We start from the raw sequence: 52337 nt of genomic DNA on the forward strand, positions 1-52337 counted from the left end.
AAAGCAGATAAATAATGGCTATTTTGCACTGAAATCACCTTAACCAAGCGCAAATGGCGGCTAATACATTGAGTAGAAACAGGATAAAGGCTTTTATTCAGAGGTTCCTTAAAATTATTCTACGGTATCTTTCAAGTCTTTGTCAATAAGATAATTGTTAAAAAGTGATTGCTGGATAGATCGGCTTTTATCCTCGAATTTTGGATTTGGCTGTTGGGACAAACCGCTCGATCCATATCATGAGAGTCAGCCTCTGTTTGTGGCGATACTGCTCAATTACAGGCAATATATGTAGTGCTCTGTCCAACAGGTATGCAATATGCCTTATAAATGAGTATGGAAAAATCTATTGTAATTGGTGACAAAATGCTTTATAAGGAGGCCTGGGATGCCCTGACCGATGCCCAGAAGGAACTGGTGTCCGGTGAGTTTGCCGACCCCGACTACTTTGGTCGGGACACTGGGGATGCTTCCCTGGACGATCCCCGCAATCAGGATGATATCGGAGAAAACGAGCTGTTGGTGGTGAGTTTCGGCACCTCTTTCAACGACAGCCGGGTAGAGGACATCAAGGGGATCGAGGATGCCCTTCAGGCGGCGTATCCTGATTGGTCGGTGCGCCGGGCCTTTACCGCTCAGATCATCATCAACCATGTCCAGGCCCGGGACGGCGAGTACATCGACAACATGGATCAGGCCCTGGAGCGGGCGGTGGCCAACGGGGTCAAGAACCTGGTGATCCAGCCCACCCACCTGATGCACGGGGCGGAATATGACGAGCTGATGGATGCCGTGGAGGCTTATCAGGACAAGTTTGAAACTGTGGCCGTGGCTGAGCCTCTGCTGGGCCAGGTAGGCGCGGATGCTGCCACCGTGAACAGCGACAAGCAGGCGGTGGCCGAGGCGGTCACTGCTGCCGCAGTGAGCGAGGCGGGCTATGGCAGCCTGGAGGAGGCCAAGGCTGACGGCGTCGCCTTTGTGTTCCTGGGGCATGGCACCTCCCACACCGCCAAAGTTTCCTACAGCCAGATGCAGGCCCAGATGGGTGAGCTTGGATATGACAACGTCTTTATCGGCACCGTGGAGGGCGAGCCGGAGGAGACCGCCTGCGAGGCGGTGATCCAGGCTGTGGCCGATGCGGGCTACACCAAGGTGGTGCTCCGTCCCCTGATGGTGGTGGCCGGCGACCACGCCAACAACGACATGGCCGGCCCTGACGCCGACTCCTGGCTGAGCATGTTTGAGGCCAGCGGCTCCTTTGACCAGGTGGATACCCAGATCGCCGGTCTGGGCCAGATTGAGGCCATCCAGCAGCTCTACGTGGCGCACACCGCCGCAGTCATCGGCCAGTGAGGACAGCGATGAGAAGTGTGAGACGAACCAGTTGGCTGGCAGGGGCATTGCTGTGCGCCCTGCTGGCCGGCTGCGCCGGCGGCGGCCAGGGGAATGAGACCCCCGCTGCCAGTCCTTCTGCCGGTACGCCCGCTTTGGCGGACGGGGTGTACAGCGCAGCATTTGACACGGACAGCAGTATGTTTCATGTCAGTGAGGCATGTGACGGTCGTGGGGTACTGACGGTGGAGGATGGGCAGATGACTCTCCATGTATCCTTGGCGTCCAAAAACATCGTCAACCTGTATCCCGGCCTGGCGGAGGATGCCGGGCAGGAGGGAGCGGCGCTGCTGGAGCCCACAGTGGATACTGTGACGTACAGCGACGGTATCTCGGAAGAGGTCAACGGTTTTGACATCCCGGTGCCCGTCCTGGATGAGGAATTCGACCTGGCTCTGTTGGGAACCAAGGGTACCTGGTACGACCACAAAGTGGTGGTCTCTGACCCTCAGCCTCTGGAGAAAACGGAAGCATAACGCACTGCCCCCGCCTCTTGTCGCAGGCGGGGGCAGACTGTATTTGCGCCCGACGGCGCGGAAAGGAAATGCCATGAGAGACAGACAGGCACAGTGCGGCAGACGATTTTTGTGGGCAACAATATTGGGAGTTGGACTGCTCCTGGCCATGACTGCCTGTTCCGGGAAAGCGCCCACCAGTCAGCCTTCGGATGGAACCCTGGCCGACGGCGAATACCGGGTGGAGGTGGAACTGACCGGCGGCAGTGGTCGGGCCACTGTGGAATCGCCGGCTCTGCTGACGGTGAGGGACGGCTCTCTGACCGCCACCGTGGTGTGGAGCAGCGACAGCTATGACTATATGGTGGTAGGAGATGAGACCTATTTCCCGGTCAACGAGACGGGGAACTCCACCTTTGAGCTCCCGGTGTCCGCTCTGGATGAGAACATCCGGGTGACAGCGGACACCACTGCCATGGGTGCTCCCCACGAGATCGAGTATACCCTCACTTTTTTCTCGGATGGACTTGTGCCGGCGGATCAGGCCGCGGATCAGCAGGTAGAAAGTACCGCCCCAGAGGCGCCGGAGGAGAGCCGGACCCCGGCGGAGACAGGACCGGTGAGTTCCTCCCTGGTGCCCAGCGGCAGCATGGAGCTGGCCGCCGCCCGGGAATTTACCGTGGACTACTATGAGGGCGGGTACGCTGTCATCTGCATCCATGGCACAGACCGCTACCTGGCAGTGCCTGCCGGAGCCCAACTCCCAGAGGATTTGGCAGAGGACGTGACTGTCATCCGCACGCCCATCGAAAACACCTATCTGGCAGCCTCTGCTGTCATGGATATGTTCGTCTCCCTGGACGCCCTGGACACGGTGAGCTTTTCCAGTCTCTCAGCGGACGGCTGGTATCTGGACGTCCCCAGGCGGGCCATGGAGGCGGGGGAGATCCGCTATGCAGGTAAGTACTCCGAACCCGACTATGAACAGATCGTGGCAGCAGACTGCGGCTTGGCTATCGAGAGCACCATGATCTACCATACGCCAGAGGTGAAGGAGCGGCTGGAGCAGTTCGGCGTACCTGTGCTGGTAGACTACTCCAGCTATGAGACAGAGCCCCTGGGACGTACAGAGTGGGTAAAACTCTATGGCTTGCTGACCGGCCGCCAGGAGGAGGCCGAGGCGGCCTGGGCTGCCCAACAGGAGGCGTTTTCCCAGGCTTCCACTCCGTCCACGGGAAAGACGGTAGCATTTTTCTACATTACCGCCAGTGGTGAGGTAAATGTCCGCAAGTCGTCCGATTATCTGGCCAAGATGATCAGCATTGCCGGCGGTACCTACCTCTTTGATAACTTGGGCGACAAAGACGATACCGCCTCCTCCACCATGAGCCTTCAGATGGAGGAATTCTACGCCGCTGCCAAGGATGCCGATTATATGATCTATAACAGCACCATCGAAGGAGAGTTGTCCTCGGTGGAAGAGCTGCTGCAGAAGAGTCCCCTGCTGGCCAAGTGCAAAGCGGTGGAAGAGGGGAATGTCTACTGCACCACCAAGAACATTTACCAATCCTCCATGGCTTTGGGAAGCATCCTCACCGACCTCCACCATATCATTGCGGAGGACGGGGGTGACCTCACCTATTTGTATCGGTTGGACTGAATTATGAAAAGTACAAGGTATATAATCGCGTTTTTGACATTGCTGGTACTGCTGTGCTGTTTTCTCTTGGTCAATCTCTGTGCCGGCAGTGTACAGATCCCGTTGGAGGAGGCCCTTCTCATCCTGCGGGGTGCCGGCGGAGATGAGGTGGCCCGGGATATCATTCTGGACATCCGCTTTCCCCGGGCGTTGGCCGCCGCCATCCTGGGAGGTGCGCTGGCTCTGTCCGGCTATCTGCTCCAGACCTTCTTTCACAACCCTATCGCAAGCCCCTTTACTTTGGGCATCTCGTCGGGCGCCAAGCTGGTGGTGGCGCTGGTGATGATAGCTGCCCTCAACTGTTCGATACAGATCAGTTCCATGGGCATGATCGCGGCGGCCTTCGGAGGGGCCCTGCTCTGCATGGGCTTTGTACTCCTCCTCTCCCGGGCGGTGAGCCAGATGTCCATGCTCATCATCAGCGGCGTGATGATCGGCTATATCTGCTCGGCGGTCACTGACTTTGTGGTCACGTTTGCCGACGACGCCAACATCGTCAACCTTCACAACTGGTCTAAGGGCAGCTTCTCCGGAATCAGCTGGGGCAATACGGCGGTTATGGCTGCGGTAGTGCTGCCGACTCTGCTGGGGACTTTCCTGTTATCCAAGCCCATCAGCGCCTACCAGATGGGGGAGACTTATGCCCAGAACATGGGCATCCACATTGGCCGCTTCCGGATGGTGTTGGTGCTTATGTCCAGTATTTTGTCCGCCTGTGTCACCGCTTTTGCGGGGCCGGTGTCCTTTGTGGGCATCGCGGTGCCCCACCTGGTCAAGAGCCTGTTCGGCACCGCCAAACCTGTGCTTATGGTGCCTGCCTGCTTCCTGGGCGGGGCGGTGTTCTGCCTGTTCTGCGATCTGTTGGCCCGGGTGCTGTTCGCACCAACTGAGCTGGGCATCAGCACGGTGACCGCCATGTTTGGCGCGCCGGTGGTCATCTACATCATGGTGCGGCGGAGAAAGGAGCGGGAGCGATAAGTGGAACAGGAATTGTATTTTACCGCCAAAGGGCTGACCATCGGCTACCACGGTGTTCCCCTGATCCGGGACATCACCTTTTCCCTCCGCCGTGGGGAAATCCTCTCCCTTATCGGTCCCAACGGCGCAGGAAAAACAACGTTGCTCAGGAGCATCATCCGTCAGCTGGCCCCATTGGGTGGCGTGGTCACTCTGGACGGACGAGACATGGCTGCCCTCAGCGGAAAAGAGCTGTCTACCCGCATGGCGGTGGTGCTTACCGAACGGGTCAAGACTGAGCTGATGACCTGCGAGGACGTGGTGGCCACCGGGCGCTACCCCTATACGGGAAAGTTCGGCCTGTTGGGTGAAAAAGACTGGGATGCGGTGCGGGAGTCCATGGAGCTGGTGCACATCACCGAACTGGCCAAGCGGGATTTTTCTCAAATCAGCGACGGCCAGAAACAGCGGGTCATGCTGGCCCGGGCGGTGTGTCAGCAGCCGGAGCTGCTCATCCTGGACGAGCCGACGTCCTTTCTGGATCTGCGTTACAAGCTGGAGTTCCTCACTATCCTTCAGCAGATGTCCCGAAGCCGACACCTGACCGTAATCCTCTCTCTTCACGAGCTGGATCTGGCTGGGCGGATTTCTGACAAGATTGCCTGCATCAAGGGAGATCGCATTGACCGCTTCGGTACTCCGGAGGAGATTTATGGAGCGGAGTACCTGCCATCCCTGTATGATATTACGGTGGGCAGCTATGATCCCCGGTCAGGGGATGTGGAACTGGAGCCGGCGAGGGGGACGCCGCAGGTGTTTGTGCTGGCAGGAAACGGTACTGGTACCGGGATATTTCGCCAGCTCCAGCGGGCGGGCGTGCCCTTTGCCGCCGGCATCCTGTGGGAGAACGATTTGGACTACCCCGCTGCCCGGGCCCTGGCGGCGGAGGTGGTCAGCGTGAAAGCCTTCTGCCGGATCGGGGCGGAGGCTGTGGAGCGGGCCAAGGCACTGATTGACCAGTGCCCGGAGGTGATCTGTACAGTCGATCTGACCAATGCGGGAGATTGGGCAGAGGAACTGCGTACCATCCGGGACTACGCCCGAAGCTGCGCCTCAGTCTGTTACACGGAGATCGACACCGTCACTCCAGACAACCTGACCGCCGACTCCAGACCGTAAAGAAAATTCTGCATCAGCTACCGGAGCTTTCAGCGGCCAGTATATGAACGGGGGAAGCCTTTTGGAGATCCAGGGACTACAGAAACTGACATTGTTGGACTGGCCGGGGAAGGTGGCCTGCACCGTCTTTTTGGGTGGGTGCAACTTTCGCTGTCCCTTCTGCCACAATGGCGATCTGGTGGCCGGAACGCCGCCGGCGGGGATGGCGGAAGAGGAGCTGTTCTGCTTTCTCCAAAAACGCCAGGGCCTTCTGGATGGAGTCTGTGTCACCGGTGGGGAGCCTCTGCTGCGGCCGGATCTTGGGGATCTTTTAAGGCGGATCAAGAGCCTGGGCTTCCCGGTAAAGCTGGACACCAACGGCAGCCACCCGGAGGCTCTGCGGAGGCTGTGGGAAGATGGGCTGGTGGACTACGTCGCTATGGACATCAAAAACTGCCCCGCACGTTACGCCGAGACCACCGGCATCCCCGGCCTGGATCTGGCTCCTATCCGGGAGAGCGTTATCTGGCTCCTCACGGGAAAGGTGGACTATGAGTTTCGCACCACCGTAGTGCGTCAACTCCACAGTGAGGAGGATCTTTTGGCTGCCGCCCGGTGGATCCGGGGAGCCCAGCGGTATTTTCTCCAGTCCTTCGTAAATCGGGACACCGTGCTGTTGCCCGGTCTCTCCGCCTGGGACAAGTCAGATCTGGAGCGCGCTGCCGCCCGCATCCGCCCCCTGGTGCCGTCAGTTCAGCTTCGGGGTGTATAGTCTCACATTTGTCGAGGGTGGCCAAAAGTCATCCTCGATTTTCTGTCTATACAAGATATAGTATTCATAAAATATATAAATCCTATATATTGACCTTCTCCAACGGGAGTGATATAGCGAGAAGGACTTGAGCAACGCCATGCATGGCAGACAGAATATTACACGGTGGAGGAACAAATCATGTACCAGGTAACAAAGCGGGACGGATCTATTGCCCCCTTTGCCATCGGCAAAATCAGTGCGGCCATCGCCAAGGCCTTTGTGGCCCTCAACAAGCAGTATCACCCCAGCGTGATGGATCTGCTGGCTCTGCGGGTGACGGCAGACTTTGAACCCAAGATCAAGGACGACCTCATCTCTGTGGAGGACATCCAGGATAGCGTGGAGCGGGTTTTGTCCGAGGCGGGCTATGCTGACGTGGCCAAGGCCTACATCCTCTACCGCAAGCAGCGAGAGAAGATCCGCAACCTGAACTCTACCATGCTCAATTAGCCCCGCACCACAGTATAGCCGTCCGAAGCGGTGCCCCGCTCCCGTCTGACCTTGCTGCTCCATTCCAACAGGGGATGGTCGGTCATATAGGCAAGACCGTGCAGAATCAGCTGCTCTACATCCAGCTTTCGCAAGATGGTCAGTTCCGTACAGGAGATCTTGGAGTCAATGGCATCCTCATCCAGGTCGCCCTCCACCTTGACCAGGTAATACTCGGAGTTTTGGATGTCCGGGTAGTGAACCAGGCAGTCAAGAGGGTTAGCTGCGGTATGAAAACCATTACGCTGACAGTTTGCCTGATCGGTCATATTCTTTCCCATGGTGAACTGGTAGCCCAGGCAAATCAGGCCTTTTTTAAACCCTTTGTATGCGAGCATCTTTTCACTCTCCCATCAACTTGCCTTGCCGGCAGCTTCCAGAAAGGCGCCAAAGGAGATCTGATTCTCGTCCACCGGCGCCTTTTCCTCCACTTTGGCCTCCTGTGGCTTCTCTGTTTTCTTCGGTGCCGAAGCCTTTTGGGCCGCAGCTTTCTTCCGGGATCTGGAGCTGACTGGGCCGGTATAGGGCTTGGCCTCAAATTGATCGTCCTCCTCCTTATCCTCGGGAGCATCCGTATCTCGGTAGTAATCCTCTGCCCACTGGTAGACTATTTCATCTGGAACATCGCCGCCATATATGCCATTGGTGCCATAGGGGCGCTGCATACCGTTGCTCTTCATTTCCTGCTCCAGATATTCTCTGGCCTTGCGGTTGATGTACCAAACGCAGTGTATAAAACTCTTGCGTGGGTGCATGGTCAGCCTGGCAAATTCCAGGTCATCCAGGCAAAGCGTCTGGATATCCTCCTTGCTCTGAGCCTTTTCCGGCTTTATCCGCTGTTCAGAGTGACAAGATCGGGTGGAATTTATGGAGGACGGATATTCGCCGCTGACAGAAAGGCAAACTATCGCACTCCATTTGTCCAGCGAAATCGACTGGTGGTCAATTTCGCGCAGCATTTCATCCATCCAACATTTTTCACAGATGTACACATCAGCATGTCTGCTCAGAGAGTTCAGGAAAAAGAAGCTTCCAGAATACAGCTCGTTATAGCCGCACCGCGGGCAGATAAGATCCTGTTCCGCCTCTTGAAGTGGGCGCAACCGCTCTAGAAATGTTTTCATTTCTTTTTCAGTCATGTTCATAGCCGTTCCCCCTTGTCCTGGGCCTCTTCAGCTTTCATTCGCTGTTCCAACCGGCAGATCTGAGCATAGCTCAGCCATTCCGGTTTTTGCCCTTCCGGGAAGCTGTCCCAGAGCGCCTTCATATATACGATCTGAAGCTGAGGATCGCCCGCCCAAAGATATTTGTTCTGCCGGGCGCCGGCCCCTAAAAAATATTTGCAGTCGGAGTTCATCCGATGCAGAAGCTGGTACCGAAAGGTTGGAGTCCACCGCTTTAGAGCGCCGAGAAACCTTTCCGTGTCGTTTTGCCTGTGCATGGTCACCATCTCCTTTCAAAGGGAAAGGCACGAAGCGGCTGTAATTTGCCGCCTCGTGCCTTCCAGTTGTTTTCAGAGCGCATAGAGCAGGGTGCTGAATTTGTCGAAACAGTAGCATGCTAAAGCAGCCCAGTCAGGGCCTGATGAATATATTGCGCATTGTGCGCGATGCGGCTGTCCTCCGCCTGACGAAAGATTTGATCCAAAACTGTGACCGCAATGACACCGCACTCAATGAGTTCATGAAACACATTCCCGGCCCCTACACTTGGCAGCTGGTCGGCGTCACCTACCAGAACTACCTTTGTTCCTGGCCTGATTCTGGTGAAGAACTGCCTGGCCAGCCACTGATCCACCATTGAGGTCTCGTCTACCACAATCAAGTCCGCCTCAATGTCGCTGCGCTTGTCCTCCGGGAGCGCATCCTCTTCTGTACCGATGCGGAGTGCACTGTGCAGTGTGCGTGCGTCCAGGAAGCCTGTGCTCTCCGCCATCCTGCGGCTGGCTCTTCCCGTGGGAGCAGCCAGGAGGATATTTGCCCCTGGGTACACCTTCTGATATACCCCCAGAATCGCCTTCAGCACGGTGGTCTTACCCGTTCCAGGCCCGCCGGTAATGATAGACAGATTATGGACAAACACTGCTTCTACCGCTTGTTCCTGTTTCTCTGACAGGGTAATACCGAGCTGTTTCTTCACCAACCTGAGTGTTGCCTGGATGTGTGCCTTCTTTGGCTGCTCCATGAGGATTTCAGCAACTCGCCGCGCTGTTTCATCCTCCAGTTCAAATGCCTGAGGCAGGTAGATGCAATCCCGCGTAGAATATAGCTCACCCCGGAGAAGCATACTTTGCAGCAGCTCCTCCACCCTGCCTTTCCCAATCCGCAGTTCTGGAATGGGGATATTTCTGTTCAGCAGGTTGAACGCTTCATCCAGCGTCTCCTCCCGTCCCAGGTAAAGATGCCCGCTCTCATTTTTTCCGCCCTCCAGTGCGTAGCAGATTGCAGCTTGGATGCGCATGGGGTCATCCAGTTTACCTCCATTTTTCTGGACAATACTGTCCACCCTCAGAAACCCAAAGCCTGAAACCTGGCACAGTTGGTAAGGACTATTGCGCAGGATCTCCACGCTCTTTACTCCAAAGTGTTGATAAATCGCTTGGGCAGCTTTCGGAGTGACCTTGAACGGAGCGAGCATCGTCATCAGATCGCGCAGGGAACGACTTTCAGCGTAGGACTGCTTAATATCCTCCAGCCGCTCTTTCGTGATGCCTCTGATTTCCAGCAGGCGCTCCGGGCTGTGCTCCAAAACATCCAAGGCGCTGAGCCCAAAACGGGTCACAATGGCCTCTGCCGTCCGCTCCCCGATTCCTTTGAGCAGCCCCGAAGCCAAGTAGCCCGTAATCCCCTCTGTTGTTTGCGGTACGATCTCCTCCCATTGGAGGATCTGCAGCTGGGTTCCATATTTACTGCTCTGCCATTCTCCTTCCCAGAGGATCTCAATGGCGTCCGTCCGGGGCAGGTCATACCCTGTCACTGTAAAACGGATCAGATGATCCCGGTAGGTGTAGGAAGATCGGCACTCTGCCGGTATTGCCGGATCGTCTGTTCGGATAGACAGAACGCAGTACTTATTGACTGGATTAAAGTAGATGGCCCGGTCAAAATACCCGCGGTACTTCATCAGCTTCTTGTCCTGCTCCGTCTCATCCAAAGGATGTTGTTTATCCATGTTCCATTCCTTTCTGGTCCGATAAAGCAATCAAGCCACATCACTTTCTTTTCTGTTGACGCTGAAGCGGCGATACTCCGAGTCAGAGACGCACTGCTGGTATGCTTCAGGGTAGAGCATTTGCAGACGCAGAAGGCCCTCCTTTTTTACCTCCGTTCTGTGAATCGGGTTATAGGAGATCTTGTACTGACCCCCGCTGGTCTCACAGAAGGCTGTGCAGCTGCTTCCCATCTCCTCGGCAATCAAGGCCCGCAGCCGCTTCATCTCTTTCTCCAATGTGCCGGAGACTCTGTCTGCGGCGGATTTGCGCTCCTGCAGCGTCAGGTATTTTTCCAGTCTGCGCTTTCCAGTGTCGGACAAGATGACCGCTTCCGCCAGTTGGTTTGCAGGCGGAGAAAATCGCTTTAAGCTCTGCTGTATCAGCTCCCCGTCCTCCGTGTAGGCGGGAGGGATCTGCGCCAGAACGTGCTCTTGCCAAAAGCACTCCTCCAAAAAGATCAGCTCAGACTCATAGGTGCAGTTCCGGTCAATGTGGCGTATGAGCGTCTCGTCCTCGTTATTCCCGTAGAGGCAGCAGAAATACACCTCGTCCAGGTTCATTACAGCCATATAGTGTCGGCCCTGGGCCTCATAGTATGGCGGGACGATTTCTTTTCCATCCTGCCACCAGTTGGATCTGGCGTTGTAGTTTGTGGTTTTGATCTCCAGGATCGCCGTTCGGCCATTTGGCAGCGACACAAAATAGTCTACGTCAGCCAACATGAATGGGTGTAATGGATGCTGGAACATGCGCTTGATTTGGAACACCTTCAGCCCGGTCTTTCGGGAAAAGATTTCCGCCACCAGATCTTCCAGGAGATGCCCCATTTTTAATGCAACCCAGTTCTCCTCACTGTTGCACTGCGGGACAATATTCAGCTTATCATAGTAGATGTCCCTCGCCGTTCGGAAGGGTGAAATCCCCATGATTGCCGCGGCGTCGCTGCCGCCGATCCCCTTCCTTCTCCATGCCAGCCACTCCTCCTCTGGCAGATTTGTGGTATCCACAAATTCCACCGGTGTATACTCATCTCTCATGTTTTCTCCCGCTGACATCTGATTTGTCCTCCTTTGCCGCGCAGCCCGGCGTTGAACTCCATTTTGATCCTTTGCCCATTCCAGCGCGGACGCTCCTTGACCCACTGCTTCGCATATCTGGGATTCCGGTGGTGGTATCTGGATCTTTTTCTTGCGTGCCTCATGGTACATTCCGCCTTTCTTAAAATATCCTCAAAGCCTTTCGGCATTTGGGCAATAAAAAAGCGAGGATGACCTTACCCGCCTCATAGACTGGTGCCATGCGGCTCTCCGCCTGGCCAAAGTCATCCTCGCTGTTTTGGGCCATGCCCTCAAAAAACAAAAAAGCCGACCATATCACGGCCCAATGGGCACAGTAATACAATCGGCTGCTTACAAACTTAACAACATGTGCAATGCAGGATCTCTCCCGCGGGGCAGGCTCTGCGGCCTGTCGTCCTGTATGGATACGCACAATCATCAATTACGGCTTGTAATATACCACAAGATACGCAAATAGTCAAGCGTATTCTACTATATCTTGTATCTTGTGTGCTATATAGATGCAGAAATTTAAATCTTTTCGTGTCTCATGCAAAAATGAAGTCCGCATGCGGCTTTTTATAGGGTGTAAGGCTTGGAGCAGATATGCCTAATGTACCTTGAAAATTCCACAGCCTGTTCTGGAGGTCATACAGGAGCCGGCGACAGTGTGCTGTTCTGCACGCCGCCGGCGGAAGTGCCGCACAGCGGCAGCCTGAAAATACGCGGTCTGAACGCAGAGCGCAGGAAGTGAGCCGGAGTCAGGTGCAAATATACAATACTCCGCTTGGCAACTCATTTGATTCAGGCTATAATGTACTTACCTGCTAATCTATACGAAGGGAGGTACATTTCTATCTGAATGGTTGCCAGGCTGCAAGGAGGAATCTCATGATATGAATTCCAATCAATGCAGTGCTACTGCACAGCGAACCTACACCGTCGAGCAAGTAGCGGAGATCCTTGGTGTGAGCATTCGCAAAGCGTATTACCTCTGCGAAGGCACGAAAGAATTTAAAGTCATTCGTCTCGGCAGGCGTTGTCTCCGTATCCATAAGGAGTCCTTTGATAATTGGCTGGATGGGGTAGACGGCGCTTCCTGAGCACATCATGGAAAGGAACACTACTATGGCAACATACAAGGTAAGAGGCGCATCCCACAACGTAATCTATTCATACCGGACATCGGCCGGGCAGACGAAGCAGCAGTGGGAGTCCTACGACACAGAATTGGAGGCCGTACAGCGTAAAGCCTACATTGAGCTTTTGCAGTCCCAGAAACGTACGGACGAGCTCCGCCAGGCGGCGTTGGACTATAAACGCTCCCGCGCCATTGAGAAGGCAGCCAGCAAGATCGCTCGTGACCGGCAAGATGATGGTGAGCCCGCCATCGCAGACGCACCCGAGGAAAATCTGACTCGGACATATCGGGAATTTATGGAGCGATTTTTGCCAGCCTACGCCAGGAAGCGAAACTTTTCGCCCAAAACCTATGACAGCTACGAAACAAATCTGAGAGCCCATATTCTCCCGTACTTCGGCGATTGGGTAATGAGTACCATCACAGCTCAGGCCATCGACAATTTCCTGGATCACTTGCGGAAAAAGCCGTGCAGCGGCTATAAAAGCTATGGCAAGAAGGCCGATGAAATCCCGACCCTCAGCTCACCAACCATCAAAAAATGCTATAATATTTTGATGGTTGGTTTCCCCACGGCAAAGCGTTGGGGGTATGTGAGCGAAATCCCAAATGCAACTGCTCCATCCGAGAAGTACAAGAAGCGGAAGTCATGGGCTGCGTCTGCCATTATGGAGGTTTTGGATCAGATGGTCGATGACCCCCTGTTGCATTTGGCAGTCCACCTCGGTTTTGTCTGCTCCCTGCGGGCTGGTGAAGTCGTGGGCATCGACGCCAACTCGGTTGACCCCAATGATCAGAGTTTATGGATCACCCAGATCGTCGAACGTGTTTCGGACAAGTCCCTGAAGGAACTCCCCAAGGAACGTATCATTCAGATCTTTCCGAAGCAAACCTCCATGTCATCTTCCTGTATGATTTTGAAAGCGCCCAAGACCGATGAGAGTTTTCGCAAGCAATACTTAACCACACCGCTCCTGAAAGAAGTGCTTTGTCGCCTGCGTGAGATCAAAGAAAACAAGGAACTGTTGGGCCGGGATTACCACGACTATGGCCTGCTGATTTGCCAGCCTGATGGCCGCCCCATTGATCCAAATAACCTCTGCAAATCATTTCGCAAGTGGCAGACAGCCCATCACATAGAAGACCAAATTGATTTTCAAGGGCTCAGGAAGTCAGGCCAAATGCACAAAGTACGAATTACCCAAAATAACTACCAGTTGGTAGCGGAGAGCAGTGGACAGTCCCCGGAAGTTCTTATGAGCAACTACAATGAGGCCTTGGACTCCGAAAAGAGAAACCTTTCTCAGCTTGTGGAAGCGGATCTCTACTCAGGGCAGGCAACCGCAGCTGCACCAACTTCGATCAGCAGCGCCGTCTTGCTAAACCGGGTTAAGTCCGATCCCGCATTTGCGCAGCAGCTCTTGCAGTTACTGCTCCGTGATGCAGAAACGGCGGTTTGAGGCAAAAAGAAATTGCATTAGCTCGAAAATTAGCATATAGTGAGCGTGCATTTTTCTCAAGCAACAATTTAAAACAAAAAACGCCTGAAATCCGAAGATTTCAAGCGTTTTCTGGAGCTGCTATCCGGATTTGAACCGGAGACCTCATCCTTACCAAGCGCCCCCGGAACTTTTTTCTAACTATTTTTCGTGCTTTATGGCCCTATTCGCTCAAAACCATTTTCTTTCCGTCGCTCTTTGAGCACAAGTTTTCCACCTGCTCCGCTGCCGTCTGTGGCAAGTTATGTGGTCAAAACGTTGGGAGAGTTGCCTTCCATGATTTGACCGTTTGCACAAATGTGGTCAGATTGTGATTTTTATCTTACCTGTAAAAGTGCTTTTGCGATGGTGTTGACAAAGAAGTTACAGAAAATTTCTTCTTCATTCTTCAAGCAGAGTGCTTTACCAACACAAACCAGCTACCCTCTCAGAAGTTAATGAGATAATTGATAGGCGCATCCACGTTGCGGCTGCAGGCACATGCAACCCAAAAACCGGAGAGGTGCGCTTGAGCGCACCTCTCCGGCTAAACCTTCGTATTTCCTATCAGGGCACTTTTTCCGCCTGTCCGTACAATCTGGAGTCGTTCAACTGCTTTCCTCTAAAATTGTGCCACTGTAAAACAAAATACCTTTAAAAGAATACTACCACAATTCCCCAGGCGCAAGAAATAATAGGCTCCTTTGGAGTGAGAAACCTTTCACACGCCGAAGATCCACAGCTATTTCACCGCTGGACCCGGCCGGAGCCGTCGCCGCCGGCCAGCTTTTCCACCTCGGCCACGGTAACCCGGTTGAAGTCCCCTTCCACCGAGTGTTTCAGCGCAGAGGCCGCCACGGCGAATTCGATGGCGCCCTGGGTATTCTTGCCGTTGAGCAGGGCGTAGATCAGTCCGCCGCCGAAGCTGTCGCCGCCGCCCACCCGGTCCACAATACGCAGGTGATATTCCTTGGAGAAGCAGTACTTCTCCCCATCGTACAGCATGCCAGCCCAGTCATTGTCGCTGGCGGAGATGGAAGTGCGCAGGGTGATGGCCACCTTTTCAAAGCCAAAGCGGTCAGCCAGCTGCTTGGCCACGGACTTGTAGCCCTCCTTATTCAGCTTACCGCCGGTAATATCGGTGTCCGCGGCCTCGATGCCAAACACGTCCTTGGCATCTTCCTCGTTGGAGATGCACACATCCACATACCGGCACAGCTCCGTCATAGCCGCCCGGGCCTCCGCCCGGGTCCACAGCTTGCCCCGGTAGTTCAGATCACAGGACACCTTGACCCCCTTTGCCTTGGCTGCCTGGCAGGCCTGCCTGCAGATCTCCACAAGATTGGGCCCCAGGGCCGGGGTAATGCCGGTAAAGTGGAACCAGTCCGCCCCGTCCAGAATGGCGTCCCAGTCAAAGTCGCCGGGCTGGGCCTCCTGGATGGCAGAATGGGCCCGGTCATAGATGCACACGCTGCCCCGCTGGGAGGCACCCTTCTCCAGGTAGTAGATGCCCACGCGGTCGCCGCCCCGAACGATTTTCGAGGTGTCCACCCCGAAGTACCGCAGGGAGTCCACCGCCGCCTGCCCGATGGCATGGGCCGGCAGCTTGGTCACATAGACCGAGTCCATGCCGTAGTTGGCCAGGGACACCGCTACGTTGGCCTCTCCGCCGCCGAAGGTGGCCTGCATCTGATCGTTCTGGAAGAACCGATAGTAGCCGTTGGGGGCCAGCCGGAGCATGATCTCTCCAAAGGTGACAATGCGCTTGCTCATGGTTGGAATACCTCCTTATTTCTGTACCAGATGGATGGCAAAGCCGCCGAACTCACCGGCCACATAGACCGCCTTGGCCCGGCCCCTGGCATCGGTTTTCAGGGTGGTCCGGTCAAATTCCACGCCCCGCAGCTCCAAATGGTAAATGGCACGGTCCAGATTGTTGGCGGCGATGGCGATATGCCCGTGGGTGCCGGGGCCGGGAGTCTTGGTACACTCCACCGCCGATCCCGCGTGGTTGGAAGAGCTGCCCGCCCGATAGGGGAACCCGAACAGCCCACAGATTGCCCTCGCCGTATCCTCAGACTCCTGGGCGTCGGCGCAGTTGATGCCCACATGGGCCAGGGTGAGGCTCAGCATGATATCCACTGCCTCCCGGGTCAGGCGGGTGATCTCCGCCCAGTTCTCCGCCTCAATCAGCTCCTTTTTCACCATCCAGGTGCCGCCGCAGGCAATGATCTGATCAAAGGAGAGATAGTCCATCAGGTTTTTGGCGTTGACGCCGCCGGTGGGCATCCATTTCAGCGTCTTGTACGGCCCCGCCACGGCCTTGAGCTTGGCCACGCCGCCGTTCTGCTCGGCGGGGAAGAATTTCACCACCTCCAGGCCCATGGCCATGGCCTGCTCCATCTCACCGGGGGTGGCCGTGCCGGGCAGCATCAGCGCCCCTTTGGACTGGACATAGCGCACCGTGTCCGGGTTGAAGCCGGGGCTGACGATGAACTTGGCACCGGCAGCCAGGGCCCGGTCCACCTGGTCGTGGGTGAGGACGGTGCCCGCGCCCACCAGCATTTCAGGCACTTCCGCTGTAATCGCCTCCATGGCTTCCTGGGCGGCGGCGGTACGGAAGGTCACCTCTGCTGCGGGCAGTCCGCCCGCCACCAGGGCGCGGGCCAAGGGCACGGCCTTCCTGGCATCGTCGATGGCAATCACCGGGATAACGCCGATGCGGTAGATCTGTTCCAAAATGGGATCCATGCTTGCACATCCTTTCTGCAAAACGAAAGCCGCACCCGGCGCAGGGCGCCAGTCCCTCTCCCGGATGCGGCTTCTTTTATCGATGGTCCTTCTCAATGGCCTCCCACAGGCCGTTCAGATAGGAGGCGCCCAGGGCCCGGTCATACAAACCGTAGCCGGCTCTCCCCTTCTCGTCCCAGATCATCCGTCCGTGGTCGGGGCGGATATAGCCCTGGAAGCCCACATCGTAGAGGGCCTTCATGATCTCATACAGATCCAGGCTGCCGTCGGCGGAGAAGTGGGCCGCCTCCTCAAACCGGCCGGGGCCGGTGAACTGGATGTTCCGCACGTGGGCAAAGGCGATTCGCCCCTCCCCGCCGAACTCCCGCACCAGGGCGGGGATGTCGTTGGCGGGGTTGGAACCCAGGGAGCCCGAACACATGGTCAGGCTGTTGCAGGGACTGTCCACCAGATTCAGGATGCGGCGCATGTTCTCCCGGCAGGTGTAGATGCGGGGCAGGCCGAAGAGATCCCAGGGGGGATCGTCCGGGTGGATGGCCATGGTCACGCCGTATTCCTCGCACACAGGGATCACCGCCTTGAGGAAATACTCCAGGTTGGCGAACAAATCCTCGTGGGAGACACTCTTGTACTGGGCGAACAGGTGCTTGAGTTCCTTCATCCGCTCCGGCTCCCAGCCGGCCATCTCAAACTCCCCCGCCCCCTGCTGGATCTGATCCGCAAACGCCTGGGGATCCGTGATCCGGTCGATCACCGACTGGTCGTAGGCCAGCACCGTGGAGCCGTCGGGCCGGGGCTTGGCCAGGTCGGTGCGGGTCCAGTCAAAGACCGGCATGAAGTTGTAGCAGATTACCTTCACACCCGCCTGACCCAGCCGGCGCACCGTCTCCCGGTAGTTGTCGATATACTCGTCCCGGCTGGGCAGGCCCAGCTTAATGTCCTCGTGGACGTTGACGCTCTCAATGACCTCCATCTCCAGCCCGGCGGCGTTGGTCTCCTCCTTCATGGCCTGAATCCGCTCCGTGGGCCAGAGGGCCCCGGCGGGCATGTCCATCAGGGAGGTGACCACACCGCTCATGTTGGGGATCTGTCTGATGTATCGCAGCGGTATGGGATCCATCTCACTCCCGTACCAGCGAAATGTCATCTTCATGGTTGATTACTCCTTATGCTCCAGCGAGCGATAAATAGTGGCGCAGCGTACCGCGTACCGCGCCGGGGCCGGTCAGCATGGCGCGGAACATCTCCTCCGTCCGCCCGCCCAGCCCGGCCTGGTACAGATCCACGCCGAAAATGGCGGCGTTGGACAGGATGGGGCGCAGCTGATCTGTACAGCTCTCCGGCTTCCCCAGGCGGATGCCCGCCAGGTGGGCCTGGAGCTGGGGCGCCATGGGGTCGGGGCTGACGGGCATCTCCCGTCCCTGATCGTCCACCCCCAGCAGATACCGGCACCAGCCGGCAAACACCAGAGGCGCGTACACCAGAGAGGACACATTCAGCTCCGGCCGTTCCGCATAGCGGCGCAGAGTGCCGCCATAGCGCACCGGCATCTTCTGGGACGTATCGGCGGCAATACGCTGGGGTGTGTCGGGGATGGCGGGATTGGGGAATCGCTCGTTGAGCACCTCGTTGATGAAGGCCCTGGGACTGAGTATGCCGGGATCCTCCACCACCGGGAGGCTCTCCTCCGCGATATGCTCCACCAGGGCTTTCAGATCCGGATCTCCCATCTCAGCGGCAATGGAGGTATAGCCCAGCAGGCAGCCGTACACCGCCAGGGCGGTGTGCAGGGGATTGAGGCAGGTGCCCACCTTCATCTTCTCCGCCTTCTCCACCGTGGTGCGGTCGGTCAGGTATACCCCCGCCTTCTCCAGGGCCGGGCGGCCGTTGGGGAAGGCGTCCTCCAGCACCAGGTACTCGGTGATCTCCGTGTTGACGAAGGGGGCGATCAGGGTGCCGGTATTGGTCTTGGAGATGGTCATATCCTCCAGGCCCAGGCCCTCCAGCTCCTCCTTCACCTTCTCGGAGGGGTGGGGGGTGATCTTGTCGATCATGGACCAGGGGAAGCTCACACAGGCGGGGTTCTCCAGCCAGTCCAGGAAGGCGGTGGGCACCAGTTCCCGCTCCTGCCAGCCCCGGGCCACGGTCAGCACCCCGTCCCGGAGCTTTTTACCGTTCTGGGCGCAGTTGTCCATGCTCACCATGGCGATGGGCGCGCCCCCCGCCTGGTAGCGGCGGTACAGCAGGGCAGCCGTGATGGACATGGTGTGCCGGGGGCCCTCGGGCCCGGCGGCCAGATCCCGCTCCACCACCGGCAGGGGCTTCCCCTCCAGATCGGTGAGGGCATAGCCCTTCTCGGTGATGGTGAAGCTGGCCATCTGGAGGCTGGGGGCGCGGAAGATCTCCGCCAGCTGGGCCCAGTCGGAGCCGGCGCAGTCGGCCTTGAGGCCGCCGGCCACGCTGGCGATGACCTCTTTCTCGTCGGTGCCGTCGGCGCGCATCCGCACCAGCAGGCTCAGGTCGTCATAGGGGGTGTAGACGTGGTCGATGATCTGGAAGTCAAAGGACTCGGCGGCCAAGATGCCGGTGTCGGCCGCTCTGCTATTCAAAAGAGTCTGCTGGGCCGCGGCCAGGAAGCCGCGGAAGATGTTGCCCGCGCCGAAGTGCACCCACACAGGGGCGCGCCAGGTGCACTCCCGCATGGCGGGGATGTCGTATGCGGGCAGCTTGATGCCCGCCGCATCCCACGCCCCGCGGTCCCGCAGACCTTGAGTGTTCAAATGTAACATGGTATCGTCTCAGCCTCTCTTGTCAGGCTCTGGTGTCCACCAGGTGCTTGCCCAGCTTCTTCTCCAGCATGCCCTGCAGTCTGGTCAGGACGGTGCTGAAGATCAGGTAGACAAAGCCCGCCTCGCAGTAGAACAGCAGGGGCTCCAGCTTTACAGCGGTAATACCCTTAGCGGTCATCATGATCTCGGCCACAGTGATGGTGGAGACCAGGGAGGTGTCCTTCAGCAGGCTGATGAAGGAGTTGGACAGGGCGGGCACCGCCACCAGGGCGGCCTGGGGGATGACCACGCGGCTCATAGTCTGGAGCTTGTTCAGGCCCAGGGCGCGGCAGGCCTCGAACTGTCCTTTGGGGATGGAGGTCAGGGCGCCGCGGATGACCTCCGAGTTGTAGGCGCCCTGGCTGATGGTCAGGGCCAGGATGGCCGAGGGGATGGGATCCAGAATCAGGCCAATGGAGGGCAGGCCGAAATAGATGATGTAGATCTGAACCAGAAGAGGTGTGCCACGGATCACCCACACCACAAACCAGGCGATGGCCTTGAAGGGCTTGATTTTGGACATACGCATCAGCGCCAGGATAAAGGCCAGCACGAGTCCCAGCGCAAAGGAGACCAGCATGAGTGGGACGGAGATCAGTAAGCCGGCTTTGAACATGGGCCAAAATCCGTCGGCTAACAGTTGGAGCATCTCCACAACGGCCCACCTCCTTCAACAGATTTTCAAAAAGTTTGATGTTTTTAGGGCTGGGTGGCTGCCCGTGGACAGCCACCCAGGCGAATGGTTTTATAGGGATTGCGGAATAGATTACTGATAGATGCTGGTGCTGTCGGCCACGGACTGGCCGAAGTACTCCACGGTCAGGTCATAGAGGAAGCCGTCGTCGATCATCTCCTGCAGGACCTCGGAGATCCCGTCGCACAGGCTCTGGTCCTCCTTGCGGCACATGACGGAGGACTCGATCTCATAGCTGTGCTCCGCGTCAGGCTCATAGATGGCGGCGATCTTCACGTTGACCTCGGGACGAGTCTCCATGTACTCCTCCACGGCGGCCACATTGTTGACATGACCGTCGGCACGTCCAGTGTTCAGCTGCTCCATGGCGGCGGTCAAGTCGCCGTCAGCGGTGGTGGCGCCGTAGCGCTGGGCGATCTGGCCGGCGGCGGAGGAGGGAGAGTTGATGCACAGCTTGCCCTCCAGATCCTCAAAGGAGGTAATGTCGGTGTTGTCGCCGTTTACCACCAGGCAGTAGGGGTTCTCAGCGTAGGCGATGGAGCAGGCGTACTTCTCCTGGCGCTCGGGGTTGGGGTTGACTCCGCTGATAACCACGTCGTAGCGGCTGGCGTCCAGGCCGGCCAGCACGGGATCCCAGCTGTCGGCGGTCTGGAACTCCACGTCCACGCCCAGGCGGGCGCCGATCTCGCGGGCCACCTCTACCTCAAAGCCGGTGAGCTCGCCGGTGCCGTCCTCGTTGTAGACGTAGGGCAGCCAGTTGCCCTCGTTGCCCACGGTCAGCACGCCGGCATCCAGGACACGCTGCAGGGAGCCGTCGTCCTCGGGGACGGCAGTCTCGGTGTTGGCGGCGGGAGAGTCGGTGCTGGCAGCGGGGGACTCGCTCTCAGGCGCGGGGGAATTGGTGGTGCCGCCACCGCCGCCGCAGGCGGCCAGGGAGAGTACCAGCGCGAGAGACAGGGCAGCGGGTACAAGCTTCTTGAGTTTCATTCTTTTCACCTTTTCCTTTCAGAGTTTTTTATTCGCCGGCGGAAAGCCGCCGGAAAATAACACTAATCCTCTACAAACCGCTCCAGAACCCGGAAATTCCGGCGGTCGGCGGCAAAGGGGTCGGAGAAGTAGTGCTCGTCGGCCACCTCCTGCACCAGATAGCCGGTGTAGTGGTGAGCGTTCAGGGATTGAAGCTGGGCGGACAGGGAGGTGTTCCCGTCCCCCCAGACGTTGTGCAGCCAAGGGTCTCCGTCCAGGAAGTGCATGTGGATCAGGTTGGGGCCGAAGGCGTCGAACCAGTCGTCCAGGCTCTCCCCCGCCGCGCCGGTGGCGATGTTGTCCACCATCATCTTCAGATTGGGGTGGTTTACCTCCCGGTACATCCGGCGGGCCCGCTCCAGGCTGTTGACCAGGTTGCTCTCGTCGGCCCGGAGGGACTCCATGGCCAGCCTCACCCCCAGGGGCTCCGCCACCCGGCAGAGCCGGATCAAATGATCCCGGCAGCGGGCCCACATGGTCTCCTCATCCTCTCCCAAGTACCCCCAGCCGGAGTTGACCACCACCCGGTCGGCCCCCAGCTCGGAGGCCAGGCGGATGGCGTTGGAGAAGTAGCGGAAGGAGTACTCCAGGCCCAGGGGCTCCTGGGAGGCGTACTGGTACTGATAGGCCATGCTGGGCGCGGTGACGGATACCACCCGCACGCCGTGATCCCGCAGCTTCTGCCGAAGGGTGGACACGTCGTCATAGCCGGTGTGATCCAGCCAGAAGTGGGCCGCACCGCACCAGAGCTCAATCTGCTCAATGCCCAGCCTCTGCTGGCAGTCCAGGAAATAGTCCAGCGAGAAGCGCCGGTAGTGCTGGTTCATGTTGACCAGCTGGCTGCGCTTGATCCCGCTCATGCCGCCCCTCCTCTCGTCAGGGCCCGCACGGCCTGCCGGAGGGGCCAGTCCGGGTTCTCAACGTAGCGCTCCCTCGGCAGCAGCAGGGACAGCGCCCCGGCATAGCCCGCCGACCGTATCTGTTCCGCAAAGCGGTCCATAGGCAGGCATCCCTCGCCCCAGGCCCGCCAACCATGGTAGTTGCCGTCGCACAGGCGGACCAGGCCGGTTTTCTCTCCCAGCAGCTCAAACCACCGGGGAATGGTGTCCCCCCAGGACGCCATCACGTTGGTGTCCAGGCAGACGCCCAGGGCAGGACTGCCCACCCGGCGGAGCAGCCCGGAGAGCTCCTCCGCCCGGCCCAGTACCGGGGACTCGGCGATTAACGGGGTGTCCGGCCCCATAACCGGGGCCAGCAGCAGGGATACCCCCGCCGCCTCCGCCGCGGGGCAAAGGCGCTCCAGCACCTCCGCCGCGTTTTGACGCAGCGCCTCCGGTGTCAGATCCCAGCAGGCCCCCGCCGCCCCCAGCACCACCTGCCCGGCCCCCAGGGCGCGGGCCAGCGCGATGCTGTTCCGATAGTAGTCCACCGTGGCCTCCCGCTGCTTGCCGGGCGGGGCAGTGATGGAATATCGGTAGGCCGGCGGCGTGAGAACGGAGATCCGCAGCCCCGCCTCCGCCAGCTTCTCCAGCAGGGGAGCCGGCTCTTCATACTCCGCGTGACTCAGCCAGAGGTGGGGGGATTGGGGGACGAAGTCCAGCGCCGTCAGGCCCAGAGACCTCATATCCCCCAGGAAGGCCGCCAAAGGCATGCGGACATACTGCCCGTTGGAGCCCAGCAGGGTCCAGCTTTCCGGCATAGCTTACTTAATCTCGCCGGGATAACCGTTCTCGCACAGCTCGAACCACACATAGGCGAACTTCTCGCCCTCGGCGCACTCGCTGCCGTGGTGGGAGCCGTGGGGGGTAAAGGTGATGTCGCCGCCCTGGACGTGGATCTTTTCATCCTCGGCGGTGTAAGTGAAAGAGGCGCCGGGCAGCATGATATACCACTGTTCCAGCTCGTTATGGATGTGCTGGCCGATGTAGTTGGGTCCGGTGCCGAAGTTGGCGCCCATAGACAGGCGGCCCAGATTGCGGTGTTCGATCATCATCATCTGCTGGATGTCGGCGCCGGTGAAGTCCTCCTTGTAGTGCCACGCCTGGGACACGCCGCGGAAGCGGGGCAGGGTCAGGTGGGACTCCTTGAGGCAGGTCTTGTCGTAGTCGCTCAGCTCGGTGACGAAGTGGACAATCTCCATCGTCTCCTTAGCATCGGCGGCACAGTGGAAGGTGAAGGACTCCTTATCGAAATCGGGTACGAACACGGAAACCTCGGTAATGTTGAACACGCGGCGGGGAGTGACAATGTAGCCCTTGCCGGCGGTGATCAGGAACACCTGATTGTGCTCGGTCTTGGAGTAAATCTCCGGAGTCAGATCCGCTCCGGGCTGGAGGGAGATCCGCTCCACCTTGGCATCCTTGTAGGCCCCTTCCAGGATGGGCACGCGGGACACGCCGTTGATATACTCGTGCTTGATGTCGGCACCTCTCGAAATTTTAACCAGAGCCATGGCAAATTCCCCTTTACAGTGAATGATATGTTTATAATTTTCTGATTTTGGACACTGTGCTGCTTTGCTTACTTGATCTCGCCGGGATATCCGTCGATGCACATCTCAAACCAGATGTAGTCGCACTGCTTGCCGGCCTCCACCTTGCTGCCGTGCCAGAAGCCGGTGGGGGTAAAGGACAGATCGCCGCCGGTCATGTGAACCTCTTCGCCGCCGGCGGTGTAGATGAACTCGGAGCCGGGGAGCGGGAAGTACCACTGGGCCAGCTCGTTGTGGATGTGCTGGCCAATCTCAATGGGGCCGGTGCCGCGGACGCAGCCCATGGACAGACGGCCCAGGTTGCGGTGCTCCAGCAGCATAATGGAGGTGGTGGTGTCGTTGTCCTTGAAGTCCTCGTCGTAAGTCCAGCCCTCGGAGATGCCGCGGAACCGGGGCAGCACCATGCGGGATTCCACCAGACAGCTCTTGTCGTAATCACTCAGCTCCGTAATGATATGAAGGAACTCCAGGGGCTGCTTGCTGTCGGCGGAGCAGGTGATGGTGAAGCGTTCTGTGTCAAACTCGGGAACGAAGACGCCGGGCTCCTTGATGTTCCAGGCCTGACGGGGGGTGGTCACATAGCCCTTGCCCTTGGTGAAGATGAAGAGCTGATTATGCTCGGTCACGGAGTAGATATCCGGCGTAATGGAGCAGCCGGGCTGTAGGGCGCAGTGGGCGAAGTGGGCCTGATCGAACTCCCCCTCCAGCACAGGCACACGGGCATAGCCGTTGACAAACTCGTACTTGACGCCGCTGTATCGGGCCACCTTGATCTGAGACATGTTTGCTTCCTCCTTGAATATTGTGAATCAGAGCATTTTGCTCAGGAAATCCTGCAGGCGCTTGTTTTTGGGATGCGTGAAGAATTCCTCAGGCTCGCTGTCCTCCACGATATGGCCGCCGTCGATGAAGATCACCCGGTCGGCCGCCTCGCGGGCAAAGCCCATCTCGTGGGTTACCACCAGCATGGTCATGCCGTCGGCGGCCAGCTTCTTCATGACGTCCAGCACCTCGCCCACCATCTCGGGATCCAGGGCGGAGGTGGGCTCGTCAAAGAGCATCAGCTCCGGCTTCATGGCCAGGGCCCGGGCGATGGCGATGCGCTGCTGCTGCCCGCCGGAGAGCTGGTTGGGATAGGCATCCCGCTTGTCCGCCAGCCCCACGGTCTTGAGCAGACCCATGGCCTGCTCCTCACAGCCCTTTTTGTCCCGCTTCTTCACCAGCGTGGGTGCAAGCATGATGTTGTCAATGACAGTCAGATGCGGAAACAGATTGAACTGCTGGAATACCATGCCCATGCTTAACAGCTCTTTGGTGGCGCTCTTGTTGTCGGCGCTGACCAGATCAATGCCATGGTAGAGGATCTGACCTCCTGTGGGCTCTTCCAGCAGGTTCAGACAGCGCAGGAAGGTGGACTTGCCGCAGCCGGAGGGGCCTACGATGGCCACCACCTCGCCAGGCTCGATGTCAATGTCGATGCCCTTGAGCACCTCATGCTTGCCGAAGCTCTTCTGGAGCCCCTTAACACTGATCATACTCATACCGTATCTGCCCCCCGTAAGTGATACTGCTCAAAGCCAAAGTAGCGGACGCTGTTTCGATAGGAGATATCGGCTGCCAGCCGCTCCAGTGCGGGCCGGTCATCCGGGAATTCACCGTTCTCTACCCAGCGGCCCAGCAGGCCGCAGAGGATCCGACGGAAATACTCATGCCTGGTGTAGGACAGGAAGCTGCGGGAGTCGGTCAGCATACCGATAAAGTTGCCCAGCAGGCCGCCGGCGGCCAGATTCGTGAGCTGGGCTTCCATGCCCAGGCGATGATCGTTGAACCACCAGGCCGAGCCGTGCTGCAATTTACCCGCCGTACCAGAGCCCTGGAAGCAGCCCATCAGGCTTACCAACGCCGCATTGTCGCCCGGCTCCAGGGAGTAGAGGATGGTGCGGGGCAGCTCTCCGCTCTCTTCCAGTTCACTCAGGAAGCAGGCCAGATCCGGCAGATTCACCCCCGGGCCGATACAGTCGTAACCGGTATCCGGGCCCAGCGCCCGGAACATCCGGCGGTTGTTGTCCCGCTGGGCGGAGAAGTGGAGCTGCATGGCCCAGTCCCGCCGGGCATACCCTCTGGCGAAGAAACTCAACAGGGCCGACTTGTACTGCCACATCTCCTGACGGCTGACCGGTTCCCCCGCCAGCCGACGCCTCAGGATGCCGTCCAGCTCCGCCTCGGAGGCGGGGAGGAAGCACAGGTTGTCCAGTCCGTGGTCGGACACCTTGCAGCCGTGAGCCGCGAAAAAGTCCATCCGCGCGTCCAGCGCGGCGGTCAGGCTCTCCCAGCCGGTGATGGGTACGCCGGACGCCTTGGCGAGCCTGTCTATGTAATCGATAAAGCCCGGCTTTTCCACATTGACCGCCTTATCCGGCCGAAATGCGGGGAGTACTTTGGTCTCCAGGGAGCTATCCGCGGCCAGCTTCTCGTGCCACTCCAGGCTGTCCGCCGGATCGTCGGTGGTACACAGCAGCGTCACATCGGACTTGCGCAAGATCTCCCGAACATGCATACCATCGCCGATCACCCGGCTGCAGTGGTCCCAGACCTCTCCGGCATTGTCCGCCGTCAGGTGGCCCTCATATCCGAAGTAGCGGCGCAGCTCCAGGTGGCTCCAGTGGTACAGGGGATTGCCTACTGCCCGCTCCAGGGCGGCGGCCCAGGCCTGAAACTTCTCAAAGTCGGAGGCGTCTCCGGTAATATATTTCTCGTCCGTTCCGTTGGCCCGCATCAGGCGCCATTTGTAATGGTCCCCGCCCAGCCAGAGCTGGGTGAGATTGTGGAAGACCTGATCCTCCGCGATCTCTCTGGGGCTCACATGGCAGTGGTAGTCCAGTATGGGCATCCGCTCCGCCGTGCCGTGGTAGAGCTCCTTTGCCGTGTCAGTGTCCAACAGGAAATCTTCATCCAGGAATGCTTTCATGGCTTTCCGTCCTTTCCGGCACCCCGCCCCCTCCGGCCTCAGCGGGTCATCACGCGCCGGGCGTGCGCTGGGGGTTTTATCCAAAGAATGGCGCGCGGCCTTGTGATATATCTGTAATATATCTACAAGCTAAACTGTAACATAGTTTGTCAGTCCCGTCAAGTGATAAACCGGCAATTCTATCATGAAAATAATTTTCAAATGCCTGAAATTGTGAATTTACTACAAATACACCCCCTTCACCCCATACCCGGACACCTTGACCGCACAGAAAGATACTGCTATAATTGGGTGGATAAAGGGCTTGGCTCGAAGGGTTCTCCGAACCCATCACATATATCAGGAGGCAATGTCAATGGCGGCAGTGGCGGAAAAGCGGCAGGGCAGTTTGTCCCGGATTGCATACGACCAGATCAAAACCATGATTCTCCAGAAAGATCTGATTCCGGGGCAGTTTGTCAATGAGGCTCAGCTTCAGCAGCTGCTGGGCCTGGGCAGGACGCCGGTGCGGGAGGCGATTCTGGCCCTGGCGCAGGACAATCTGGTTCGGGTGCACCCCCGCCGCGGCATCGAAATCACCCGCCCCACCCCCAAGGACATCCACGATATCTTTGAAATCCGCCTGCTGTTGGAGCCGCTGGTGCTTCGGCAGTGCTTCTACCGGGTGGATCTCCAGTGGGCGCTGGACATGCGCGCCCGGCTCATCCAGCACCAGGACGACGAGGCCGGCAACGCCGGGCAGACCGCCGCACCGCTGATTGATCTGGACAACCAGTTCCACCTGGCGCTGGTGGATACCCTGCATAACCAGTACGCCTCCCAACTGATGCGCAGCCTCACCGACTACCTGAACCTGATTCGGATCACCGCCTGGCGGCCCAGCCGCTATCAGGTCAGTAACCGGGAGCATATCGCCATTCTGGACGCCATCATCGAGCAGCGGATGGAGGACGCCTGCCAGCTTCTGTCCGATCACATCCAGCTCTCCTATCAGGAGGCCATCAACACCATGCTCCACGCCTCATTCTGAAACAAAGGCCCGCCGCGGATATCCCGCGGCGGGCCTTTCTGCTCTGCCTAGAGGGTAACGCCGTCTTTCCAGATGGCAATCTCCCGATACCCCGCCCGCTCGGAGCGGGTGGGGTTTCCGGAGGCCGTATCCAGTATCAGCCGGAACAGTGCTTTGGTGTGTTCTTCCCAGCCGTCTCCACGGGCCAAGCCTCCGGCATTATAATCAATCCATTCACCCTTCCGGCCGGCCAACTCAGAGTTGGTGGCGATTTTGAGGGTGGGCACCGGCGCACCGAAGGGGGTGCCCCGGCCGGTGGTGAAGAGGATCAGGTGCGCGCCCGCCGCCGCCAGTCCGGTGGTGGACACCAGGTCGTTCCCCGGGGTCTGGAGCACGGACAGGCCGCGTCTGCGCACCCGCTCCCCATAGCGGAGCACGTCGGCCACCGGGGCGGTTCCGCCCTTCTGAACGCAGCCCAGCGACTTCTCCTCCAGCGTGGTGATGCCGCCCGCCTTGTTCCCCGGCGACGGGTTTTCATAGACCACCTGTCCATGGCGGACAAAGTAGTCCTTGAAGTCCTCCACCAGGGCGGGCAGGGCCCGGGCCGCCGCCTCGTCGGCGCAGCGCCGGAAGAGCACGCTCTCCGCCCCGAACATCTCCGGCACCTCCGCCAGCAGGGCGGAGCCGCCCATGGCGGTCAGCCGGTCGGTGACCCGGCCCACCAGGGGGTTGGCCGTAATGCCGGACAGGCCGTCGGAGCCGCCGCACTTCAGGCCGATAACCAGCTCCTCCGCACAGATGTCCTCCCGCCGATCCTCGGCTGCCCGGTCTGCCAGGCCGCGCAGCAGCCGTTCCCCCTCCGCCAGCTCGTCTTCCACAGACTGGCACTCCAGGAAGGCCACCCGCTCCTCGTCCCAGTCCTTCAGCAGCGCCTGAAGCACCTGGATGCTGCTGTTCTCACAGCCCAGGCCCAGCACCAGCACGCCGCCGGCATTGGGATGACGGATCAGCCCGCAGAGGATCTGCCTGGTATGTTCCTGATCGTCACCCATCTGAGAGCAGCCGTAGGGATGGGTCCAGGCGTACACGCCGTCCACCTTCCCCTCCAGCTCCGGCCCAAGGCGACGAGCCAGCGCCTGGGCCACGCCGTTGACGCAGCCTACCGTGGGGACAATCCACAGCTCGTTGCGGATCCCCACGCCGCCGTCCCGTCGGCGGTACCCCAGGAAGCTCTCTGCGGGCAGAGGACACTGTTCTGGCTTCATGATGTGGGCCTCCACGGCGGCACCGGTCTCCAGTCCGGTGCCCAGATTGTGGGTATGCACCCACTCTCCCGGCCGGATGTCTGTCTTTGCCCTGCCAATGGGGCAGCCATATTTGACCACCTCCGCGCCTGCGGCGATGGGCGCCAGGGCCACCTTGTGTCCCTGGGGGATATCCTGGCGGGCGGTAACCGCCGTCCCTTCCACCGCCACGGTCTCCCCCGCCCTGATGGGGGTCAGGGCTACCGCCACATTGTCCAGGGGGTGAACCCGCAGCGCCTGGTTCATCGTTCCACCCCCTTGCCGCAGGCGGCCAGGGATGCCGCCATGCCCTGCGTGCGGATCTGCTCCAGAGCACGGGCCGCCGCCGGCACAAAGCCAGGCAGCTCCGCCAGATCCCTCCCCCAAAAGTCCTGCCGGGACGCGAAGCCCCTCACCAGCATCGCCGCGTCCTCGTCCCGATGCTCTGCAAAAAATGCCAGCACCGCCGGATCATCCCGGATCGCGTAGGCCTCACCGTCCCGGCGCCCCTGGCTGTAAAACGCGCACAGGGCCGCGAAGGAGAAGGCCAGGCGGCGGGGAACCGCGCGGAAGCTCGACAGATAGGCCTCCACACTGGGCAGCACCCGCGCCCGCCATTTGGAGACTGAGTTGAGGGCAATATCCAGCAGCCGGTGGTCAATATAGGGGTTGTCGAAGCGCTCCTCCACCGCCCGGGCAAAGGCCTCGCAATCCTCCCTGGGCAGTGAGAGCGTGGGGATGATCTCCTCAAAGAGCGCCCCTTCCAGGTAGGCACGCACATCCGGGTCTGCCATGCTGTCCCGCACTATGTCGTGGCCCGCCAGATAGGCGGCAGCTACCATAGCTGTGTGTCCTCCATTGAGTATGCGCACCTTCTGTTCCTTGTAGGGGTGGTGATCCGGAACAAATTTCACCGGCAAGCCGGCCTGTGGTGCCGGGAACTGCTCCGCAAGCTCCTCCGGCCCCTCAATCACCCACAGGCCGAAGGGCTCCGCCACGTCCAACAGGCGGTCCTCCAGGCCGAAGTCCCTGTTCATCCTGTCAGCCTGCTCCCGGGGATACCCGGTAACAATCCGGTCCACCAGGGTGCTGCAGAAGGTATTCTCCTCCTCCAGCCACCGGAGGAATCCCTCCCCCAGCGCCCAGTCCCGGGCATGGCGAAGGACATAGTCCCGCAGCACGGCTCCGTTATCGGCAATCAGCTCGCAGGGGAGGATCAGGTAGCCGGGCAGGCCGGCCTGATACCGCTCCCACAGCAGGCGGGTCAGCTTGGCCGGGAAGCTGGCAGGGGGGCGGTCTTTCGGCGTGCAGGAGGCGTCGTAGACAATGCCGGCCTCTGTGGTATTGGAGATGATCAGGCACATATCCGGGTTGTGGGCGGTCTCCAGGAATGCGTCGTATTCCTCATATACATCCACTGCCCGGCTGATACAGCTGATCACCCGGCGCTGATCCACAGCCGCCCCATTCAGGCGTCCCCGCAGACAGAGCTGATAGAGCCCCTCCTGGCTGTTGATGCGCCCCGTCTTTCCGGCAGAAGCGGGCGGGACAACCACCACCTTGCTCTGAAAGTTTGCCCGCTCATTCATAACGTCAATAAAGTGGTCCGCAAAGCCCCGCAGGAAGTTGCCCTCTCCAAACTGCAGCACCCGCTCTGGGGCCTGGCACAGGAGATAACCATTGTAGCCCTGCCGCTCCAGGGCCGCATAGCTGAGTTGTTCCATGAAAACCCTCCTTCTGTCCGGATAGCCTTTATCATAATACAAAGGTCTGTGCTTGTAAAGGGTACGGGACTAACGGGCCAGTGAATAAAGCACGAGATGGATAACAGAGCACCCAGCCTGCCGCAAGGGACAGTCCGGCGTATTTGCGGACATTTCTACAGGCCTTGGAGCCCTGCGGGAAATAATGGTTCCACCGCTTCCCTCTTCCTTTGGGCAACGAAAACTTTACACTAACTATATACACAAGTATACACAAGCAAGTTTTCATTTGTAAGCAACCCCTTTGAAACAGTGTTGACAAAGAGTACTGGCTGACCGTTAGTGGCTTTAGCTCAGATACTCCCTTGTCTCATTTCCGAGAGAAATTGTCTGCCAGCAGATCCACAGTTCTTGACAGGGGAAAACATTTATTCTATATTGAATATAGGCGAAAGCCGAAACTCGCAGCTTTCCGGTGAGGTCCACACCCCGGTGGGACCTCAGACATTCATGGGCCTCGTAGGGCACCACAACCACCCTGAACGAAGGGAACCTCCATGAAGGTCTTCAGTATTTGGCGCTGTGCCGGCAGCGCGGGTGTGCACCTTTCCGTAAAAGCGGAAAGGATGCAAATGAACGACACGGTCGTTATTTCCTATCGTGGCCAGCAAGTATCAGTGCCAAAGGAGGTCGCAGACTTCCTTGAGCAGGATCGGAAGCGGGAACAGGCGCAGGACAAGCGGGACCAAAGGCATCTGAGTAGAAGTACGTTTGAAACGGTGCTGTCCGGCTCAGACAGCGTCAGGCGTCCTGTGGAGGATGCGGTGCTCCGGAACCTCCAGCTTGAAACTCTGCGGAAAGCCGTCGGCAGCTTGGGCGGCCAAGATCAGGATCTCATCCAACTCCGATATGGCAGAGACCTGACCATGGAGGAGATCGGGACGGTCTACGGCGTGTCCAAGGCGGCAGTATCAAAGCGGCTGAAAAAGCTCCACAAAAAGTTGAGGGACTCTGTCTCATGACAGGGCCCCTCAACTTTTTTCATTTCCTGGTTTACAAACCGCCTGTAAGTGTCCTGATTAGTAGAGGGCAAACTTTCCGGATTTCGGAACCCCCGGCTCTGGCCGCGGCCGGGAGGCCCTAAATGGAACTTACAGAGGAGTGGAGGATCATGAATGTATTTGAAGAAACCACAAAACAGTTGCTGCAAGCCTTGATCGCCAATGCCGAAAAGGAAGCCATGGACTACATCCTTCAGGAGATGCAGACGGTCCTGGGGGAGGAGATGCCAGAGGCGGATGCGGTGCGGACCTATCTGCAAGATCCGGATAACTCCACGACGCTCAGTGCGGAGCAGCAGATCGTGGCCATGGACAAGCTGCTGGAGTGTGCGGAGGTCAACCTCCGTACACTCTGCGACCTGATCCGCTATCAACAGTTGAAGGATGCCGGTGTGGTTAACTCTGTAAAAGAGTTTCTACACCTGGTTCATCCAGATGACGCCTGCGATATCTCAAAGGAGGATACTGATTGAGGAAATCCGAATACAACTCCTACGATGACCTATCGCTGTTCCTCAACGCAGAAACGGTGGCAAAGATGTTGGGCGTATCACCGTCCAGCGCCTATGAGCTGCTGCATGAGGATGGCTTCCCCACGCTGCGCGTGGGCAGCCGCATGGTGGTGCCCAAGGAGCAGTTCCTCCAATGGGTGTCCGACCACACGGAAGGAGGTGGGCGCAGATGAGTTCCCAGCCATTACGTCGTAACCCAGTCAGATATCGGTTCGCCCTGCCCAATCAGGTCTGGGGATGGAAGCTCAAACCACCGGCCTTTGCGGTGCTGGCATACCTCTGTTGGCTGCACAGTCATGGTGACAACAGAGGTGTCCCTGACCCGGGCAGCCTGGCAGCGCGGCTCCATATGAGCCCGGCTATGGCGGCGGCCAGCCTGGGGGAACTGCTCCGGCGCGGCCTTGTCACCCAGGATCTCACCCCGACCCTTCCCCGCGGCGGCGGGAGGGCGGGGCGCTTCTTCACCCTGCCCTATGAGATCTTCTGCCTGGATCTGGGCCACGGCGTAATCGCCGTGTACGCCTACCTGCTCTGCTGTGAGGACCGCCGCACCCATCAGTGCCACCCCAGCTACGCCACCATCTCCGCCGCCACCGGCTTGGCAGTCAACACTGTGGCAAAGCACATCGGCAAGCTGGCAGATCAAAAGTTCATTACGGTGGAGCGCACCAGCTACGTGGATGACAAGGGGATGAAGTGGAACGGCAATAACTGCTACACCATCCTGCCCATCCGGGCGGCGGTGGAGGCATTCCACCGGAAGCAGCTGGAGAAGCTGGAGGAGACGGTGGAGAAGCAGCAGATCGCCGAGCTCCTGACGGCAAAGTAGGGCCACCCGGTAAAGGCCCCCGTGACCGCCTGTGAGCCCTTGTGTGCCTCGATGGGGGGAGGGGCAGGTCCCTGCCCCTCCCGGGGGCTTGGAGGGCCGGTTCGGCCCGGTTTCGGAGGCCCTCCAAGGGACGAAGGACGAAGCAGGATAAACGCCGGGGGCGCCGTTGGCGCCTCCGGCCGGTCACTTCGCCCCGCAGTGCGGGTCGTTACGGGGTTTTGCGGTGTATCAAAAGTGGGGTCAAAAACAGGCAGCGGGGATCACGTTTGTGGTCACAATCCCCGAACCCCTACTGCCATAACGAAAAAACAGGGGTCACGCCCCGGAAAGGAGCAGTTTATGGGCAAAAAAGAGAGATTCGCCTTCTATCTCACCCCGGAAAAGAAAGCCATTTTGGAGCGCCGGTTTCAGGAGGACGGGAGTCGAAGTATGACTGCCTTCGTTGAGCGGGCGGTGGACTTCTACCTGGATTACCTCAGCGCCAACGACGCCGGTCTATTCCTCCCCACCTCTATCAAGTCCTACCTGGACGGGCGACTGGGGCAGATGGAAGAACGTCTGTCCTCCCTTGCCTTCCGGCAGGCGGTGGAGCAGGACATGGTGGCCGGCATCCTGGCGGATGCCTACCAGTTCAGCAACGAGGATCTCCGCCGCCGGCGGGCAGAGAGCGTCAACAACGTGAAGAAAACCAATGGCCGCATCTCCTTGGAGCAGCGGGTACGTGGAGCCTGGGAGGAGGACGATGAGTGGCAAGACTGATCCTGAAAAGCCCTTATCTCAAGTGCGATGGCAACAATTCTGTCAGCGGCTATCTGCAATACATCGGCACACGGAAGCGGGTAGAAGTGCTCCCGGATGACCGCCCACCAACCAGAAAGCAGGAGCAGTTGGTCAGAAAACTGACAAAAGATTTCCCGGAGGCCAAAGAACTGGGCGAGTATTCTGACTACGAGGACAAGCCTACCAAAGCAAACGCCTCCGCGTTCATCACCAGGGCACTGGAGGAAAACTGGTCGGCGGTGCAGCATTCGGACGGCTATATGAAGTACATCGCTACCCGGCCCAAGGCGGAGCGACTGAGAGATCACGGCCTCTTTGGCGACGAGGACGGCGTGGATCTGGAGAAAGCAATGCGGGAGTTGGATCAGTACACCGGCAACGTGTGGACCCACATCATCTCCCTGAAGCGGGAGGATGCCGCCCGTCTTGGCTACGACAACGCCAGGGCGTGGATGAATCTGCTCCGGGCTAACCGCAATGATATCGCCGCCGCTATGAATATTTCTCCGGGAAACTTCCGCTGGTACGCCGCCTACCACGACGAGGGTGACCACCCCCATGTCCACATGATGGCGTGGTCAACGGTGCCCAGTGAGGCATACCTGACGCGGGAGGGCATCCGCAACATCAAATCGACATTGACCAATCAGATCTTCCGGCAGGAGATGCTCCACACCTACGAGCAGAAGTCCCAGTCGCGGGACGAACTGGTGCGGGAGGCACACAGGGCCATTCGACGTCTGACCCATGAAATGGTGCAGAGCATCTGCTCGGTTCCGGAGATCGAGCAGAAGATGGAACAGCTGGCTGGACAGCTGGAAACAGTCAAAGGCAAGAAGTCCTACGGATATCTTCCCAAACCAATGAAGAAAACTGTGGACGAGGTGGTGGACAGGTTGGAGGATATACCAACGGTGAAAGCTTGCTATGCCCAATGGTGCACCCTCCAAAGCGAGGTGGAAAGCTACTACCACGACAAGCCCAGAGAAAAGAAAAAGCTGTCCCAGGAGAAGGAGTTCCGACAGATCAAAAACGCCGTCATCCAGGAAGCGGAGCGCATTCGGCTGGGGGAGATTTCCTTCGAGGACACTGACCTGGCCGGCCGCGACGAACCGGAGCGGCTGCGGGGAGAGTCCTATGCCTGCTGGGAACTACAGCAGATTGTTCAGGACGACACCCTCCCCCTGGCCGACCGGGACGGCGCAGCGGAGGAATTGGAGCGGCTGGCAAAGCGAGGCGACGCCCATGCCCAATACTTGCTGGGCCAGCTCTACCGGGATGGCCCTCTGCTGATCCCGGACAGTCAAAAGGCGAAAGACTGGTTCACCCAGGCGGCAGAGCATGGTCTGCCGGAGGCACAGTATGCTCTGGGCAAACTGCTTCTCTCTGACGATCTCGAAGTCCGTGACCCGGAGGAGGGCATCCGTTGGCTGAAGCAGGCAGTGGAGAACGGGAGCCAGTGGGCCACCTACCGGCTGGGGAAGGAGTATCTGACCGGCGATGCCGTGACCAAGGATACTTCCAGGGCGGCAAAGTGGTTCACCCAGGCGGCGGAGGCAGGCAACCAGTACGCCCAGTATATGTTGGGCAAGTTGTACCTGACAGGGCAGGGAGTAACTCACGACCAGACCCAAGCGATGGACTGGTTCAGCCGTTCCGCCGCCCAGGGAAACCAGTATGCACAATTCTTCTTGGAACACCAGGATGACCTCCGTCCACCCTCCGTCATGCTGGCGGCCACCCGGTTGCTCCACTACATGGGCCAGATCTTCCGGGAGAACTCGGTGCCACCCGCCGCCCCGGTGGGCCAGCAGGTGGACCGAAAGCTGCGGCGGAAGATACAGAAAAAGAAGATCGCCATAGGCCACAAGCCGGACGATCAGGAGGAGAGGCAGAACCAGGGCGGAATGGTCATGGGTGGGATGTGACCACCTCAAAAATTACGGGGCTGTAAACAACAAAAGCCTTCGGGATCGGAACCCCAGTGGGATCTGACAGTAAAACTAACCGTCCAAATGATAACAATTTGATAATAGTTCGCCGTGCCCCTGGCTATTTTCTGTTTCTGTGGTATGTTGTGTTGCTGAGGAGGGATGACCATGACAACCAATCAAATTCCAGTCCTTCGGTGCCAATACTGCGGGAGCGACGACCTGGACCTCGGCTGGCAGCACGGCGAGGCCATCGTCACCTTCAAGAAGCACGGACTCCTGGGCAGTCGGCTGCGTTACCTGATCTGCCGCCGCTGTGGAGCCGTGGTGTATCAATGGGTGGCGGAGCCCCATAAGTTCCCGCCAGTGGGAGGTGTGTGACATGGCAAGACGCAGGCCGTCCGGGGACGGCATGGTTCGAAAGCGGGAGGATGGCCGCTGGGAGGGCCGCATCGTGGTAGGCCACAAGGATAACGGCGACTCCATCTTCCGATACATCTACGCAGATACCCAAAAGGAATTGACCGCTAAACTCCGGCAGAACATCGACGCCTATCAGGGAGTTGACCTGACGGAGGAGAGCAGAATGACGCTGTCAGAGTGGCTGGATCGGTGGCTGGAGCAGATGTCACTCACCCTGCGGCCCGACACCCTGAAACGGTACCGGGGCGACATGGACCGCCATGTCAAGCCCCACCTGGGGCAAAAGAGGCTCACACAACTCACCGCTGAGGATCTGCGGGAATTGTACCGCTTCCTTCTGGAGCAGGGGCGGATCGCCCCTCGCCCCGGCCAAGGCCCCGGCCTCTCTCCCGCCACCGTCCGTGGTATCCACGCCGCCCTCCACCAGGCCCTCCAAGCGGCGGCAGACCAGTGCCTGATACCCAACAACCCTGCCAAACAGGTGGCCCCGCCTAAAATCACCCACAAGCCCATGAAAATTCTAAACGAGGAACAGATGGACACTTTCCTGGCGGCGGTGGATGGCAATGAAATCTGGCGAGATTTCTTCTACACGGAGCTGACCACCGGCCTACGGCTGGGAGAGATCTGTGGCCTGATGTGGAGCGACTTCGATGGGCGGAAGGGCACCCTCAGCGTCACCCGTACACTGCACAAAGAAAAGGGCGGCCGTCTGGTGGCGGGAGATACCAAGACCTATGCCGGAACCCGGACCATCCTCCTGCCCACCAGCACGGCGGAACGGCTGCGGCTGCGAAAAAAGACTTCCTACTCACCTTGGATCTTCCATGACCCATTTCGCCCGGAAGCCCCGCTGAGCCCCGGCACCGCATATCGCCAACTGAAAAAGATCCTGCAGGAGACTGGACTGCCTGAGATCCGATTTCACGATTTGAGGCATACCTTTGCCACCCACGCCATGGCCAGTGGGGTGGATGCCAAGACCCTTTCCGGCATCCTTGGCCACACCAAGGCCAGCTTCACTCTGGACACCTACACCCATACCACCGGAGATATGCAGAGACGTGCGGCGGAGATCGTGGGCGGCTTCCTGACCGACTACTTAGGAGAGGAGATGGCTCCATGGCAAAACGCAGAAGACGCGGCGACGGCAGCCTCCACCTGAGAAAGGATGGGCGCTGGGAGGGCCGGTATGTGGTAGGCCGGGACGAGAAAGGTTTCCCCATCACAAAAAATGTCCTGGCCAAAACCAGGCCAGAGTGTGCGGCCAAGCTGGAGCAGCTACGGAAAAGTCTGGAGATCCCCGCCCCTGAGCCGCCTAAACCGGGCATCTCCTTAGGTGACTGGCTGAACCATTGGTATCAGACCTATAAGAAGGCAAGCCTTCGGCCCAACACCCAGATGTCCTATGAGCGGCGGATCTACCAACACATCATCCCCGCTCTGGGCAATATCTATCTGGACAAGCTGACCACCGGGGACATCCAGCAGTTCTATACCCATCTCAAACAGAGCGGCAGACTGCTGCGCAAGGAGCTCTACGGAGAGGGGCTCTCAGACCAGACCGTCCGCGGCATCCACACCACCCTCCACGCAGCCCTGGACAAGGCAGTAGAGGAAAAGCTGATCTTCCGCAACCCTGCGGACAGCTGCAAACTCCCACCTGCCAAATCCAGAGAGATGAAAGTACTTGCTCCTGAGGAAATTCAACGCCTGCTGATCCAGGCCAGGGAGGACGGCTGCTACGAGCTTCTGCTGCTGGAACTGGCCACCGGCCTGCGCCGGGGCGAGATCTTAGCACTCCAATGGGATGACCTAAACTTCCGCACTGGGGCGCTGCGAGTAGAGCGGCAGGTACACCGAGTAAAGGGCGAGCTGGTGGTATCTCCTCCCAAGACTAAGGCAGGCAATCGGACGGTCCTTCTCCCTGCTCCTGTCTTGAAGGTCTTAAAAGCCTACCAGAAAACCGTCCACTCCCGCTGGATGTTCCCTTCTCCAGTCAAGGAAGACTCCCCTATGGACCCAGCTGCTGTCCGGAAGCGGCTCCAGACCGTACTGGAGCGGGCGGAATGCAAGCGCCTGCGGTTCCATGATCTGCGGCACACTTTCGCCACCGCCTCCCTGGAACACGGCATGGACATCAAGGCCCTGAGCACCATCATCGGCCACGTGTCCAGCACCACCACCCTGAACACCTACACCCACGTTACCGATGCCATGCGGCAGAACGCAGCAGACAAGATCGACAGGGGGATTGGGAGAGCTGAACCAAAACCCAGACAAGAATCCGCCCCCCAGAAACCAGCACCCAGCACCTTCCAGGCCCACAAGGGACAGCGGCGCAAACCGGGCACCGGATGTGTCAGTCGGATCAATGACCACCTGTGGGAGGGCCGTTACTCCCCCATCGTCAACGGCAAGCGCATGGCCCGGAATGTCTACGCGAAAACGGAAGCCGAGTGCGAAATGAAGCTGGCGAAGCTGATCCGGGAGATGAAAGAGGAGATTGCCGCAGCGAAAGAACACGGGAAACCGGATAATCTGGCAGGTTGACCAAGCCATTCGGCTGATTGCACAAACGGGCCTCCGAGAGCGTTCTGCTCTCGGAGGCCTGTCCTTTCTCTGTCTGTGGCTGGTTGTGTGGTCAGAGGTAAAAGCGAAGATTCAAATCATCAAGAATAGTTGCAAAAAGCAAAGAAAATATCCGCTTTTCGTCTGAAAAGCGGATATTTTTTGGAGCTGCTACCCAGATTTGAACTGGGGACCTCATCCTTACCAACTGCTCAAAAGCCCCGAAAGTACTGCTTTCCAGTGCTTTCGGGGCCTTTTTGTTCCAGAAATGCGTGGTCTTTGGAGCTTTCCGCTCCACTGTTTCCATCCGCTCGTTTTCCCGTGTGGGTCACGGTGTGGGTCAAACCGTTTTCAGGATACAAACGAGGGGCGCACCTCTGACAGCGGCAGGCCAAGCCGCTGCGCCTTGTCTCGTTCGTAGGTAACTCGAGTCACCTCTTCAACAAATGTTTTCTCCTTTGGCGTGGCGCTTGCCCAGCGCACGCCATACTTCCGGCACAGGTGGAAGAAAATTTCATAAAAGCGTTCCTCCTCCAGATCCTTGCGGCAATACCACGCCGCATCCGATGCCGGCCTTTTGTTCGCATCCATACAGGGCACCTCCTCGCAAAATACTAAACAAGATAGGTAAAGAATATCCGTTTGGCCGCTTCATCCGCGATCAAATACCTCGGCGCAGAGGACTGGAAGGCTGGAAGCTGAATCGCTCCAAAATCCTTTTCATAGTGTCTCGCAAGGCTCGTTGTTTTTGCTTCAAGCACCACATCGCCGGTTAAGCCGTTGTCAATGGACAACTTAATTCCATAGGCAATCATCAGTCGCCCGATCCCAGTATACTTCGGATTCCCCTCATCGAGCGTGGGATTTGACCCCGGCTGTGTCTCCATGTACACAATATGGATGACCAGCGCGCTTTCAAGTATCTCATAGGCTGCCAGAGCGATCAATTCATCGCCGACTTTGGCCGCGTATTTTTCAAGCCTTGGATCACCCAAATACTCACTCGTCCATGAGGTCTGCCACAGTGGATGCGCATTTGTCAGCTCAGCATCCTTCTGAGTCATCCGCTCGATCATCACGGGGACTTGTTGATTCGACCCATCATAAACAAACGGTTGAAAGCGCACATTTCTCACCTCTTTTTTAGTATACATACTGTCGTTTCACAAATTTTAGCAATTCTCTGTTCATCACTGCATTTTATGCAATCTGAACTCCTTCTTTCAGAATCGCATCGTAAAAAGCCGCCCCCGCATTGATCTCGCACGCATCGTACACATCGACCTGCTTACCCGTTATGCAGTGCAGTTCTTCTGCAATGCAAAGCACATCTGTGGGGTCAAACTGACCTCCGCCTATGATCATCAAATCAATGTCAGACGAGCTATCGGCTTCCTGTCTGGCATATGAGCCAAACAAGATTGCTTTTTCCGCCCGATACTTCTTTAACAGCGGGAGTACAATATCCGCCAGTTCACTTTTGGAATAGATATGTTCGGACATCGTTTTCCCTCCTTAAACCTGAAATATATATTTTCTCCCTCAGTGCATCTCAGAAATATACAACCATTACCCGGCTCAAATTTTGAGGCACACTAAACAAAGAGTACATCCTCTACTCAAAGCGTCTCCCTTACCCGTTTCATGTAGTGATCGGAAAGTTCAAACATCAGGCAGCCTTCCACAATACGTCCTCCTCTGTTTCCATATCCGTCATCTCTTCTGCCGTTTTCAGTATACCAAATAAGAACGAGGTTTACAACCGAAATAACGCTCCATATCTGTGCAAAAGCAGGGGATACCCCTGCTTTTGCTTTTAATATGCTTTTTCAAAAGATGTCCGCCTGTTTCGAAGGGAAAACATTGCACGAAATTTTTGAAAACCATATTGCCGCTCCTTGATGATAGGCGGACTGGCTGCTGATCGAACTGCGTTCCATATTATACAGAATGTGGCAACATATTTAAAGCTAACCGTATAACGGTTTACCCATTCACGCATAGCGCAAACGGGTAAACCGTTATTGAGAAAGGCGGAAACAGCACGCAAACGCACGCGTTGTCCCCGCCCACCTCGATGGCACAATCCTCCTGCTCCTATCTCTAACCTTTACCAAGCTTACCTATGGCCATTTTCAAAGAATTCATTCGCACGTTGATTGCAGACATCCATAGCCTCCGAAGGTAGCTCTATATCTACATCATCAATATCATCAGGGAATTTTTCTCGGATTGAATTTTTATAATTCTCTCCGTCTTCTGGCTCCCAGTATTCCTTTACACTGTATGTACCATCCTCAATTTCAAATGTAATAGCGCACGGCATGCTACTTGCCCCTGTAAGGTCTGCTTCTCCATCCTCATATTGATATTGAGCATAAAGAGCAAGCAAGTATACTTCAGCAGTGTTTTCTGAAGAAACAACTTTGATTACCTCATGATACTCTGTAGTAAATGTCTGCCTATCGCCATCCCTAAAGACATCCTTATTATGAGAGAGTATGGCATCCGAAATCGCCTGTTCCAGCAACTCATTCGTGTTTGTGTCAACCTGTTCATCTCTCACATCTGGATCTATTTGCCCATTATCTTTCCTCTGTTGCTCCGTGCATCCACTGAGTACCAACAAGCACACCACCAAGACTGCGCCAACAGATATGTACTTTTTCATACACAATCCCCCCTGGTTCGGCTATCAGTAATTCTTAATCACATAGAATGTATATGTCGAGTTCAATTCTGTATTAGTAAACGCAGCATCCTTCCTATTTGTATTATGCGCTGTGTAGCAGACATCTACCGTGTTATTAAATGTATCCACTGCCTGTGCGCCCATAGTCAACATCATCACGGCCATAAGTATTAGTGCTAAAATGCGTTTACCCATGTAAATCACCCCCTCTCACACCTAGGTAGCAGGATTTTTGCTTCTACCCGATAGATGCAAAAGGGGGTTGATTTCTTACATAAATTTAGAACTTTCGTCTATTTCGTCATTTCAGACAAGCTGACGCTCTCCGCCATGTGCAACATGTCATCCTGCTCCATGGCCGCATTAATTGTAAAGTGAAGGTTCTGGTCTGTATCGATCCACGAAAGTGTACTGTCTGCTTCTGAATCTTCGGAACAGAAAAACAATCCTTCATGCCCGTTCACCGTAACAGCCACAGTAGCTGCTCCATCAGTTTCAATGCTGGTCATAGCGTCATCAGTCATGTAAATATAGTCAAAGAGAATGATTTCTCCATTCGCATTTTCATATCTGCGCTGCACATAATTAGGCCATTCGACACGTTTGCTGATATTTTCCTCATAGCCCTTCGGCAAGGCAGTAATCTCATATTCCGGCATCGATTCCGGCAGGGGAGCCTCTTGTGTGTAGCGATAGCTGACGTATGTTTCATACCATTCTGTAATCCACTGAAGCACTGCTGCTCTTACGGTTGGACTAACAGCCATAACACTTCCAAAGCTGATCGTGACCACAAGCAGAATAACCGCCGCCCGCTGCCCAACTTTTTTCCATACAGGCTTACTTCTATCCTTTGCCCAGCGCAATGGATCTTTGAGCATTGCCCCAATCTGGCGCTGATGTTTTAGTGACGGCTCAAAGGGGATTCTGTCTTTGCAGTCTTCTTCATCCAACGCAATAGCATCTAATAAGATTTCTCGCATCAAACTATCCAATTCCCTATCTGTCATGGATGTATCCCCTCCCTTCCAGCGATTTCACGAAGCATTGCTCGACCACGGGTGATGCGCACATTAACCGCATTTTCTGTAAGGCCCATGCTCTTAGCAATTTCTTTTCCGCTGTAGCCCAGAATCATTTTCATTTCCAACACGGATCGGTAGGTCTCCGGTAACTGAGCAAAGAGCCGAACGACTTCTTTATAACTCATCGCTTCCTCAACACCGGCCGCAGGATTCCCTTCCAACTCTTCCATCAGAACGGTTTTTTTCTTTTTGCGCAAAATTGCAAGTGCTTCGTTCTTCACTATAGAGATGCACCAGAAGATACGTTTCTTACAAGGAATCTCCAAAAGGGCATCAAAATTCCGAATAATTTGTAAAAAAGCATTTTGCACGGCGTCCTCTGCATCGTGCGAATCTTTCAATATCCGAAGAGCCGTTTGTTCCATTCTATCGTGATTCTGCTCATAAATCTCTGTAAATAAAGCACGGTCTTCATCACTTTCTAATGCAGCTAAAAGAAACGTCAGCAAAATCATCGTCACCCCGCACATTTAAGTATAAAACTTATAATTCTATACTTATAGAAAATTGTCAAGCGCTTTCTGCAAAACTTAAAGTATCTCATGCTTTTTACCTGGCTTTCCAACTCGCCTTCTTCCGCCCACACCGCAGACCTTTTACTGACAGGAAACCGATAAAGCATACAAAAAGGGGAGGCCCAGCCGTAAGGCCGGGCACTCCCTTTTTCATTGCAAATTGCCTATCCCGCACTCAACCACGCCAGAGCATCCTCCAGTGGAAGGGTCGTGACCTTTTGTGCGGCACGCCTTGAAAATTTCAAAGGCTGGCCGTCTTGTGCATATGCCTTGGTATAGTCGGCAAGCACAGCCGCATCCAGTTCCTCCAGATAGTCATAGACCATACCCTTGTAATCCATAAAATGGGCAAGCCTATTTTCTACCCACCTGCCGTTGACCTCCACATAAGCGGTCTCCGGCACCGGCATCAACAGATTCCTATTGTCCCGCCAATCGGCCAGGCCTGAGAAATGATCTCATTGGAAGATCAGTCCCCTGAAGCAGCTATGCATTTCCCGCTCGACATACTCAAACTGGTCGGTCGGGGGCTGCACCATCTCCAGGATACGAGCGATGTTGTATTCCATGTATAGCCGCCACAAGAAGAATCTTGCCGCAAGATTTGCGCCGCATAAACAAAAAAGACAGGTTGGAGATGCATACATTTCCGACCTGTCTTTTCCTTCAAAACTCCGCGAAGCGTTTCCGCATCTCCTCGTCATTGAGCTTGCCCTGCTCCGATTGCTCCAACACATTCATCGCTTCCGCGACGGCGGCGTTCCACTCATCCCTACTAATCTTCTTCCGGTTCTTCCTCTGCTTCAGCCGGTTATAGGTGCGGTCATACTCCACCTGGGCCGGGGTGCGGTTGGCTTTGCCCTGGGCCTCCTTGCGGTGAGCGCCCACCTTCCGGCAGGTGCGCTCTGTCTCACCGGGAGCAATGTTGCTGCAGTAGCAGGTGTTATATCCTGCCGTCAGCAGAAAATACCTCCCGCAGTTATGGCAGCGGCGAGGCGCGTTGCCCGCAGCCAATCCCCGGTAGAATTCCGTTCGCAGGAAGTCCGTCAGACTGTTGAAGGTAGCCTTCTCCGCTATGAAGATCTCGTCCTCATTCGCTTGGCGCATCATGGGAACGAAGCTCACCTCCATGGGGAAGCTCTGGGTGAAGTCCTCGCCAAAAAGATGCGCGGCCACGGAAAGCATCTGGGCATAGAAGGTAGAATACGCCTCGGCGTAGGCTCCGCTGTTTCTCCGCTTCAGCGGCTCGAAGTATTTCTCTGTCATGATGGCGATCTGTTGGCGAAGCCCCATAAGTCCACTGGAAAAACACCCCAGGCCGATAATCATCCCCTGATAGATCGCGTGGCCCTCTGACGCCGGGTCCTGTACCTGTACCCATTTCTCCTTGTCCGCAAGAAGCCGCTCAAAGGTGTGGTAGTTGGACTCCTCGTCCATCTTCAATTCCCGGTACACCGGCAATGCAAATATGACGTCCCAGACAGCGTTCAGCTTCTCCTGTGCGGAGGCTGCGGCGCTGTCTGTTTTTTCTGTAAGCAGCGCCTGAGCAGCCGGAACAAACTCCCGCACCCGCTGGTCGATTTCATGAAAGACGGACTCATCCAGGTTCATGATATCCACGCAGCACTGCCCGATGGGAAAGTCCTTTTCTCCAATGAAAACATGGTCACCGTGGAAGAACACGGTGAACTGGTCGTAGGTGTAGGTGAAAGGTATCTCTATGCGCTCCATCTGTTCTTCCATAACGTCCCCCCTTGTACCCGATCAAGAATCGGCATTTACCTGAACGCGCTCAAATCCATTGAAGTAGTCCTCTGGGTATGTTACCCTCATCGTACCAGATGAAAAACTAAAAATCAATCACAAGGAGGTAACAGTCATGAAGGAATCTACGTACAAAAGCTATGACGAGCTGCCGCTGTTCCTGAACGCAGAAACGGTAGCAAGGGTGCTGGGCATATCGCCAAGCAGCGGGTACGAGTTGATGCACGAAGATGGGTTCCCCACGCTGAAAATCGGGAACCGCATCGTGGTACCAAAGGAACAGTTCATCCGATGGGTGTCGGAGCATACGGGAGGCGGCGCATGAAGCACACCCGCAAAGGAAACTTTTTCTCTCTGCCTAACGAGGTGTTCCTCCTGGGGCTGAGTCCCGGCGAACTCGCGGTGTACAGTTACCTGCGGCGGTGTGAAAACCGCAGGACCCACCGGTGCTGGCCCAGCTACAAAACCATCGGCAAGGCGGTTGGAATGAGTGAGAATACGGTACACAAGTACACACTTCGATTGGAGGAACGCCGTCTCATTACCACAGAACCAACCGAGGTCATTACCAGAGATGGGCAAAAGCGCAACGGGAACCTGCTCTACACCATCCGGCCTATTCAGGAAGCTGTCGACCATTCCTACGAGCAGCAGATGGTGAAATTGGAGGAGGTCACAGAGCGTCAAAGGGTAGCGGAGAAACTGCGAAAACAAGGCCGTGTTTCGCCACAGGAGCCGCTGTGTGCGGCTTTTCCAGACGCTGCGGGAACAGACACCGGCCAAAGCTGTTTGGGCGGATTTGGGCCGGTGTCCGAGAGTTGACGGAGGACAAAGTCAGGGTTCCCACCGAAGCCCAGCGACAAGGTGAATTGGCGTAAGCCAAGAGAAGGTGGCCTGGGCCAAGCGGGTTCAGTGGGAAAAGGAGGAGCAGCGAAATAAGAGAGTTTTCGCCCCTTTGGGGAGGAAACGAGGGATATGGAGCTGGTGACGACATGAAGCAGGATAAAGAACAGGCGTCAAGCGCGACGCCCTGCTTGGTCACTTCTGCCCGCAGTGCGGGCAGTTACGGGAGTTTTCGGGGAGTTCCAAAGTGGGGTCAAAATCGAAGGGGTGCTATCACCTCTGCGGTCGTTATCCCCGAAAGCGTACTCCTCCAAGAAAAAAGTAGGGGTCATACCCCGGAAAGGAGCTCATTTTGAGCAAGAAAGAAAAATTCGCCCTCTATCTCACTCCAGAGAAAAGGGCGATTTTGGAGAAGCGGTATCAGGAAGACGGCAGCCGCAGCATCACCGGATTCATTGAGCGGGCTATCGATTTTTATCTGGACTATCTCAGCGCCAACGACGCCGGATTGTTCCTCCCGACCTCCATCCAGTCCTATCTGGACGGTCGAGTGGGGCAGTTTGAAAACAAAATGGCGTCGCTGGCCTACAAGCAGGCGGTGGAATTGGATATGCTCTCCGGTATCATTGCCGACAGCTTTCAGTTCAGCGAGGAAGAGCTGCGCCGCCGTCGTGCGGAGAGTGTCCGGAATGTGAAGCAGACCAATGGCCGCATCTCGTTTGAAAAACGGGTGCGGGAATCCGTGAAGGACGATGACGGATGGCAAGACTGATCGTCAAGAGTCCGTACATCAAGTGCAACGGCAAAAACTCGGCAGGCGGCTACATGAGATACATCGCCACCCGTGAGCGGGTAGAGCTGGTTCAGGATGATCGCCCTCCCACTCGAAAACAGGAGCAGCTTATCGTAAAACTGGTGAAGGATTTTCCTGACGCAAGGAAACTGGATGAGTACGGTGACTACCAGGAACATCCTACCAAGGCCAACGCCTCGGCGTTCATCTCTCAGGCGTTGGAGGAAAACTGGAGTGATGTTCAGAAATCGGATGGCTACATGAAGTACATCGCAACGCGGCCGAGAGCGGAGCGGCTGGGTTCCCATGGGCTCTTCGGTGACACGGATGGCGTGGAGTTAGACAAGGCCATGGCGGAGCTGGAAAACTACACGGGAAATGTGTGGACGCACATCATTTCCCTGAAGCGGGAGGATGCTGAGCGACTGGGCTACGACAATGCCAGGGCGTGGAGAAATCTTCTCCGCGCCCACCGCAACGATATCTCCGCCGCTATGAATATTCCACCTCAGGACTTTCGTTGGTACGCTGCCTTCCATGATGAAGGCGACCATCCCCATGTGCACATGATGGCATGGTCTGCAAAACCCGGCCAAGCGTACCTGTCTCAGGATGGCATCCGGCAAATCAAATCCAAGCTTACCAACGACATCTTCCAACAGGAGATGCTGCATCTCTATGAGCAGAAAACTGTTTCCCGTGACCAGTTGGTACGGGAAGCGCGGCAGGCCATGCGGGAATTGGTCCAGCAGATGCGTAACAGGATCTGCGACCACCCGGAGGCGGAACGACTCATGCAGGAGCTGGCCCTCCAACTGGAAACGGTCAAAGGGAAGAAGTCCTATGGCTATCTTCCCAAGAAGCAAAAAGCATTGGTGGATGAGATTGTGGACCAGATGGAGCAGCTTCCGACCGTGGCTGAGTGCTATGAAAAGTGGTGGGAGCTGCAAAGTCAGGTGGAAGATTTCTATTCCGAGAAGGAGCGCCATCGCCCGCCGCTGTCCCAACAAAAAGAGTTCCGACAAATCAAGAACGCGGTCATCCAGGAGGCGGAGACGATTCGATTGGGAGAGATCACCTTTGAGGATGAGGACCTGCGTCAGGATGACAAGGTGGACAACAATGAAAATGTGTCCTGGGACTTCTGGACGCTACGAATAGACGTTCAAGATGAATACTTGCCGCTGGCAGAGCGGGATGATGCCGTGGAGAGTATGCGGGAGCTGGCAGAGAGTGGCGATGTCCATGCGCAGTATTTCATGGGAAAGCTGTATCGGGACGGCCCGCTGCTGCCGCCAGACTGGGTGATGGCTCGGTACTGGTTTGACAAGGCGGCGAAGCAGGGATACGCACCAGCCCAGTATGCTCTGGGAAAGCTGCTACTCTCTGATGATGCCAGCGTCCATGATTCCGAAGCTGGCATTCAGCGGCTGGAGCATGCCGCCTACAACGGAAACCACTATGCATCCTACCGCCTGGGCAAGGAATATCTGAAGGGCGAATCGGTAAGAAGGGACACCCGCAAGGCCATGGACCACATCTACACCTCTGCCCAGACCGGGAATCCCCATGCACAGTATCTGCTGGGAAAGTTGTTGCTTCAAGGGAAGGTGGTCGAGCGTGACAAGGAGCAAGGCATCCAATGGCTGACCAGGGCGGCGGAGCAAGGACACAGCTACGCACAATACCTTCTGGAAAGGCAAAGTGCTTCGACAGCGCCGGAGGTGTTCCTTGCGGTAACGAGACTGCTTCATCACATGGCAAATATCTTCCAAGACAACTCCCTGCCGCAGAGCGGCACGGGACTCATCCACGTTGACCGCAAGCGGCGTCAAGAATTGCGGGATAAGCGCCTCGCCCATGGCCACAAGGAGAATGACCATGAGGAGCAGCAGTATGGCGGCTGGAATATGGCCATGAAATAACTGCAGCTCATGCGGATAGTCCCTTCCAGCAGACGGTCATATTGAGAGCTGTATAAACATCAGATACCTCCCGCTTTTCAGCGGGAGGCAAGGGCAAACAAAGGGAATGTTGGGGAGAAGTGATGGGTTTGCGGCTGCCGTTGAACTCTAAAACTCTCGCCCGGAGGTAATGCCTACGTTTTATCACAGACCACTTTTGCAAAAATTATATAGCTTTTGCCCTCTGGTTGTGGTATTGCTGTGTGTTACAAAACGGAAAGGAGCATCAGCATGAAGCATGATAAGAAAGCAATCACAGCCATGGTGACCGGAATGGCTATCGGTGCAACCCTGGTGAGCGAAGCCGCCGCGGGAATCGTGGCAGAGCCTACTTGGCAGAAGATCTATGTGGATGGCCGGCAGGTCTCCATGACCGCCTATAACATTGCGGGGAACAATTATGTGCGGCTCAGGGATATCGGCCAACAGGTGGGCTTCAATGTGTATTGGGAGAGCGGCGTGCAGATTGACACGGATGCGCCGTATACCGGAATTGCCCCGGTGCGGGAAGCCAGCTCTCAGCCGACAGATATGGAGATTCGGGAGGAGATGATCCAGCGTATCAATAAGGTACGGAGGAAGTACGGTGTTCCCGAACTGGCAGTAAATCAATCTCTCATGGATGCGGCGCAAGAATGCTCCTCCTACCTGTACACCCACCATAATAACCGAGCGGAATGTGAGACTGTGGCAGCGTCCGGGTACCCCCACGGTTTCGGTTCCAACCTGACGGTGTTCACCGTCACGGATCCCGAAAAGATTCCACAAAAGGCTGTGGCGAACTGGGAGAACTCCCCCGGCCATCTGGCGACGATGATTGACCCTAATGGTGATGCCGTCGGCGTCGGCGTTACAATCGCCAACGGCAAAGCCTTCTGCTATATGTTCGCGGGGAACCCAACGGCGCACAATCCCTACGCATGAGTGTAGCGCTGGTTCCAAATGAGCCGCATCCGAATCCGGATGCGGCTCACTCTGTCGGTAGCGCAAGTTCATGCGCCACCTCAAAATTTGCGTCGCAAAACAAAGAAAGAAAGCCTGCCCGCAATTGATAACTTTCTGAAAATTGTAGTCAGTTGGGGATGGCTATTCAGCAGAGGTTGCGGTATTGTGTGTCGCTGACAGGAGGTGGCACACGATGCATGACTACATGAAAGCCCTCTACCACAGGTTCGAGACACCATCACGAAGGGCGGAATATCTGGATAGGAAAATCAAGAGAACACACAGCCAGCTTGCTCGGTTACTGGGTAAGTCAGAGAAAAAACTGCTCCTGCGGATAGCAGACATGGAAGATGAACTACGGGATGAAGCCTGTCTGAACAGCTTCATATCCGGCTACCGTCTGGCACAGGGCATTCAGCAGGAGCTGCTGGCAGACCAGCCGCCATATAGCTTCGAAGCTGAGGATGAGCGGCAGGCTTGTGAAAGTTGGGAGAGGAGAGATACGGAATAATGGCAAAAAAACGCGCCAACGGCGAAGGCAATATTCGTAAGCGAAAAGATGGCCGGTGGGAGGCTCGCTACACGGCAGGACACGACCCTAAAACCGGCAAGCGAATCATCAAAAACGTGCTGGGCAAAACGCAAGCTGAGGTCCGCGAAAAGCTGAAACGCGCTCTGGAGGAAACAAACGGTATGGATGTTGCCCGTGCCGATGACTTCACAGTGGCTACCTGGCTCAAAACTTGGTATGACCTCTATGCCAAGCCCAATGTGCGGGTAGCCACAGCAGACCGCTACGATTTGATGATCAACACCTATACGATCCCCCGCATCGGAAACATCAAGCTGACCAAGCTGACTTCCCGTGACCTTCAAAAGCTCTACAAGGACCTGATGGAAAAGGGCCGGGAACGGAAAACCAAAACCGGCGCTCAGGGATTGAGCAGTACCACGGTACGGAGCGTCCATCTCATGCTCCACTGCGCCTTTGAGCGGGCAGTCAAGGAACGGCTCATTCCCCATAATCCGACAGATGATTGTATCGCTCCCAAGGTCCGTAAATTCGAGATGAAAATTCTGGAGCCGGAGCACATGAAAGCATATCTCGACGCTGCCGACGCCAGAGGGCTTCTGCCCATGTTCTATCTGGAACTGGTCAGCGGCCTGCGCAAGGGGGAGCTGGTAGCACTGCTATGGTCTGACCTGGATATTAAAAACCGCACCATCTCGGTCAGCAAGCAGTACATCAAGAATCCAAACGGAGAACTCACCTTGTCCCGCCCCAAGACGGAGACTTCCGTCCGGAAAGTCTCCATCCCTCAGATGGCAGTAGACCTGCTGATTCAGGAGCACGAAAAGCACCCAGGAAATCCCTATATGTTCCCCTCCCCTATCACTGGCGAAATGTACTACCCGGATTCCGTAGTCAATCTTCACAAGAAGATCCTGAAGGACGCCGGCTTGGAACACATCAGATTTCATGACCTCCGCCACACCTTTGCAACCCTGGCACTGCAAAATGGCGTGGACATCAAGACGGTATCCAGCATGCTGGGCCATTACGACGCTGGATTCACCCTCCGCACCTACACCCACGCCACCAGGCAGAAGCAGGACGAAGCAGCGGAAACCATGGGCAACTTCATGGAGCAGGTCATGTGAGCACAAAAGAGCAAAAAATACAGGGCAGGAAGGCGGAACTTCCTGCCCTGTGCTTTCTAAACCTTTCCACACATTTCTACGTGTGGGTCACGGTGTGGGTCAGGCGGTTGACCCACATTTTGACCCACACCGTTTCGGCCGAAAAAGTAAGAAAAATCCCCAAAATCGCATGATTTCGGGGATTTTCTGGAGCTGCTGGGCGGATTCGAACCGCCGACCTCATCCTTACCAAGGATGCGCTCTACCTACTGAGCTACAGCAGCATATGAGGCGCGATTGCACCCCATGATGGCGACGCGGAAGGGACTTGAACCCTCGACCTCCGGCGTGACAGGCCGGCGTTCTAACCAACTGAACTACCGCGCCATCAATGCTTTATTATGAACAGAAACCTCTGTCATCTTTCTGGCAGGGGCAGAAGGAATCGAACCCTCGGCACGCGGTTTTGGAGACCGCTGCTCTACCAGCTGAGCTATACCCCTATGTGGTGGGCCTTCACGGGCTCGAACCGTGGACCGACCGGTTATGAGCCGGTTGCTCTAACCAACTGAGCTAAAGGCCCATGACGCCGGTTTTCGGTTCCTTATAGTAACGGTTTGCCGCCACGTCACCGTGACGGCACACCTTACATTCTGGCTCCCCAAGTTGGACTCGAACCAACGACCCTGCGGTTAACAGCCGCATGCTCTACCAACTGAGCTATTGAGGAATATGAAAGCGGCCCGGCCTGGCCGACCAGACCGCTCTGTTTGTGTTGGCGCTACCTATCTTCCCGTCCCGTCTCCAGGCAAGTATTTTCGGCGCAGGTGAGCTTAACTGCCGTGTTCGGAATGGGAACGGGTGGACCCTCACCGCAATCAGCACCAACTTACTTTTCTTTGAAAAGAAAAGTAAGCAAAAGAAACTTCAGAGAACTTTCTTCTCCTTACTGTTCTTCTCAACAGTAAATTATTATATCAGGTTTTCAAGAAAAAGTCAAGCACTTTTTGCTTGTTTTTGCTCAGGGAACTCCACCGGGCGCGCAGGCACCCGATGGAGTTTGGTGCGCCTTCACGGATTCGAACCGGGGACCCACTGATTAAGAGTCAGTTGCTCTACCAACTGAGCTAAAGGCGCATAGAAAGATGGTGACCCGTGCGGGAATCGAACCCACGTTTGCGGCGTGAGAGGCCGCCGTCTTAGCCGCTTGACCAACGGGCCACATATGCGTCGCAGAGGATCTGTCTGCACCCTCAAAACTGAACAATGCGAAGTGAAGTAGGAGGACAAGCGCCTGCACAATCATGTTAAGGTCAAGCCCTCGGCAGATTAGTATCGGTCAGCTGCACACGTTACCGTGCTTCCACCTCCGACCTATCAACG

54 protein-coding genes, 7 tRNA genes, 2 rRNA genes and 1 pseudogene are annotated in these 52337 nt (G+C 56.9%); 26 read left to right on the top strand and 38 right to left on the bottom strand.

Features of this window, described 5'->3' with window-relative positions; genetic code table 11:
- Nucleotides 1-366: 366 nt before the first annotated feature.
- The 7 genes and pseudogenes from ACTNBK_RS08805 to ACTNBK_RS08835 all read left to right on the top strand — a co-directional run.
- Entirely contained in the window at nucleotides 367-1353 is a 987-nt protein-coding gene (locus ACTNBK_RS08805) for a sirohydrochlorin cobaltochelatase (RefSeq protein ID WP_441145361.1), read from the top strand.
- Between the two features lie 17 nt (nucleotides 1354-1370).
- Nucleotides 1371-1868, top strand: coding sequence for a hypothetical protein (locus ACTNBK_RS08810; protein WP_441145363.1), 498 nt, complete (start codon nucleotides 1371-1373; stop codon nucleotides 1866-1868).
- A gap of 73 nt (nucleotides 1869-1941) precedes the next feature.
- The gene (locus ACTNBK_RS08815; protein WP_441145365.1) at nucleotides 1942-3507 is read left to right on the top strand and encodes an ABC transporter substrate-binding protein; all 1566 of its coding nucleotides are present in this window, start codon (nucleotides 1942-1944) and stop codon (nucleotides 3505-3507) included.
- 3 nt (nucleotides 3508-3510) lie between these two features.
- On the top strand, nucleotides 3511-4524 hold the full coding sequence (locus tag ACTNBK_RS08820; protein ID WP_441145367.1) for a FecCD family ABC transporter permease: 1014 nt from the start codon (nucleotides 3511-3513) through the stop codon (nucleotides 4522-4524).
- Complete coding sequence (locus ACTNBK_RS08825; protein WP_191397147.1) at nucleotides 4525-5682, top strand: ABC transporter ATP-binding protein; 1158 nt, start codon at nucleotides 4525-4527, stop codon at nucleotides 5680-5682. It abuts the gene before it with no gap.
- A 61-nt stretch (nucleotides 5683-5743) separates the two neighbouring features.
- The gene (locus tag ACTNBK_RS08830; protein ID WP_191397149.1) at nucleotides 5744-6433 is read left to right on the top strand and encodes an anaerobic ribonucleoside-triphosphate reductase activating protein; all 690 of its coding nucleotides are present in this window, start codon (nucleotides 5744-5746) and stop codon (nucleotides 6431-6433) included.
- Between the two features lie 180 nt (nucleotides 6434-6613).
- Nucleotides 6614-6922: pseudogene (locus tag ACTNBK_RS08835) on the top strand (ATP cone domain-containing protein); the annotation flags it as partial.
- Here ACTNBK_RS08835 and ACTNBK_RS08840 read toward each other — a convergent pair.
- The 5 genes from ACTNBK_RS08840 to ACTNBK_RS08860 all read right to left on the bottom strand — a co-directional run bounded on the left by ACTNBK_RS08840 (nucleotide 6922) and on the right by ACTNBK_RS08860 (nucleotide 11230).
- On the bottom strand, nucleotides 6922-7302 hold the full coding sequence (locus tag ACTNBK_RS08840) for a DUF7666 domain-containing protein (protein ID WP_441145369.1): 381 nt from the start codon (nucleotides 7300-7302) through the stop codon (nucleotides 6922-6924). The pseudogene ACTNBK_RS08835 and the gene ACTNBK_RS08840 sit on opposite strands and share 1 nt — an antisense overlap.
- Nucleotides 7303-7317: 15 nt before the next feature.
- Nucleotides 7318-8109, bottom strand: a complete 792-nt coding sequence (locus ACTNBK_RS08845; RefSeq protein ID WP_441145371.1) for a Cas9 inhibitor AcrIIA9 family protein — start codon at nucleotides 8107-8109, stop codon at nucleotides 7318-7320.
- The gene (locus ACTNBK_RS08850; protein ID WP_441145436.1) at nucleotides 8106-8405 is read right to left on the bottom strand and encodes an LPD11 domain-containing protein; all 300 of its coding nucleotides are present in this window, start codon (nucleotides 8403-8405) and stop codon (nucleotides 8106-8108) included. The genes ACTNBK_RS08845 and ACTNBK_RS08850 overlap by 4 nt, the downstream gene beginning before the upstream one ends.
- A gap of 119 nt (nucleotides 8406-8524) precedes the next feature.
- The gene (locus ACTNBK_RS08855) at nucleotides 8525-10135 is read right to left on the bottom strand and encodes an AAA family ATPase (RefSeq protein ID WP_441145373.1); all 1611 of its coding nucleotides are present in this window, start codon (nucleotides 10133-10135) and stop codon (nucleotides 8525-8527) included.
- Between the two features lie 30 nt (nucleotides 10136-10165).
- On the bottom strand, nucleotides 10166-11230 hold the full coding sequence (locus ACTNBK_RS08860; protein WP_441145374.1) for a YqaJ viral recombinase family protein: 1065 nt from the start codon (nucleotides 11228-11230) through the stop codon (nucleotides 10166-10168).
- An 899-nt stretch (nucleotides 11231-12129) separates the two neighbouring features.
- On the opposite strand from ACTNBK_RS08860, the gene ACTNBK_RS08865 reads away from it, so the two are divergent.
- Both ACTNBK_RS08865 and ACTNBK_RS08870 read left to right on the top strand, forming a co-directional pair.
- Nucleotides 12130-12336, top strand: a complete 207-nt coding sequence (locus ACTNBK_RS08865; protein ID WP_130848915.1) for a helix-turn-helix domain-containing protein — start codon at nucleotides 12130-12132, stop codon at nucleotides 12334-12336.
- 25 nt (nucleotides 12337-12361) lie between these two features.
- Complete coding sequence (locus tag ACTNBK_RS08870; protein WP_297239295.1) at nucleotides 12362-13834, top strand: site-specific integrase; 1473 nt, start codon at nucleotides 12362-12364, stop codon at nucleotides 13832-13834.
- Nucleotides 13835-14599: 765 nt separating this feature from the next.
- Here the strand turns inward: ACTNBK_RS08870 and ACTNBK_RS08875 are convergent.
- From ACTNBK_RS08875 to uxaC, 12 genes are all read right to left on the bottom strand, one after another.
- On the bottom strand, nucleotides 14600-15625 hold the full coding sequence (locus ACTNBK_RS08875) for a PfkB family carbohydrate kinase (RefSeq protein ID WP_441145377.1): 1026 nt from the start codon (nucleotides 15623-15625) through the stop codon (nucleotides 14600-14602).
- A gap of 15 nt (nucleotides 15626-15640) precedes the next feature.
- Nucleotides 15641-16603, bottom strand: coding sequence for a bifunctional 4-hydroxy-2-oxoglutarate aldolase/2-dehydro-3-deoxy-phosphogluconate aldolase (locus ACTNBK_RS08880; RefSeq protein WP_441145379.1), 963 nt, complete (start codon nucleotides 16601-16603; stop codon nucleotides 15641-15643).
- A gap of 76 nt (nucleotides 16604-16679) precedes the next feature.
- Entirely contained in the window at nucleotides 16680-17756 is a 1077-nt protein-coding gene (gene uxuA, locus ACTNBK_RS08885) for a mannonate dehydratase (protein ID WP_441145381.1), read from the bottom strand.
- A 13-nt stretch (nucleotides 17757-17769) separates the two neighbouring features.
- Nucleotides 17770-19392, bottom strand: coding sequence for a mannitol dehydrogenase family protein (locus ACTNBK_RS08890; RefSeq protein ID WP_441145383.1), 1623 nt, complete (start codon nucleotides 19390-19392; stop codon nucleotides 17770-17772).
- 22 nt (nucleotides 19393-19414) lie between these two features.
- A complete protein-coding gene (locus ACTNBK_RS08895; RefSeq protein ID WP_441145438.1) occupies nucleotides 19415-20080 on the bottom strand; it encodes an amino acid ABC transporter permease in 666 nt (221 codons plus the stop codon).
- 117 nt (nucleotides 20081-20197) lie between these two features.
- Nucleotides 20198-21112, bottom strand: a complete 915-nt coding sequence (locus tag ACTNBK_RS08900; protein WP_441145385.1) for a transporter substrate-binding domain-containing protein — start codon at nucleotides 21110-21112, stop codon at nucleotides 20198-20200.
- A gap of 62 nt (nucleotides 21113-21174) precedes the next feature.
- Nucleotides 21175-22011 carry a sugar phosphate isomerase/epimerase family protein gene (locus ACTNBK_RS08905; RefSeq protein ID WP_441145387.1) on the bottom strand — a complete coding sequence of 279 codons (837 nt, stop codon included), beginning with the start codon at nucleotides 22009-22011 and terminating at the stop codon, nucleotides 21175-21177.
- Entirely contained in the window at nucleotides 22008-22850 is an 843-nt protein-coding gene (locus ACTNBK_RS08910; protein WP_441145389.1) for a sugar phosphate isomerase/epimerase family protein, read from the bottom strand. Before ACTNBK_RS08910 ends, ACTNBK_RS08905 begins: the two co-directional genes overlap by 4 nt.
- Nucleotides 22851-22853: 3 nt before the next feature.
- Complete coding sequence (locus ACTNBK_RS08915) at nucleotides 22854-23603, bottom strand: cupin domain-containing protein (protein WP_441145391.1); 750 nt, start codon at nucleotides 23601-23603, stop codon at nucleotides 22854-22856.
- Nucleotides 23604-23671: 68 nt separating this feature from the next.
- Complete coding sequence (locus ACTNBK_RS08920) at nucleotides 23672-24424, bottom strand: cupin domain-containing protein (protein ID WP_441145393.1); 753 nt, start codon at nucleotides 24422-24424, stop codon at nucleotides 23672-23674.
- Between the two features lie 27 nt (nucleotides 24425-24451).
- Nucleotides 24452-25177, bottom strand: a complete 726-nt coding sequence (locus tag ACTNBK_RS08925) for an amino acid ABC transporter ATP-binding protein (RefSeq protein ID WP_441145440.1) — start codon at nucleotides 25175-25177, stop codon at nucleotides 24452-24454.
- Nucleotides 25178-25179: 2 nt separating this feature from the next.
- Nucleotides 25180-26610, bottom strand: a complete 1431-nt coding sequence (gene uxaC, locus ACTNBK_RS08930) for a glucuronate isomerase (RefSeq protein WP_441145395.1) — start codon at nucleotides 26608-26610, stop codon at nucleotides 25180-25182.
- A 355-nt stretch (nucleotides 26611-26965) separates the two neighbouring features.
- Here uxaC and ACTNBK_RS08935 point away from each other — a divergent pair, with 355 nt between their 5' ends.
- The gene (locus ACTNBK_RS08935; RefSeq protein WP_441145397.1) at nucleotides 26966-27640 is read left to right on the top strand and encodes a GntR family transcriptional regulator; all 675 of its coding nucleotides are present in this window, start codon (nucleotides 26966-26968) and stop codon (nucleotides 27638-27640) included.
- A gap of 47 nt (nucleotides 27641-27687) precedes the next feature.
- Here ACTNBK_RS08935 and ACTNBK_RS08940 read toward each other — a convergent pair whose 3' ends face one another.
- Nucleotides 27688-29169, bottom strand: coding sequence for a UxaA family hydrolase (locus ACTNBK_RS08940; RefSeq protein WP_441145399.1), 1482 nt, complete (start codon nucleotides 29167-29169; stop codon nucleotides 27688-27690).
- Complete coding sequence (locus ACTNBK_RS08945) at nucleotides 29166-30626, bottom strand: tagaturonate reductase (protein WP_441145401.1); 1461 nt, start codon at nucleotides 30624-30626, stop codon at nucleotides 29166-29168. Before ACTNBK_RS08945 ends, ACTNBK_RS08940 begins: the two co-directional genes overlap by 4 nt.
- 611 nt (nucleotides 30627-31237) lie before the next feature.
- Here ACTNBK_RS08945 and ACTNBK_RS08950 point away from each other — a divergent pair.
- The 9 genes from ACTNBK_RS08950 (at nucleotide 31238) to ACTNBK_RS08990 (ending at nucleotide 38694) form a co-directional block, all read left to right on the top strand.
- Nucleotides 31238-31627, top strand: coding sequence for a sigma-70 family RNA polymerase sigma factor (locus tag ACTNBK_RS08950; protein WP_441145403.1), 390 nt, complete (start codon nucleotides 31238-31240; stop codon nucleotides 31625-31627).
- A gap of 149 nt (nucleotides 31628-31776) precedes the next feature.
- Nucleotides 31777-32139 carry a hypothetical protein gene (locus tag ACTNBK_RS08955; protein WP_441145405.1) on the top strand — a complete coding sequence of 121 codons (363 nt, stop codon included), beginning with the start codon at nucleotides 31777-31779 and terminating at the stop codon, nucleotides 32137-32139.
- Entirely contained in the window at nucleotides 32136-32351 is a 216-nt protein-coding gene (locus ACTNBK_RS08960) for a helix-turn-helix domain-containing protein (RefSeq protein ID WP_441145407.1), read from the top strand. Before ACTNBK_RS08955 ends, ACTNBK_RS08960 begins: the two co-directional genes overlap by 4 nt.
- Nucleotides 32348-33007, top strand: a complete 660-nt coding sequence (locus ACTNBK_RS08965; protein ID WP_441145409.1) for a helix-turn-helix domain-containing protein — start codon at nucleotides 32348-32350, stop codon at nucleotides 33005-33007. The genes ACTNBK_RS08960 and ACTNBK_RS08965 overlap by 4 nt, the downstream gene beginning before the upstream one ends.
- Before the next feature lie 339 nt (nucleotides 33008-33346).
- Nucleotides 33347-33766 (top strand): hypothetical protein, encoded by a 420-nt coding sequence (locus tag ACTNBK_RS08970; RefSeq protein WP_441145411.1) that lies wholly within the window; start codon nucleotides 33347-33349, stop codon nucleotides 33764-33766.
- On the top strand, nucleotides 33754-35715 hold the full coding sequence (mobP3, locus tag ACTNBK_RS08975) for a MobP3 family relaxase (protein ID WP_441145413.1): 1962 nt from the start codon (nucleotides 33754-33756) through the stop codon (nucleotides 35713-35715). The genes ACTNBK_RS08970 and mobP3 (ACTNBK_RS08975) overlap by 13 nt, the downstream gene beginning before the upstream one ends.
- Before the next feature lie 171 nt (nucleotides 35716-35886).
- Nucleotides 35887-36099: a hypothetical protein gene (locus ACTNBK_RS08980; protein ID WP_441145414.1), complete on the top strand. Its 213-nt coding sequence runs from the start codon at nucleotides 35887-35889 to the stop codon at nucleotides 36097-36099.
- Nucleotide 36100: 1 nt separating this feature from the next.
- The gene (locus ACTNBK_RS08985; protein WP_441145416.1) at nucleotides 36101-37306 is read left to right on the top strand and encodes a tyrosine-type recombinase/integrase; all 1206 of its coding nucleotides are present in this window, start codon (nucleotides 36101-36103) and stop codon (nucleotides 37304-37306) included.
- The gene (locus tag ACTNBK_RS08990; protein WP_441145417.1) at nucleotides 37264-38694 is read left to right on the top strand and encodes a tyrosine-type recombinase/integrase; all 1431 of its coding nucleotides are present in this window, start codon (nucleotides 37264-37266) and stop codon (nucleotides 38692-38694) included. Before ACTNBK_RS08985 ends, ACTNBK_RS08990 begins: the two co-directional genes overlap by 43 nt.
- A gap of 91 nt (nucleotides 38695-38785) precedes the next feature.
- Here the strand turns inward: ACTNBK_RS08990 and ACTNBK_RS08995 are convergent, their stop codons facing one another.
- The 10 genes from ACTNBK_RS08995 to ACTNBK_RS09040 form a co-directional block, all read right to left on the bottom strand.
- Nucleotides 38786-39019 carry a hypothetical protein gene (locus tag ACTNBK_RS08995; protein WP_441145419.1) on the bottom strand — a complete coding sequence of 78 codons (234 nt, stop codon included), beginning with the start codon at nucleotides 39017-39019 and terminating at the stop codon, nucleotides 38786-38788.
- Between the two features lie 44 nt (nucleotides 39020-39063).
- The gene (locus ACTNBK_RS09000; RefSeq protein WP_302643255.1) at nucleotides 39064-39303 is read right to left on the bottom strand and encodes a hypothetical protein; all 240 of its coding nucleotides are present in this window, start codon (nucleotides 39301-39303) and stop codon (nucleotides 39064-39066) included.
- A gap of 23 nt (nucleotides 39304-39326) precedes the next feature.
- Nucleotides 39327-39839 (bottom strand): hypothetical protein, encoded by a 513-nt coding sequence (locus ACTNBK_RS09005; protein ID WP_441145421.1) that lies wholly within the window; start codon nucleotides 39837-39839, stop codon nucleotides 39327-39329.
- A gap of 73 nt (nucleotides 39840-39912) precedes the next feature.
- The gene (locus tag ACTNBK_RS09010; RefSeq protein WP_302643251.1) at nucleotides 39913-40215 is read right to left on the bottom strand and encodes a nucleotidyltransferase family protein; all 303 of its coding nucleotides are present in this window, start codon (nucleotides 40213-40215) and stop codon (nucleotides 39913-39915) included.
- A gap of 616 nt (nucleotides 40216-40831) precedes the next feature.
- Nucleotides 40832-41383 (bottom strand): hypothetical protein, encoded by a 552-nt coding sequence (locus ACTNBK_RS09015; protein ID WP_441145423.1) that lies wholly within the window; start codon nucleotides 41381-41383, stop codon nucleotides 40832-40834.
- Between the two features lie 24 nt (nucleotides 41384-41407).
- Complete coding sequence (locus ACTNBK_RS09020; protein ID WP_441145425.1) at nucleotides 41408-41599, bottom strand: hypothetical protein; 192 nt, start codon at nucleotides 41597-41599, stop codon at nucleotides 41408-41410.
- Nucleotides 41600-41697: 98 nt separating this feature from the next.
- Complete coding sequence (locus ACTNBK_RS09025; RefSeq protein WP_302643246.1) at nucleotides 41698-42414, bottom strand: DUF4367 domain-containing protein; 717 nt, start codon at nucleotides 42412-42414, stop codon at nucleotides 41698-41700.
- The gene (locus ACTNBK_RS09030) at nucleotides 42411-42944 is read right to left on the bottom strand and encodes an RNA polymerase sigma factor (RefSeq protein WP_302643244.1); all 534 of its coding nucleotides are present in this window, start codon (nucleotides 42942-42944) and stop codon (nucleotides 42411-42413) included. Before ACTNBK_RS09030 ends, ACTNBK_RS09025 begins: the two co-directional genes overlap by 4 nt.
- Nucleotides 42945-43168: 224 nt before the next feature.
- The gene (locus ACTNBK_RS09035; RefSeq protein ID WP_302643242.1) at nucleotides 43169-43414 is read right to left on the bottom strand and encodes a hypothetical protein; all 246 of its coding nucleotides are present in this window, start codon (nucleotides 43412-43414) and stop codon (nucleotides 43169-43171) included.
- Between the two features lie 256 nt (nucleotides 43415-43670).
- Complete coding sequence (locus ACTNBK_RS09040; RefSeq protein ID WP_302643240.1) at nucleotides 43671-44747, bottom strand: DUF6076 domain-containing protein; 1077 nt, start codon at nucleotides 44745-44747, stop codon at nucleotides 43671-43673.
- Nucleotides 44748-44883: 136 nt separating this feature from the next.
- Between ACTNBK_RS09040 and ACTNBK_RS09045 the strand changes: the two genes are divergently transcribed.
- The 7 genes from ACTNBK_RS09045 to ACTNBK_RS09075 all read left to right on the top strand — a co-directional run bounded on the left by ACTNBK_RS09045 (nucleotide 44884) and on the right by ACTNBK_RS09075 (nucleotide 50975).
- Nucleotides 44884-45093: a helix-turn-helix domain-containing protein gene (locus ACTNBK_RS09045; protein WP_302643239.1), complete on the top strand. Its 210-nt coding sequence runs from the start codon at nucleotides 44884-44886 to the stop codon at nucleotides 45091-45093.
- Nucleotides 45090-45590: a helix-turn-helix domain-containing protein gene (locus ACTNBK_RS09050; protein ID WP_302643237.1), complete on the top strand. Its 501-nt coding sequence runs from the start codon at nucleotides 45090-45092 to the stop codon at nucleotides 45588-45590. The genes ACTNBK_RS09045 and ACTNBK_RS09050 overlap by 4 nt, the downstream gene beginning before the upstream one ends.
- Nucleotides 45591-45963: 373 nt before the next feature.
- Complete coding sequence (locus ACTNBK_RS09055; RefSeq protein WP_441145428.1) at nucleotides 45964-46383, top strand: hypothetical protein; 420 nt, start codon at nucleotides 45964-45966, stop codon at nucleotides 46381-46383.
- Nucleotides 46371-48329, top strand: a complete 1959-nt coding sequence (gene mobP3 / locus ACTNBK_RS09060; RefSeq protein ID WP_441145430.1) for a MobP3 family relaxase — start codon at nucleotides 46371-46373, stop codon at nucleotides 48327-48329. Before ACTNBK_RS09055 ends, mobP3 (ACTNBK_RS09060) begins: the two co-directional genes overlap by 13 nt.
- 270 nt (nucleotides 48330-48599) lie before the next feature.
- On the top strand, nucleotides 48600-49292 hold the full coding sequence (locus ACTNBK_RS09065; protein ID WP_441145432.1) for a CAP domain-containing protein: 693 nt from the start codon (nucleotides 48600-48602) through the stop codon (nucleotides 49290-49292).
- Nucleotides 49293-49506: 214 nt separating this feature from the next.
- Nucleotides 49507-49824: a DUF6809 family protein gene (locus tag ACTNBK_RS09070; protein ID WP_412260002.1), complete on the top strand. Its 318-nt coding sequence runs from the start codon at nucleotides 49507-49509 to the stop codon at nucleotides 49822-49824.
- A complete protein-coding gene (locus ACTNBK_RS09075; protein ID WP_441145434.1) occupies nucleotides 49824-50975 on the top strand; it encodes a tyrosine-type recombinase/integrase in 1152 nt (383 codons plus the stop codon). Before ACTNBK_RS09070 ends, ACTNBK_RS09075 begins: the two co-directional genes overlap by 1 nt.
- 187 nt (nucleotides 50976-51162) lie before the next feature.
- Here the strand turns inward: ACTNBK_RS09075 and ACTNBK_RS09080 are convergent.
- The 9 genes from ACTNBK_RS09080 to ACTNBK_RS09120 all read right to left on the bottom strand — a co-directional run.
- Nucleotides 51163-51238, bottom strand: a tRNA-Thr gene (locus ACTNBK_RS09080).
- 26 nt (nucleotides 51239-51264) lie between these two features.
- Nucleotides 51265-51341, bottom strand: a tRNA-Asp gene (locus tag ACTNBK_RS09085).
- Between the two features lie 40 nt (nucleotides 51342-51381).
- Nucleotides 51382-51457: transfer RNA gene (locus tag ACTNBK_RS09090), tRNA-Trp, on the bottom strand.
- 3 nt (nucleotides 51458-51460) lie between these two features.
- Nucleotides 51461-51537 (bottom strand) — tRNA-Ile (locus ACTNBK_RS09095).
- 71 nt (nucleotides 51538-51608) lie between these two features.
- Nucleotides 51609-51684: transfer RNA gene (locus tag ACTNBK_RS09100), tRNA-Asn, on the bottom strand.
- 43 nt (nucleotides 51685-51727) lie between these two features.
- A 5S ribosomal RNA gene (gene rrf / locus ACTNBK_RS09105) occupies nucleotides 51728-51843 on the bottom strand.
- 172 nt (nucleotides 51844-52015) lie between these two features.
- A tRNA-Lys gene (locus ACTNBK_RS09110) sits at nucleotides 52016-52091 on the bottom strand.
- A gap of 9 nt (nucleotides 52092-52100) precedes the next feature.
- Nucleotides 52101-52175: transfer RNA gene (locus tag ACTNBK_RS09115), tRNA-Glu, on the bottom strand.
- A gap of 88 nt (nucleotides 52176-52263) precedes the next feature.
- A 23S ribosomal RNA gene (locus tag ACTNBK_RS09120) occupies nucleotides 52264-52337 on the bottom strand; the annotation flags it as partial.

The sequence above is a fragment of the Intestinimonas sp. HCP28S3_D6 genome, from assembly GCF_052065695.1.
GTDB lineage: Bacteria > Bacillota > Clostridia > Oscillospirales > Oscillospiraceae > Intestinimonas.

What these genes read in the sequence shown, in the direction of transcription:
- ACTNBK_RS08935 (WP_441145397.1), top strand. Translation starts at nt 26,966, where the DNA reads ATGGCGGCAGTGGCGGAAAAGCGGCAGGGCAGTTTGTCCCGGATTGCA.
- ACTNBK_RS09020 (WP_441145425.1), bottom strand. Translation starts at nt 41,599, where the DNA reads ATGGGTAAACGCATTTTAGCACTAATACTTATGGCCGTGATGATGTTG.
- ACTNBK_RS08895 (WP_441145438.1), bottom strand. Translation starts at nt 20,080, where the DNA reads ATGCTCCAACTGTTAGCCGACGGATTTTGGCCCATGTTCAAAGCCGGC.
- ACTNBK_RS09035 (WP_302643242.1), bottom strand. Translation starts at nt 43,414, where the DNA reads ATGCCGGTGCCGGAGACCGCTTATGTGGAGGTCAACGGCAGGTGGGTA.
- ACTNBK_RS09040 (WP_302643240.1), bottom strand. Translation starts at nt 44,747, where the DNA reads ATGGAAGAACAGATGGAGCGCATAGAGATACCTTTCACCTACACCTAC.
- ACTNBK_RS08990 (WP_441145417.1), top strand. Translation starts at nt 37,264, where the DNA reads ATGGCAAAACGCAGAAGACGCGGCGACGGCAGCCTCCACCTGAGAAAG.
- ACTNBK_RS08955 (WP_441145405.1), top strand. Translation starts at nt 31,777, where the DNA reads ATGAATGTATTTGAAGAAACCACAAAACAGTTGCTGCAAGCCTTGATC.
- uxuA (WP_441145381.1), bottom strand. Translation starts at nt 17,756, where the DNA reads ATGAAGATGACATTTCGCTGGTACGGGAGTGAGATGGATCCCATACCG.
- ACTNBK_RS09025 (WP_302643246.1), bottom strand. Translation starts at nt 42,414, where the DNA reads ATGACAGATAGGGAATTGGATAGTTTGATGCGAGAAATCTTATTAGAT.
- ACTNBK_RS09010 (WP_302643251.1), bottom strand. Translation starts at nt 40,215, where the DNA reads ATGTCCGAACATATCTATTCCAAAAGTGAACTGGCGGATATTGTACTC.
- uxaC (WP_441145395.1), bottom strand. Translation starts at nt 26,610, where the DNA reads ATGAAAGCATTCCTGGATGAAGATTTCCTGTTGGACACTGACACGGCA.
- ACTNBK_RS08865 (WP_130848915.1), top strand. Translation starts at nt 12,130, where the DNA reads ATGAATTCCAATCAATGCAGTGCTACTGCACAGCGAACCTACACCGTC.
- ACTNBK_RS09045 (WP_302643239.1), top strand. Translation starts at nt 44,884, where the DNA reads ATGAAGGAATCTACGTACAAAAGCTATGACGAGCTGCCGCTGTTCCTG.
- ACTNBK_RS09075 (WP_441145434.1), top strand. Translation starts at nt 49,824, where the DNA reads ATGGCAAAAAAACGCGCCAACGGCGAAGGCAATATTCGTAAGCGAAAA.
- ACTNBK_RS08915 (WP_441145391.1), bottom strand. Translation starts at nt 23,603, where the DNA reads ATGGCTCTGGTTAAAATTTCGAGAGGTGCCGACATCAAGCACGAGTAT.
- ACTNBK_RS09000 (WP_302643255.1), bottom strand. Translation starts at nt 39,303, where the DNA reads ATGGATGCGAACAAAAGGCCGGCATCGGATGCGGCGTGGTATTGCCGC.
- ACTNBK_RS08980 (WP_441145414.1), top strand. Translation starts at nt 35,887, where the DNA reads ATGACAACCAATCAAATTCCAGTCCTTCGGTGCCAATACTGCGGGAGC.
- ACTNBK_RS08940 (WP_441145399.1), bottom strand. Translation starts at nt 29,169, where the DNA reads ATGAACCAGGCGCTGCGGGTTCACCCCCTGGACAATGTGGCGGTAGCC.
- ACTNBK_RS08815 (WP_441145365.1), top strand. Translation starts at nt 1,942, where the DNA reads ATGAGAGACAGACAGGCACAGTGCGGCAGACGATTTTTGTGGGCAACA.
- ACTNBK_RS08945 (WP_441145401.1), bottom strand. Translation starts at nt 30,626, where the DNA reads ATGGAACAACTCAGCTATGCGGCCCTGGAGCGGCAGGGCTACAATGGT.
- ACTNBK_RS08970 (WP_441145411.1), top strand. Translation starts at nt 33,347, where the DNA reads ATGGGCAAAAAAGAGAGATTCGCCTTCTATCTCACCCCGGAAAAGAAA.
- ACTNBK_RS08925 (WP_441145440.1), bottom strand. Translation starts at nt 25,177, where the DNA reads ATGATCAGTGTTAAGGGGCTCCAGAAGAGCTTCGGCAAGCATGAGGTG.
- ACTNBK_RS08870 (WP_297239295.1), top strand. Translation starts at nt 12,362, where the DNA reads ATGGCAACATACAAGGTAAGAGGCGCATCCCACAACGTAATCTATTCA.
- ACTNBK_RS09065 (WP_441145432.1), top strand. Translation starts at nt 48,600, where the DNA reads ATGAAGCATGATAAGAAAGCAATCACAGCCATGGTGACCGGAATGGCT.
- ACTNBK_RS08875 (WP_441145377.1), bottom strand. Translation starts at nt 15,625, where the DNA reads ATGAGCAAGCGCATTGTCACCTTTGGAGAGATCATGCTCCGGCTGGCC.
- ACTNBK_RS08840 (WP_441145369.1), bottom strand. Translation starts at nt 7,302, where the DNA reads ATGCTCGCATACAAAGGGTTTAAAAAAGGCCTGATTTGCCTGGGCTAC.
- ACTNBK_RS08860 (WP_441145374.1), bottom strand. Translation starts at nt 11,230, where the DNA reads ATGTCAGCGGGAGAAAACATGAGAGATGAGTATACACCGGTGGAATTT.
- mobP3 (WP_441145430.1), top strand. Translation starts at nt 46,371, where the DNA reads ATGGCAAGACTGATCGTCAAGAGTCCGTACATCAAGTGCAACGGCAAA.
- ACTNBK_RS08950 (WP_441145403.1), top strand. Translation starts at nt 31,238, where the DNA reads ATGAACGACACGGTCGTTATTTCCTATCGTGGCCAGCAAGTATCAGTG.
- ACTNBK_RS08910 (WP_441145389.1), bottom strand. Translation starts at nt 22,850, where the DNA reads ATGCCGGAAAGCTGGACCCTGCTGGGCTCCAACGGGCAGTATGTCCGC.
- ACTNBK_RS08880 (WP_441145379.1), bottom strand. Translation starts at nt 16,603, where the DNA reads ATGGATCCCATTTTGGAACAGATCTACCGCATCGGCGTTATCCCGGTG.
- ACTNBK_RS09030 (WP_302643244.1), bottom strand. Translation starts at nt 42,944, where the DNA reads ATGATTTTGCTGACGTTTCTTTTAGCTGCATTAGAAAGTGATGAAGAC.
- ACTNBK_RS08920 (WP_441145393.1), bottom strand. Translation starts at nt 24,424, where the DNA reads ATGTCTCAGATCAAGGTGGCCCGATACAGCGGCGTCAAGTACGAGTTT.
- ACTNBK_RS08850 (WP_441145436.1), bottom strand. Translation starts at nt 8,405, where the DNA reads ATGCACAGGCAAAACGACACGGAAAGGTTTCTCGGCGCTCTAAAGCGG.
- ACTNBK_RS08995 (WP_441145419.1), bottom strand. Translation starts at nt 39,019, where the DNA reads ATGGAAACAGTGGAGCGGAAAGCTCCAAAGACCACGCATTTCTGGAAC.
- ACTNBK_RS09015 (WP_441145423.1), bottom strand. Translation starts at nt 41,383, where the DNA reads ATGAAAAAGTACATATCTGTTGGCGCAGTCTTGGTGGTGTGCTTGTTG.
- ACTNBK_RS08845 (WP_441145371.1), bottom strand. Translation starts at nt 8,109, where the DNA reads ATGAACATGACTGAAAAAGAAATGAAAACATTTCTAGAGCGGTTGCGC.
- ACTNBK_RS08965 (WP_441145409.1), top strand. Translation starts at nt 32,348, where the DNA reads ATGAGTTCCCAGCCATTACGTCGTAACCCAGTCAGATATCGGTTCGCC.
- ACTNBK_RS08805 (WP_441145361.1), top strand. Translation starts at nt 367, where the DNA reads ATGCTTTATAAGGAGGCCTGGGATGCCCTGACCGATGCCCAGAAGGAA.
- ACTNBK_RS08820 (WP_441145367.1), top strand. Translation starts at nt 3,511, where the DNA reads ATGAAAAGTACAAGGTATATAATCGCGTTTTTGACATTGCTGGTACTG.
- ACTNBK_RS08890 (WP_441145383.1), bottom strand. Translation starts at nt 19,392, where the DNA reads ATGTTACATTTGAACACTCAAGGTCTGCGGGACCGCGGGGCGTGGGAT.
- ACTNBK_RS08855 (WP_441145373.1), bottom strand. Translation starts at nt 10,135, where the DNA reads ATGGATAAACAACATCCTTTGGATGAGACGGAGCAGGACAAGAAGCTG.
- ACTNBK_RS08900 (WP_441145385.1), bottom strand. Translation starts at nt 21,112, where the DNA reads ATGAAACTCAAGAAGCTTGTACCCGCTGCCCTGTCTCTCGCGCTGGTA.
- ACTNBK_RS08905 (WP_441145387.1), bottom strand. Translation starts at nt 22,011, where the DNA reads ATGAGCGGGATCAAGCGCAGCCAGCTGGTCAACATGAACCAGCACTAC.
- ACTNBK_RS09050 (WP_302643237.1), top strand. Translation starts at nt 45,090, where the DNA reads ATGAAGCACACCCGCAAAGGAAACTTTTTCTCTCTGCCTAACGAGGTG.
- ACTNBK_RS09070 (WP_412260002.1), top strand. Translation starts at nt 49,507, where the DNA reads ATGCATGACTACATGAAAGCCCTCTACCACAGGTTCGAGACACCATCA.
- ACTNBK_RS08985 (WP_441145416.1), top strand. Translation starts at nt 36,101, where the DNA reads ATGGCAAGACGCAGGCCGTCCGGGGACGGCATGGTTCGAAAGCGGGAG.